Annotated in this window: 46 protein-coding genes, 13 tRNA genes and 4 pseudogenes; 44 read left to right on the forward strand and 19 right to left on the reverse strand. The window is 36.4% G+C overall.

Translation table 11 applies throughout. From position 1 onward, the window contains the following. Position 1 precedes the first annotated feature (1 nt). The 12 genes from BR72_RS12795 to BR72_RS12850 all read left to right on the forward strand — a co-directional run bounded on the left by BR72_RS12795 (position 2) and on the right by BR72_RS12850 (position 1,140). A tRNA-Val gene (locus tag BR72_RS12795) sits at positions 2–77 on the forward strand. Between the two features lie 23 nt (positions 78–100). After that, positions 101–177, forward strand: a tRNA-Met gene (locus BR72_RS12800). 2 nt (positions 178–179) lie between these two features. Then, positions 180–255: transfer RNA gene (locus BR72_RS12805), tRNA-Asp, on the forward strand. Between the two features lie 6 nt (positions 256–261). Then, positions 262–337: transfer RNA gene (locus tag BR72_RS12810), tRNA-Phe, on the forward strand. A 16-nt stretch (positions 338–353) separates the two neighbouring features. After that, positions 354–429 (forward strand) — tRNA-Thr (locus BR72_RS12815). A gap of 10 nt (positions 430–439) precedes the next feature. Beyond that, positions 440–523: transfer RNA gene (locus tag BR72_RS12820), tRNA-Tyr, on the forward strand. A gap of 14 nt (positions 524–537) precedes the next feature. Next, positions 538–611: transfer RNA gene (locus BR72_RS12825), tRNA-Trp, on the forward strand. A gap of 10 nt (positions 612–621) precedes the next feature. After that, positions 622–697: transfer RNA gene (locus BR72_RS12830), tRNA-His, on the forward strand. A gap of 116 nt (positions 698–813) precedes the next feature. After that, positions 814–888, forward strand: a tRNA-Gln gene (locus tag BR72_RS12835). 5 nt (positions 889–893) lie between these two features. Then, positions 894–968: transfer RNA gene (locus tag BR72_RS12840), tRNA-Gly, on the forward strand. Positions 969–978: 10 nt separating this feature from the next. Further along, positions 979–1,052, forward strand: a tRNA-Cys gene (locus tag BR72_RS12845). A gap of 6 nt (positions 1,053–1,058) precedes the next feature. Further along, a tRNA-Leu gene (locus BR72_RS12850) sits at positions 1,059–1,140 on the forward strand. 405 nt (positions 1,141–1,545) lie between these two features. Here the strand turns inward: BR72_RS12850 and BR72_RS12855 are convergent. Together BR72_RS12855 and BR72_RS12860 are read right to left on the reverse strand one after the other, a co-directional pair. Beyond that, the gene (locus BR72_RS12855; RefSeq protein WP_035433511.1) at positions 1,546–1,755 is read right to left on the reverse strand and encodes a Phr family secreted Rap phosphatase inhibitor; all 210 of its coding nucleotides are present in this window, start codon (positions 1,753–1,755) and stop codon (positions 1,546–1,548) included. Next, positions 1,755–2,849, reverse strand: a complete 1,095-nt coding sequence (locus BR72_RS12860) for a response regulator aspartate phosphatase (RefSeq protein ID WP_035433512.1) — start codon at positions 2,847–2,849, stop codon at positions 1,755–1,757. Before BR72_RS12860 ends, BR72_RS12855 begins: the two co-directional genes overlap by 1 nt. A gap of 451 nt (positions 2,850–3,300) precedes the next feature. On the opposite strand from BR72_RS12860, the gene BR72_RS12865 reads away from it, so the two are divergent. The 6 genes from BR72_RS12865 (at position 3,301) to trmL (ending at position 7,865) form a co-directional block, all read left to right on the forward strand. After that, the gene (locus BR72_RS12865) at positions 3,301–4,053 is read left to right on the forward strand and encodes a transglycosylase domain-containing protein (RefSeq protein WP_371261902.1); all 753 of its coding nucleotides are present in this window, start codon (positions 3,301–3,303) and stop codon (positions 4,051–4,053) included. A 185-nt stretch (positions 4,054–4,238) separates the two neighbouring features. Next, the gene (locus BR72_RS12870) at positions 4,239–4,895 is read left to right on the forward strand and encodes a DsbA family protein (protein ID WP_035433514.1); all 657 of its coding nucleotides are present in this window, start codon (positions 4,239–4,241) and stop codon (positions 4,893–4,895) included. A 113-nt stretch (positions 4,896–5,008) separates the two neighbouring features. Further along, a tRNA-Gly gene (locus tag BR72_RS12875) sits at positions 5,009–5,082 on the forward strand. A 153-nt stretch (positions 5,083–5,235) separates the two neighbouring features. Then, positions 5,236–6,375, forward strand: coding sequence for a tRNA epoxyqueuosine(34) reductase QueG (gene queG, locus BR72_RS12880; RefSeq protein ID WP_035433515.1), 1,140 nt, complete (start codon positions 5,236–5,238; stop codon positions 6,373–6,375). A gap of 49 nt (positions 6,376–6,424) precedes the next feature. After that, the gene (locus BR72_RS12885) at positions 6,425–7,321 is read left to right on the forward strand and encodes an amidase domain-containing protein (RefSeq protein ID WP_035433516.1); all 897 of its coding nucleotides are present in this window, start codon (positions 6,425–6,427) and stop codon (positions 7,319–7,321) included. Positions 7,322–7,376: 55 nt separating this feature from the next. Next, positions 7,377–7,865, forward strand: a complete 489-nt coding sequence (gene trmL / locus BR72_RS12890; protein WP_035433517.1) for a tRNA (uridine(34)/cytosine(34)/5-carboxymethylaminomethyluridine(34)-2'-O)-methyltransferase TrmL — start codon at positions 7,377–7,379, stop codon at positions 7,863–7,865. A gap of 294 nt (positions 7,866–8,159) precedes the next feature. Here the strand turns inward: trmL and BR72_RS12895 are convergent, their stop codons facing one another. Together BR72_RS12895 and BR72_RS12900 are read right to left on the reverse strand one after the other, a co-directional pair. Then, entirely contained in the window at positions 8,160–8,600 is a 441-nt protein-coding gene (locus tag BR72_RS12895) for a DUF2269 family protein (protein WP_081904879.1), read from the reverse strand. Between the two features lie 18 nt (positions 8,601–8,618). Continuing rightward, positions 8,619–8,969, reverse strand: a complete 351-nt coding sequence (locus tag BR72_RS12900; RefSeq protein ID WP_035433519.1) for an ASCH domain-containing protein — start codon at positions 8,967–8,969, stop codon at positions 8,619–8,621. A 242-nt stretch (positions 8,970–9,211) separates the two neighbouring features. Here BR72_RS12900 and BR72_RS26420 point away from each other — a divergent pair. From BR72_RS26420 to yhbH, 3 genes and pseudogenes are all read left to right on the forward strand, one after another. Next, positions 9,212–9,330 (forward strand): annotated as a pseudogene (locus BR72_RS26420) (IS6 family transposase); the annotation flags it as partial. A gap of 318 nt (positions 9,331–9,648) precedes the next feature. Next, positions 9,649–11,544 (forward strand): PrkA family serine protein kinase, encoded by a 1,896-nt coding sequence (locus tag BR72_RS12905; protein ID WP_035433520.1) that lies wholly within the window; start codon positions 9,649–9,651, stop codon positions 11,542–11,544. A 568-nt stretch (positions 11,545–12,112) separates the two neighbouring features. Beyond that, the gene (gene yhbH, locus BR72_RS12910) at positions 12,113–13,288 is read left to right on the forward strand and encodes a sporulation protein YhbH (RefSeq protein WP_035433521.1); all 1,176 of its coding nucleotides are present in this window, start codon (positions 12,113–12,115) and stop codon (positions 13,286–13,288) included. A 168-nt stretch (positions 13,289–13,456) separates the two neighbouring features. On the opposite strand, the pseudogene BR72_RS27350 reads toward yhbH, so the two are convergent. From BR72_RS27350 to BR72_RS25630, 3 genes and pseudogenes are all read right to left on the reverse strand, one after another. Then, positions 13,457–13,576 (reverse strand): annotated as a pseudogene (locus BR72_RS27350) (DUF5360 family protein); the annotation flags it as partial. A gap of 393 nt (positions 13,577–13,969) precedes the next feature. After that, on the reverse strand, positions 13,970–15,259 hold the full coding sequence (locus tag BR72_RS12915; protein ID WP_035433522.1) for a UDP-glucose dehydrogenase family protein: 1,290 nt from the start codon (positions 15,257–15,259) through the stop codon (positions 13,970–13,972). Positions 15,260–15,527: 268 nt separating this feature from the next. Further along, positions 15,528–15,755, reverse strand: a complete 228-nt coding sequence (locus BR72_RS25630) for a transposase (protein ID WP_081904880.1) — start codon at positions 15,753–15,755, stop codon at positions 15,528–15,530. 618 nt (positions 15,756–16,373) lie between these two features. On the opposite strand from BR72_RS25630, the gene BR72_RS12920 reads away from it, so the two are divergent. From BR72_RS12920 to BR72_RS12955, 8 genes are all read left to right on the forward strand, one after another. Next, positions 16,374–17,546 carry a hypothetical protein gene (locus BR72_RS12920; protein WP_035433523.1) on the forward strand — a complete coding sequence of 391 codons (1,173 nt, stop codon included), beginning with the start codon at positions 16,374–16,376 and terminating at the stop codon, positions 17,544–17,546. An 86-nt stretch (positions 17,547–17,632) separates the two neighbouring features. Continuing rightward, positions 17,633–18,580, forward strand: a complete 948-nt coding sequence (locus BR72_RS12925; protein ID WP_035433524.1) for an SDR family NAD(P)-dependent oxidoreductase — start codon at positions 17,633–17,635, stop codon at positions 18,578–18,580. Next, positions 18,513–19,475 (forward strand): lysylphosphatidylglycerol synthase transmembrane domain-containing protein, encoded by a 963-nt coding sequence (locus BR72_RS12930; RefSeq protein WP_231559717.1) that lies wholly within the window; start codon positions 18,513–18,515, stop codon positions 19,473–19,475. Before BR72_RS12925 ends, BR72_RS12930 begins: the two co-directional genes overlap by 68 nt. Continuing rightward, positions 19,463–20,938, forward strand: a complete 1,476-nt coding sequence (locus tag BR72_RS12935; RefSeq protein WP_035433525.1) for an alkaline phosphatase family protein — start codon at positions 19,463–19,465, stop codon at positions 20,936–20,938. Before BR72_RS12930 ends, BR72_RS12935 begins: the two co-directional genes overlap by 13 nt. Next, the gene (locus BR72_RS12940) at positions 20,935–21,681 is read left to right on the forward strand and encodes a glycosyltransferase family 2 protein (RefSeq protein ID WP_035433526.1); all 747 of its coding nucleotides are present in this window, start codon (positions 20,935–20,937) and stop codon (positions 21,679–21,681) included. Before BR72_RS12935 ends, BR72_RS12940 begins: the two co-directional genes overlap by 4 nt. 63 nt (positions 21,682–21,744) lie before the next feature. Next, a complete protein-coding gene (locus tag BR72_RS12945) occupies positions 21,745–22,500 on the forward strand; it encodes a hypothetical protein (protein WP_035433527.1) in 756 nt (251 codons plus the stop codon). Between the two features lie 18 nt (positions 22,501–22,518). Beyond that, complete coding sequence (locus BR72_RS12950; protein WP_035433528.1) at positions 22,519–23,424, forward strand: FTR1 family iron permease; 906 nt, start codon at positions 22,519–22,521, stop codon at positions 23,422–23,424. Positions 23,425–23,471: 47 nt separating this feature from the next. Continuing rightward, complete coding sequence (locus BR72_RS12955; protein WP_035433529.1) at positions 23,472–24,908, forward strand: glycosyltransferase family 39 protein; 1,437 nt, start codon at positions 23,472–23,474, stop codon at positions 24,906–24,908. A gap of 380 nt (positions 24,909–25,288) precedes the next feature. Here BR72_RS12955 and BR72_RS12960 read toward each other — a convergent pair whose 3' ends face one another. Continuing rightward, the gene (locus BR72_RS12960; protein WP_035433530.1) at positions 25,289–25,678 is read right to left on the reverse strand and encodes a cupredoxin domain-containing protein; all 390 of its coding nucleotides are present in this window, start codon (positions 25,676–25,678) and stop codon (positions 25,289–25,291) included. A 423-nt stretch (positions 25,679–26,101) separates the two neighbouring features. Between BR72_RS12960 and BR72_RS12965 the strand changes: the two genes are divergently transcribed. Beyond that, positions 26,102–26,557 (forward strand): GNAT family N-acetyltransferase, encoded by a 456-nt coding sequence (locus BR72_RS12965; protein ID WP_231559721.1) that lies wholly within the window; start codon positions 26,102–26,104, stop codon positions 26,555–26,557. Between the two features lie 144 nt (positions 26,558–26,701). On the opposite strand, the gene BR72_RS12970 is transcribed toward BR72_RS12965, so the two are convergent. Both BR72_RS12970 and BR72_RS12975 read right to left on the reverse strand, forming a co-directional pair. Continuing rightward, positions 26,702–27,820 (reverse strand): hypothetical protein, encoded by a 1,119-nt coding sequence (locus BR72_RS12970; RefSeq protein WP_035433532.1) that lies wholly within the window; start codon positions 27,818–27,820, stop codon positions 26,702–26,704. A 282-nt stretch (positions 27,821–28,102) separates the two neighbouring features. Next, positions 28,103–29,365 (reverse strand): Rossmann-fold NAD(P)-binding domain-containing protein, encoded by a 1,263-nt coding sequence (locus BR72_RS12975; RefSeq protein WP_035433533.1) that lies wholly within the window; start codon positions 29,363–29,365, stop codon positions 28,103–28,105. A gap of 480 nt (positions 29,366–29,845) precedes the next feature. Here BR72_RS12975 and BR72_RS12980 point away from each other — a divergent pair, with 480 nt between their 5' ends. Beyond that, positions 29,846–30,388 carry an NfeD family membrane protein gene (locus BR72_RS12980; RefSeq protein WP_035433534.1) on the forward strand — a complete coding sequence of 181 codons (543 nt, stop codon included), beginning with the start codon at positions 29,846–29,848 and terminating at the stop codon, positions 30,386–30,388. Positions 30,389–30,403: 15 nt separating this feature from the next. Next, positions 30,404–31,969 carry a flotillin family protein gene (locus tag BR72_RS12985; protein ID WP_035433535.1) on the forward strand — a complete coding sequence of 522 codons (1,566 nt, stop codon included), beginning with the start codon at positions 30,404–30,406 and terminating at the stop codon, positions 31,967–31,969. 358 nt (positions 31,970–32,327) lie between these two features. Here BR72_RS12985 and BR72_RS26425 read toward each other — a convergent pair whose 3' ends face one another. Further along, positions 32,328–32,465: a hypothetical protein gene (locus BR72_RS26425; RefSeq protein WP_156107942.1), complete on the reverse strand. Its 138-nt coding sequence runs from the start codon at positions 32,463–32,465 to the stop codon at positions 32,328–32,330. 207 nt (positions 32,466–32,672) lie between these two features. Between BR72_RS26425 and BR72_RS12990 the strand changes: the two genes are divergently transcribed. The 3 genes from BR72_RS12990 (at position 32,673) to BR72_RS13000 (ending at position 35,388) form a co-directional block, all read left to right on the forward strand. Further along, complete coding sequence (locus BR72_RS12990) at positions 32,673–33,230, forward strand: RNA polymerase sigma factor (RefSeq protein ID WP_035433536.1); 558 nt, start codon at positions 32,673–32,675, stop codon at positions 33,228–33,230. Beyond that, the gene (locus BR72_RS12995) at positions 33,196–34,623 is read left to right on the forward strand and encodes a DUF4367 domain-containing protein (RefSeq protein ID WP_035433537.1); all 1,428 of its coding nucleotides are present in this window, start codon (positions 33,196–33,198) and stop codon (positions 34,621–34,623) included. The genes BR72_RS12990 and BR72_RS12995 overlap by 35 nt, the downstream gene beginning before the upstream one ends. Before the next feature lie 378 nt (positions 34,624–35,001). Further along, positions 35,002–35,388 carry a hypothetical protein gene (locus BR72_RS13000; protein ID WP_035433538.1) on the forward strand — a complete coding sequence of 129 codons (387 nt, stop codon included), beginning with the start codon at positions 35,002–35,004 and terminating at the stop codon, positions 35,386–35,388. 148 nt (positions 35,389–35,536) lie between these two features. Here the strand turns inward: BR72_RS13000 and BR72_RS13005 are convergent. Then, positions 35,537–35,779 (reverse strand): annotated as a pseudogene (locus tag BR72_RS13005) (MerR family transcriptional regulator); the annotation flags it as partial. Positions 35,780–36,166: 387 nt separating this feature from the next. Here BR72_RS13005 and BR72_RS13010 point away from each other — a divergent pair. The 4 genes from BR72_RS13010 to BR72_RS13025 all read left to right on the forward strand — a co-directional run bounded on the left by BR72_RS13010 (position 36,167) and on the right by BR72_RS13025 (position 39,391). Next, positions 36,167–36,421, forward strand: coding sequence for a hypothetical protein (locus BR72_RS13010; RefSeq protein WP_035433539.1), 255 nt, complete (start codon positions 36,167–36,169; stop codon positions 36,419–36,421). Positions 36,422–37,012: 591 nt separating this feature from the next. Further along, positions 37,013–37,558, forward strand: a complete 546-nt coding sequence (locus BR72_RS13015; RefSeq protein ID WP_035433540.1) for a helix-turn-helix domain-containing protein — start codon at positions 37,013–37,015, stop codon at positions 37,556–37,558. Positions 37,559–37,563: 5 nt separating this feature from the next. Continuing rightward, the gene (locus tag BR72_RS13020) at positions 37,564–38,508 is read left to right on the forward strand and encodes an alpha/beta hydrolase family protein (protein ID WP_035433541.1); all 945 of its coding nucleotides are present in this window, start codon (positions 37,564–37,566) and stop codon (positions 38,506–38,508) included. 178 nt (positions 38,509–38,686) lie between these two features. Then, on the forward strand, positions 38,687–39,391 hold the full coding sequence (locus tag BR72_RS13025) for a metallophosphoesterase family protein (protein ID WP_035433542.1): 705 nt from the start codon (positions 38,687–38,689) through the stop codon (positions 39,389–39,391). A 109-nt stretch (positions 39,392–39,500) separates the two neighbouring features. Here BR72_RS13025 and BR72_RS13030 read toward each other — a convergent pair whose 3' ends face one another. Next, complete coding sequence (locus BR72_RS13030) at positions 39,501–40,427, reverse strand: DMT family transporter (RefSeq protein WP_035433543.1); 927 nt, start codon at positions 40,425–40,427, stop codon at positions 39,501–39,503. A 128-nt stretch (positions 40,428–40,555) separates the two neighbouring features. Between BR72_RS13030 and pdxR the strand changes: the two genes are divergently transcribed. Then, positions 40,556–41,953 (forward strand): MocR-like pyridoxine biosynthesis transcription factor PdxR, encoded by a 1,398-nt coding sequence (gene pdxR / locus BR72_RS13035; RefSeq protein ID WP_035433544.1) that lies wholly within the window; start codon positions 40,556–40,558, stop codon positions 41,951–41,953. A 41-nt stretch (positions 41,954–41,994) separates the two neighbouring features. Here pdxR and BR72_RS13040 read toward each other — a convergent pair whose 3' ends face one another. The 5 genes from BR72_RS13040 to fdhD form a co-directional block, all read right to left on the reverse strand. Next, positions 41,995–42,510 carry a GNAT family N-acetyltransferase gene (locus tag BR72_RS13040; RefSeq protein ID WP_035433545.1) on the reverse strand — a complete coding sequence of 172 codons (516 nt, stop codon included), beginning with the start codon at positions 42,508–42,510 and terminating at the stop codon, positions 41,995–41,997. A gap of 549 nt (positions 42,511–43,059) precedes the next feature. After that, complete coding sequence (locus tag BR72_RS13045; protein WP_035433546.1) at positions 43,060–44,436, reverse strand: HAMP domain-containing sensor histidine kinase; 1,377 nt, start codon at positions 44,434–44,436, stop codon at positions 43,060–43,062. A gap of 147 nt (positions 44,437–44,583) precedes the next feature. Continuing rightward, positions 44,584–45,261, reverse strand: coding sequence for a response regulator transcription factor (locus tag BR72_RS13050; protein ID WP_035433547.1), 678 nt, complete (start codon positions 45,259–45,261; stop codon positions 44,584–44,586). Positions 45,262–45,878: 617 nt separating this feature from the next. Further along, complete coding sequence (locus BR72_RS13055; protein ID WP_035433548.1) at positions 45,879–46,385, reverse strand: GNAT family N-acetyltransferase; 507 nt, start codon at positions 46,383–46,385, stop codon at positions 45,879–45,881. Positions 46,386–46,853: 468 nt separating this feature from the next. After that, entirely contained in the window at positions 46,854–47,651 is a 798-nt protein-coding gene (fdhD, locus tag BR72_RS13060) for a formate dehydrogenase accessory sulfurtransferase FdhD (protein ID WP_035433549.1), read from the reverse strand. A 415-nt stretch (positions 47,652–48,066) separates the two neighbouring features. On the opposite strand from fdhD, the gene fdhF reads away from it, so the two are divergent. From fdhF to BR72_RS13075, 3 genes are all read left to right on the forward strand, one after another. Further along, complete coding sequence (gene fdhF / locus BR72_RS13065; RefSeq protein WP_035433550.1) at positions 48,067–51,009, forward strand: formate dehydrogenase subunit alpha; 2,943 nt, start codon at positions 48,067–48,069, stop codon at positions 51,007–51,009. Positions 51,010–51,021: 12 nt separating this feature from the next. Beyond that, complete coding sequence (locus BR72_RS13070; RefSeq protein ID WP_035433551.1) at positions 51,022–51,507, forward strand: helical membrane plugin domain-containing protein; 486 nt, start codon at positions 51,022–51,024, stop codon at positions 51,505–51,507. Between the two features lie 413 nt (positions 51,508–51,920). Further along, positions 51,921–52,376 (forward strand): hypothetical protein, encoded by a 456-nt coding sequence (locus tag BR72_RS13075; RefSeq protein WP_231559718.1) that lies wholly within the window; start codon positions 51,921–51,923, stop codon positions 52,374–52,376. Positions 52,377–52,581: 205 nt separating this feature from the next. Here BR72_RS13075 and BR72_RS13080 read toward each other — a convergent pair. Further along, a pseudogene (locus tag BR72_RS13080) lies at positions 52,582–52,968 on the reverse strand (zinc ribbon domain-containing protein); the annotation flags it as partial. 348 nt (positions 52,969–53,316) lie between these two features. Here BR72_RS13080 and BR72_RS13085 point away from each other — a divergent pair. Then, entirely contained in the window at positions 53,317–55,179 is a 1,863-nt protein-coding gene (locus tag BR72_RS13085) for a glycerophosphoryl diester phosphodiesterase membrane domain-containing protein (RefSeq protein ID WP_035433556.1), read from the forward strand. The last annotated feature ends 205 nt before the right edge of the window (positions 55,180–55,384 follow it).

Raw genomic sequence — 55,384 nt, forward strand, 5'->3', positions numbered from 1 at the left:
TGGAGGATTAGCTCAGCTGGGAGAGCACCTGCCTTACAAGCAGGGGGTCGGCGGTTCGATCCCGTCATCCTCCACCATATAAAATAATGAATAGTATCATCGCGGGGTGGAGCAGTCTGGTAGCTCGTCGGGCTCATAACCCGAAGGTCGCAGGTTCAAATCCTGTCCCCGCAACCAATGGTCCCGTGGTGTAGTGGTTAACATGCCTGCCTGTCACGCAGGAGATCGCCGGTTCGACCCCGGTCGGGACCGCCATTTTAAGGCTCGGTAGCTCAGTCGGTAGAGCAGAGGACTGAAAATCCTCGTGTCGGCGGTTCGATTCCGTCCCGAGCCACCATTTTCAAATGAATAACGCCGGCTTAGCTCAATTGGTAGAGCAACTGACTTGTAATCAGTAGGTTGGGGGTTCAAGTCCTCTAGCCGGCACCATGTAAGTTTCGGAGGGGTAGCGAAGTGGCTAAACGCGGCGGACTGTAAATCCGCTCCTTCGGGTTCGGCAGTTCGAATCTGCCCCCCTCCACCATTTACATTTTATATAGGGGCATAGTTTAACGGTAGAACAGAGGTCTCCAAAACCTCCGGCGTGGGTTCGATTCCTACTGCCCCTGCCAAAACAGCATGGCGGCTGTGGCGAAGTGGTTAACGCATCGGATTGTGGCTCCGACACTCGTGGGTTCGATTCCCATCAGTCGCCCCATTTTTAAAATATTACTTTACAAAATAAATGAATCGTGATAATATACTAAATGTCTTGATTGATAATTTTAAGTAATAAAATAACAAATACATCATATTAATGTATTAATTATTCGGTGGGCTATAGCCAAGCGGTAAGGCAACGGACTTTGACTCCGTCATGCGCTGGTTCGAATCCAGCTAGCCCAGCCATTTTTGCGGAAGTAGTTCAGTGGTAGAATACAACCTTGCCAAGGTTGGGGTCGCGGGTTCGAATCCCGTCTTCCGCTCCAAATTTAATATGGCGGCATAGCCAAGTGGTAAGGCAGAGGTCTGCAAAACCTTTACCACCGGTTCAAATCCGGTTGCCGCCTCCATATTTTGCCGATGTGGCGGAATTGGCAGACGCGCACGACTCAAAATCGTGTTCCGTAAGGAGTGTCGGTTCGACCCCGACCATCGGTACTGATAAGACGAGATTAACTCGTTTTTTTTTTGCTTATTAAACGTGAATATATTGTAATATCAAGCGTTCCTACATAGTGGGGACGCTTTTTTATGTATTCTCCTTTGTAAATTATCGTCTCATACGTTACCTATTACGCATTAATGTAATTCTGTCTAATCGTACGAATTAGGTCTTATTCGTCGAAAGGGGAAAGACGTAGCAATGTTTTAGGCGACGGAGAATGAGCTATTGTGCGGCAAGAAACTGAAACGTTTGATGACGTGGTGAGCCTCTTTCTTAAAGAGTGTGGTATGTGCAATCTTAGGATCCTACACAATGCGATATTATCGTAACGAACTCACAATTAGTGTAAATAAAAAAGCCATAGCGGTGTATGGCTTTTCTTTCTAACTATTATATTGTTATGCTTGTTGTACTGGTGTGTCACCTTTATTGTAAGCAGGTGCAGGAAGATCAGCGTGACTTTCTTGTACTTGAACGGAACCATTATCAGGTTTTGATATGAAATGGTCTGCGTGGGTAGCTTGCTGTGTTTCAAAAGAATTACTTAAGCCAAAAGAAAGAACTCCAACAACAGATAAACCAACAGTAATAGCACCTAATTTTTTCATTATTTTAACGCCCCTTTACTTAATAGTTTGTGCTTAGCTTCGTAACATGTATTAAAATAATCGCTGACTTTTTCATGATTATTCAACTTACGAAACTCAACAGCTAACAATTCTCCATATTCCTCAACATAGTCCCATAATCCTTCTTTCTCAAAATAAGAAATTCCTTCTTTTACCACTTCCTCCACTAAATTAATTGAAAGTCCCTCATTTAATGCTTTTAAAATGTTGAAATGATAGATATATTCTTCGTTTCCTGTTTCAGAACAAATTTTTAAACCTCTTTCAATTAATTCTTGTGCAATACTTGTTTCACCTAGTTTATAATGTTCTCTAGCTTGTAGAAAATTGGCTTTGAAATGATTAGGAATTTTCCCTGTTACTTCAGATAAATGACGAATAGCTAAAGTAGATAAATTTTGAGTAGCATATAATAAGCCTAAATTATGCCTAACTACTAAAATTAATCTTTCTTCATTATATTTCTGTAAAATATCGACTGCACGATTTAAATGCTCTTCAGCTTGCTCGAACTGTTTTAAAAATATACATGCAGTTCCTAAAGTATTTTCGCATGCGGCCATTTTAATTTCATATCCAGCATGTTTCGAAAATACCTCTTTAGCTTTGTTAGTATATTGAATGGACGCTAACATCTTAGAAGTATGATGATTAAATACAGCGAACTTTTGATTAAATTCAGCCTTTTCTAATTCATCAGGGATATACTTTAACAATGTTTCAGCTTTTTCATAATGTTCTCTTGCTTCATTATTATTCCCGAATATAAGGGCATGTTCAGCTTTGAAAAAATGGTAGTAGTAAGATGTAATCTCATTTGTTGGCCTGTTAAAAGACTCAATTTCATCAAAGCTATCTTTTGTGATACTCAATCTATCGGTCAAAAGTTTATATCTAAAATCAAGTAATAAATAATAAAATAATAGATTTTCATCTTCTTTAATACTAGCAATTTTCTCTTCAATTTCTTGTTTTAAATTAGCTGCTTTTTCTACTTGTTGCTGTAACATAACTTGATACCAATCATTTAACAGCTTTGAAATCTGTTCACTCCCTTTTATTTGAACGTTCATGAAATCCCCTACCTTTTTTCTGAATATTATTATAAATAATATCATAATTACATTTAATGGGAGTTAAAATTGTATATTTCTCAATAATTGTCTGACAATTTTAATTTTCAATGCAATATCGAATGGGAATTGTGCTACAAGAAAAATTCATTTTTTGCATTTAGTAGGTCAAATGGCTTGCATAACACTAACAATTCATGTAACATCTGAAAGGTTAGAATAGTTGTCAAAACCGGCAACTTACCTAATATGAATGTAAAAGTGATCATGAATAACTTACCAAGTGTTTTCTACTGTGATAGAAGACGCTTTTTTCTTTCCAGGGTTTTAAATTACAAATTTGTAAGGAAGTTGTAAGAGAAATCAATTGGATATTTTTTAAAATACAGGTATTCTTAAATTAAGAGCAATGAATGCTGAAAGAAATGAGGTGTCTCTTGTGAAGGAACGAATGGCATATCGCACTGCTTTGAATCATCATATTTCTTTAGCACCGATAGCAAAGTTTATTTTTAAAGCCCTTATATTATTATTATTGCTTAGTGGTGTACTATTGTTTGCTGGAAATAAAATGATTGAAAGCAAGGATATAAGTAAGTTAGCAGTACCTGCTCATTTTGAGTTACCAGAGCAACTAGGGAATGCATTTATCGCAACGGAAGATAAGAGATTCTATCATCATAATGGATTAGACTATATTGCAATTGTTAGAGCTACAGTAGAGAATATAAAGGCTGGTGGTGTTGTACAAGGTGGTAGTACAATTACTCAGCAGCTTGCAAAGAATGTTTTTTTAACAAATGACCGAACGTTTTCTCGTAAATGGAATGAAGTTTTTTATGCTAAAAAAATTGAGCGAACATTTACGAAAAATGAGATTTTAAAACTTTATGTAAGCAACATTTATTATGGAGAAGGAGCATGGGGAATTGAGAAAGCTGCGAAACTTTATTTTGGTAAGCAGGTGGATCAATTAACATTAAGTGAAAGTGCTATGTTAGCAGCCATTGTAAAAGCACCAGCTTATTATTCTCCAATACAAAACTATGATAAGGCTGTTGAAAGACGTAATATTGTGTTGAAGCTCATGGAGCGAGAAGGATATATTACTCATGCTGAATATGTACAAGCTAGAAGTGAAAAGCTTGTTATTCATCATGATATTCCTAATAAACCAATAGAACGTGAGAAAGCTGTGAGTTAAGAGTGAGTTCAAAAAGAATTCACTCTTTTTTTCATGAAGAAGAAAAACGGGACACAATATTGTCACATTTGTTTGATTTTGTCTATTTTACGAACAACTTCAATGGACTGTTTATATGAGAGTTGATATCATAAATATTGTATGTATAGGACATACAAAGAATAAAACATTAAAGAGGAATGTATATGAAGTCAAAAAATATTATGATTCTCGGTGTTATTTTTTCTATCGCGGTGCTTATTGTAATTGGGACTATCGCGTACAGTCTTGTGAATGATAAGAAAGAAAAAGGGAAAGATACGTTTTTATATGGCTCCCAGCAATCTATAGGAGAGAAAGATGCTCCGATTCATATTGTTGAATTTGGAGATTTCAAATGTCCAGCTTGTCGTACATGGGATGTAACTGTATTGCCACGCTTAAAGGAAGAGTATATTAATAAAGGGAAAGTTCAGCTTCATTTCATTAATTTTCCTTTTATCGGAAAGGACTCTAATCTAGGTGCAGCAGCTGGAGAAGCGATTTATAAGCAAGATCCAAAAGCGTTTTGGACATTTTATGATGAATTATATCAAAAGCAAGATCAAAAGAATGAAAAAGAAGAGTGGATTACAGAAGATCTAGTCGTAGATATAGTAAAACAAAAGCTACCTACGATTGATGTAGAGAAGTTTAAAAAGGATTTAAAGAGTAAGGAAATAAAAGATGTAGTGCAGAAAGATTTTGATCTTGCGCAAAAGTTAAAAGTACAAGGTGCGCCATCTATATATGTAAATGGTAAACTTGTTAATCCAGATTATGATAGTATTAAGGCGGCAATTGATAAAATTACGAAAAAGTGATGATATATTCATCACTTTTTCGACTTTTTTCGATAAATTTATTGCACCACCTTATATTACATGCTATACTTCTTAACATAAGTTAACAAGAAATTAATATTTTCTTCATATTTGCGGGTGTAGTTTAGTGGTAAAACAAGAGCCTTCCAAGCTCTGGTCGAGAGTTCGATTCTCTTCACCCGCTCCAGAAATTATTCCGAATTATTATTATTATTGTGATCAACGCAGTGTTTCGTTTCTCAGATAAACGAAGCATTGCGTTTTTTTACGTTTTGAGTGCATGAATATATGAAAAAATAGTAATGTGTAAAATGAAATGCATCTTATAAGGAGAGTAAACGTGAATTTTGAACAATTAAAACAAGATGTTATTGCGTATAGTAAAACAATTGGTATTGATAAGATAGGCTTTGCGAGTGCAGCGCCATTTGAGGAATTAAAACAACGCCTTATTCAGCAGCAACAATTAGGATACCAGTCAGGTTTTGAAGAGTCAGATATAGAAAAGAGAACGAACCCGGAGTTATTATTACCAGGTGCAAAATCAATTATTGCCATTGCATTGGCGTATCCTTCGAAGTTGAAAAATGCACCACTAAGCAAACGTGGAGAAAGACGAGGCATTTTTTGCCGTGCTTCTTGGGGACAAGATTATCATTTAGTTTTGCGCGATCGCCTGGAGAAGCTGGAGGCATATTTAATCGAACGTTTACCAAATATAGAAGTTAAATCTATGGTAGATACGGGAGAATTAAGCGATAGAGCTGTTTCAGAGCGAGCAGGTATTGGCTGGAGCGGAAAGAACTGTTCCATTATTACGCCGGAATTTGGCTCGTATGTATATTTGGGCGAGATGATTACAAATATTCCGTTTCCACCAGATACTCCAATTGAAGATCAGTGCGGGAGCTGTACAAAGTGTATTGACGTTTGTCCGACAGGGGCGCTTGTCCAAGGAGGACAATTAGATTCTCAAAAATGTATTGCATTTTTAACGCAAACGAAAGGATTTCTTCCGGAAGAATATCGAGAGAAGATCGGAAATCGCATTTATGGATGTGATACGTGTCAAACTGTTTGTCCTAAAAACAAAGGGATAGATTTTCATAATCATCCAGAAATGGAACCGGATCCTGAACTCGTAAAACCGTTATTAAAACCTCTTCTCACCATTAGTAATCGTGATTTTAAAGAAAAGTACGGGATTATGTCTGGATCGTGGCGCGGGAAAAAACCGTTACAGCGAAATGCGATCTTAGCACTTGCTCATTTTAAAGATGAAACGGCCATTCCGGATTTAATTGCTGTAATGAAAGAAGATCCTCGTCCTGTTATTCGCGGAACAGCAGCGTGGGCATTAGGGAAAATCGGCGGAGAAGGTGTGCAAGAGGCGATTGAAAAAGCGAAAGAACGGGAAAAAGATGAAGAAGTCCTTCATGAGATGAATCGTGGACTTGAATTATTAACTGAGAAAAAATAGCAGATTATCCCTCGGTCCCTCATATTGTAATAAGGGGAGGGGAGACTCTATGTCTGTAAAACAGTATCTTCAACAGTGTCTGCAAAGGCAATTGGATTATATAACAAATAAACGTATGAATGAGCCAGAAATTTCAGATGATATTGTTGACATGTTACACCGTAAAAAGAAGCTCTTTAATAGGCGGAATGCTGAGATTGTAAAAAGCAATGCTAACGTATCTTTTATTAGACAGTTAAAAGGTGTTAACTATGATGAAGTGGATTATCAAATTCATTTTCAGTATTTTATTCGTCATCAACATTTATTTTATGTAGAGGAAGAACAGATGGAGAGACGTTTACGATTAGAAGATGGATGTGTCAAGCAAGATATTGCAATTGGAACACCGATAGATGAACAGAAAATTGGAACGTTAGAACGTGAAGCAATAAAGGGAAAAGGACAATATATTCCATACAGTTATGATCGCTTAGAGGCAGTGAAATATGCAGAGCGGTGGTGGGATGATCGGAATCCAGCTTATCAAAACTTCCAAGATAATTGTACAAATTTTATTTCGCAATGTCTGCATGCTGGTGAAACACCAATGACTGGATTTCCGAATATTCGCAGTGGATGGTGGCAGCAAAATCGCCAATGGAGCTGGAGTTGGGCGGTTGCTCATTCTTTTCATTGGTACTTATCAAGTGATTCTCTAGGACTTCGAGCAAAGCAAGTTGAGAAACCACAGGACTTAATGCTTGGAGATATCATTGTATATGACTTTGAAAATGATGGAAGATGGAATCATACGACAATTGTCGTGGCAAAAGATGCAAATGGTATGCCTCTTGTAAATGCACATTCTGCCAATAGTCGCAGACGCTATTGGGATTATGAAGATTCAAGTAAGTATACACCGCAAATGAAATATAAGTTTTTTCATATTCTTGATAATGACTAGAGATTTTTTATCCAAGTGGTATAATACGTAGTAGAAAAAGATTGAGGTGAACATTGTGGGAATACATGTTGTTTTATATCAACCAGAAATTCCAGCGAATACAGGGAATATTGCGCGTAGTTGTGCAGCAACGGGTGCAGAATTACACTTAATTAGACCGCTTGGATTTTCTACTGACGATAAAGCGTTAAAGCGTGCTGGATTAGATTATTGGGAGCACGTAAAAATTACGTATTATGACTCTATTGAGGAATTTTATGAAAAAAATGCAAATGGTGAGTTTTTCTACTTAACAAAGTATGGAGAGAAAGCACACACAACATTTGATTACAGCAACGTAGAAAAAGATTATTATTTCGTATTTGGAAGAGAAACAAATGGTCTTCCAGCAAATGTGATTGAAGAGAATTTTGATCATTGCTTACGCATCCCAATGACTGACAAAGTCCGTTCTTTAAACTTATCTAATACTGCAGCTATTTTAATTTATGAAGCATTACGTCAACAAAACTTTCCAGGATTAGATGTAGAAATCGTTTATTAAAAGCCATCATATGATGGCTTTTTTTTTTAGAAAATAAATAACTTTTAATAACACTCTTGCTATAAGGGGTTCCGCCGCATGCCCATCAACCTAACAAAAATAAACTACCTTAAAATGATAAAACTGAGCAACTCAGGCAAAAAACTTGCTTTGGGGAATAAGTGCCCAGTTCGTAAAAGGCTATTCCAAATCGTAGCTACAATAAGGACAAGCCAGTTTTGGCTTGTCCTTATTCCATGCCGCCCAGCGAATTCAAACGGCAATCACATAAAGCCGCTATTCGCCCTAAATCTATCACCCCTGCCACAACGCAGGCTTTGTCACCATGAACCATAGCATCGCCATTAAAAGAACAATGTAAATCCAAACAGAACGCCGCAACAATTGAATCAAGGCGTCCTTGTCTTGGCCAGTCTCGCTGAATTTCCGAATGGTCGGCGAAAAGGCGCGGGCCAGGAAAAATAATGAACTCGCCATGAGAATAAGGGTCATCACTATCCAAGGGGTCTTCCAAGTCCAAGGGCCCGCCAGTACAAGTAGAACCCCGGATACAACCAGTACATGCCCGGCATGCTTGGCCAGCTTGACCGAAAATCGGAATACATCCAGATAAGCGTGCTGCGCGTGGGCCTCTGAAGCCCGCAGTTTTTTGATGAGCGGAAGCAATACAAAAAACGGGCCGATGGATAAGATTGCACTGAAAATATGTACATACAGAAGCAGTCGATACAACATGTCCATCCTTATATCACATTAACCTTCGATGGGACGGAACTCATGAACCCAAACTCTCATTTTTGGCAGCCACGGCATGCCAGGGTGAAGAGACAGGATAGATTGCTTATATTCCTCCACATTCGCATAGCCTTCTTGACGGGCATGCTCATCAGTCAATTCGCCAAGTGACTGCGAGTAGACTTTTTCCACAACATACCGGTGACCTTGAAGCTCCATCACTTCCCCGACATCCGCATATCTCCCGTTGCGGCGAGTAGCCGTTTTCTGTCCTGCAAGCACTTTTTCAATGTCCTCCTGAATCGTGATAAGACGTTCAATCGTACATGTTTTTGGCGGTAAAGCGTTCGTTTCATTTTGGTTTGTCATCTGGGTCACTCTCCTTTTTTCATTTAAGCATAAGCCAACTTTATCATATAAAAAAATTATTCTATATAGCAAGTTTCTACATTAATAGGGATAAAAAAATTTTATACAATGTTTATACGATAAACACCAATAATGGGAAAAAGCAACGATTGGTTTTGGTGCAAAAACCTCAAGATAATTGTAATTAATCTCTGAATCTTGGACATATTGATACTAGTACTCTAAAAAGGGATGTAATCGGTATGGAAAATCAAAATTTGTTCAAATGGAAGCATTATCTGTCTGGTATTATTTTACTAACCGTGAGATGGTACCTACACGGTACAACCTCAGTTTTCGTGATTTGGTGGAAATGATGGAGGGATTTTATAACAGATAAAAAGCGATGAGCAGGCTCATCGCTTTTTATTTTGTTCTTGGCTTATCATTGTACCCTGATGTAAAAATAGCAGTAAGAAATGTGAGCGTAACACCTAAAATTAATAAAAGTTTCATAAATAATAGCCCCCATTCATATTTATCTCTATCATTTGTATTATATCGAATTTTCTTTCAATTTTGGTAATAAACTTTATAAAGAATGTGTATAATTTCATTTTGATTCGCACGAATGTTTAAGGACATCCTCGCATACTTTTATAATAATCCGCTTGAACAAGGAGATGGGGGAGGAGCTATAATGGATATTTTAAAGAAAATTGAACAGCACCGGGAAGCAGAAGAGCGTTTAAAGTGGGAAGGGACATTTGCTGACTATTTAGAGATTCTGAAGGAAAGACCAGGGGTGGCACAAACAGCACATTCTCGTATTTATAATATGATAAAGGATGCTGGAATTGAGGAAGTAGACGGCAGAAAAAAATATAACTTCTTTAGTAATCAATTATTTGGATTAGAAGAAGCCTTAGAGCGCCTTGTAGAAGAATATTTTCATCCATCTGCAAAACGATTAGATGTAAGAAAACGAATTCTATTATTGATGGGACCAGTTAGCGGCGGAAAATCTACATTAGTTACAATGTTAAAGCGTGGATTAGAGGCATATTCACATACTGATCGCGGGTCTGTCTTTGCTATAAAAGGTTGCCCGATGCATGAAGATCCGCTTCATCTAATTCCGCATCATTTACGTAATGACTTTTATGCAGAGTATGGAGTGCGGATTGAAGGGAATTTATCGCCATTAAATTTAATGCGTCTAGAACAAGAGTACGGCGGTAGAATTGAAGATGTAATCGTCGAGCGCATTTTCTTCTCGGAAGATCGCAGAACAGGGATTGGAACATTTAGTCCATCTGATCCGAAATCACAAGATATTGCTGATTTAACAGGTAGTATTGATTTTTCTACTATTGCTGAATTTGGTTCAGAATCTGACCCGCGCGCTTACCGTTTTGACGGGGAGTTAAATAAAGCAAACCGCGGAATGATGGAATTTCAAGAGATGTTAAAATGTGATGAGAAATTTTTATGGCATTTATTATCACTGACGCAAGAAGGAAATTTTAAAGCAGGTCGATTTGCATTAATCTCCGCAGATGAGCTAATTGTTGCTCATACGAATGAAACAGAATACCGTTCCTTTATTTCGAATAAGAAAAATGAAGCACTTCATTCTCGGATTATTGTAATGCCAATTCCATATAATTTACGGGTAAGTGAGGAAGAGCATATTTATGAGAAAATGATTCATGAAAGTGATGTTTCCGATGTGCATATTGCACCGCATACCCTACGCGTCGCAGCGATGTTTACCATTTTAACACGCCTAAAAGATCCGAAGCGGTCAGACATCGATTTAATTAAGAAAATGCGTTTATACGATGGTGAAATGGTAGAAGGATACAATTCCATTGATATAGAAGAATTGCAGCGGGAATACCAAGATGAAGGTATGAGTGGGATTGATCCGCGTTATGTCATTAACCGCATTTCTTCGACGATTATTCGTAAAGAAGTAGCATCAATTAATGCATTAGATGTACTACGTTCTTTAAAGGATGGATTAGACCAACATCCATCTATTAGTAATGAAGATCGGGAACGCTATATGAATTTCATTTCATTAGCGCGTAAAGAATATGATGAAATTGCGAAGAAAGAAGTACAAAAAGCATTTGTATATTCATATGAAGAATCAGCGAAGACACTGATGGATAATTATCTAGATAACGTAGAGGCATATTGCAATAAATCGAAACTGCGTGACCCGTTAACGGGAGAAGAAATGAGTCCGGATGAAAAACTAATGCGTTCGATTGAAGAACAAATTGGTATTTCCGAAAACGCAAAGAAAGCATTCCGCGAAGAAATATTAATTCGTATCTCTGCATATGCTCGCAAAGGAAAGCGGTTTGATTATAATTCACACGAACGCCTTCGCGAAGCAATCCAGAAGAAACTATTCGCTGATTTGAAAGACGTTGTCAAAATCACAACATCAACGAAAACACCAGATGAAAATCAATTGAAGAAAATTAATGACGTTGTAGCACGATTAATCGATGAACACGGCTACAACTCCACATCTGCAAACGAATTACTCCGTTATGTAGGAAGCTTATTAAATCGATAATCATCATAACAGAAAAGCTGTCTCTTACTTGAGACAGTTTTTTTGTATCCTTTATGTAAAACATTTCTATGAACGGCCAGATACCCTTGTCCTCTAAAAAAGAAAGAGGTTTTCAAATTCTCTTCGCTGCTATGAAAAAACAACATGTCCTGAACTCGTATGCTCCCTCTGTTTAAAACATGGCAAGTGGCAAAAACAGGCCCTGACCGCACCTATACACGGTCAGAAGCACTCGCCCTCCCAAAAAAAGAAAAGGTTTTTTAATTCGTTTTTCAACTTGTATATATAAGTCCTGCTTGTCCACTATGAATAAATTAAAATGCAATCTTATGAATTTATTTGTCAATTATTTTCACAACTAGCATATGATAGAGTAACCAACCATTCATACAGAAAAAAGCCAACACAATACAATATGTTGCATAGCCGTAAAGTGTGCAACAATGCATTGTGTTTCTTTCTAAATTATGAAAGTGTATGCATTCATTGTGTATTTTTTAACTAAAAAATTTATGTTTTAAAATGTGTTTTCATGAAAGTATAAAAAACTATGTAAGGAGGGAAAGGAATGACAGAAGAAAATCAAAATAATTATACGATCTCCCAGGAAAATTGGTCCCTCCATCGTAAAGGACACGATGATCAGCAACGTCATCAAGAAAAAGTACAAGAGGCAATAAAAAATAATTTACCAGACCTTGTTACAGAAGAAAGTATTATTATGTCCAATGGCAAGGATGTTGTAAAGATACCAATTCGTTCACTAGATGAATATAAAATTCGTTATAACTATGATAAAAATAAGCATGTTGGTCAAGGGACAGGTGATAGTAAAGTCGGTGATGTTGTAGCGAGAGATGGATCGAGCGGTCAAAAACAAAAAGGACCAGGAAAAGGGAAAGGCGCCGGGGACTCTGCAGGGGAAGACTACTACGAGGCAGAAGTATCGATTTTAGAGCTAGAGCAAGCATTTTTTAAAGAATTAGAGCTTCCTAATTTACAGCAGAAAGAAATGGATGAAAATCGCATTGAACATATTGAATTTAACGACATTCGCAAAATGGGCCTTTGGGGAAACATTGACAAAAAACGGACGATAATCTCTGCTTATAAACGAAATGCAATGAATGGGAATCCAGCCTTTCATCCAATTAAACGAGAAGATTTAAAATTCCGTACGTGGAACGAAGTCTTGAAACCAGAATCGAAAGCCGTTGTGTTAGCAATGATGGATACGAGCGGTTCAATGGGACTTTGGGAAAAATATATGGCTCGCAGTTTCTTCTTCTGGATGTCTCGTTTTTTACGTACCAAATATGAAACAGTTGATATTGAATTTATCGCACACCATACAGAAGCAAAAGTTGTTACAGAAGAAGAATTTTTCTCAAAAGGTGAAAGCGGTGGAACCATTTGTTCATCAGCATACAGAAAAGCATTAGAATTGATCGACACAAAATATTCTCCAGAACGCTATAATATCTATCCATTCCATTTCTCAGATGGAGACAATTTAACTTCTGACAATGCACGTTGTGTCAAACTGGTGCAGGAGTTGATGAAAGTATCTAATATGTTTGGGTATGGAGAGGTGAACCAGTACAACCGCCACAGTACACTCATGTCAGCATATAAAAACGTAAAAGATGAGAAGTTCCGCTATTATATTTTAAAACAAAAAGCTGACGTGTTTCATGCGATGAAGAGCTTTTTCCGTGAAGAATCGAAGGAGAAGATGGCTTGAACCCCTAAGTGCAGGGGTTTTTTTGTTTTTAAATGAAATGAAAAGGCTGTGCCAAGAGATTATTGAATAATGACATTTTGACACAGCTCACCTACTATAAATTAGGTGGGAATTACGATAATATATTTTGTGATTTTTTGATGAAGGTAAAAAAATCATTTTGTTTCTTTAAGTTATAAAGTTTTTAATAAAAAATAATGGATATATCATTAAAGATAAGTTAAATGCCCAAAATGCAATAGCTTGTAATCCAAGGCAAAAAGTTAATATAGGTGAAATTAAAGCGTAGGAGCTTTAAGAAGATTGTTTTTTTGTTAAAAAGATATATACTGTGCTATCTTTTACTTGGCTAAGGAGTTAATGGACATTCTGTATTCATCTCTCGTAGAGAATGCAATGAAATATTGAATAGAAAGTGCAAGAGTCTTGGACTATTTGGAGTAGTTTAGGGTATAACATGTTAGGCTATATCCCCAATTTTATCTATATCTCACCTATCCATTCATGCCCTATATAAATAAAAGCGAAGTCTTAAACAGGACTTCGCTTTTTCGACGTACGATGAATTACGGAAGTTAATAACAATCGTAAAAAGTGTACAACTTTTTGTTAGAATAATTTAATCTTAAAAAAACTTTGCAACAGAACCAACGAAACCAGCCGCTCCTGTTACAAGGATTTTCATGGGCGAGCAACCCCTATATAGTGTAAACCATGTTTTACTATTTCATTTTGTTCAATACAATTGCGGCCATCAACGATTTTGTATCCCCGCATTAATTTTTTTACTTGTTGCCAATCAAGTGTTTTAAATTCGTCCCATTCTGTGGCAATAATGATACAATCTGAATTTGTAATAGAAGGTTCCAATTCAGTATGTTGTGTAACTTGTTTTTTTACATGAGAAGGGAGATGGGCTTTGGGATCATAGGCATGAATCTCGTAACCGAGCGGAATTAATTTTTCAATAAGTGTTACAGCGAGAGAGTAGCGTGTATCATCTGTATTTGGTTTAAAAGAAATCCCTAAAATTGTTAATCTTTTTGACGAAGGATCTTTTAAATTGTTTTTGATTTTTTCAATGTAGAGATCTACTTGTGTCGAATTGATAGACTGCACAGCTTGTAAAATAGGGACTGGTACTTGTTTACTATTTGCTGTGTGAATTAGTGAATTCAAATCTTTTGGAAAACACGATCCTCCATAACCAAGTCCTGCTTGAAGAAAATGGGGATTAATTCGGAAGTCATACCCAATTCCTTTTGCTACTTCAGTAATATCAATGTGATAAGCATCGCAAATTCTGGAAATTTCATTTATAAAAGATATTTTCGTAGCTAAAAACGCATTCGATGTGTATTTAATCATTTCCGCGCCATTTAAACTTGTATGAAAGAATGGAGCTGGAATGCCTTTATATAATGCTTGCATAATTTCTAGTGACTTTGTGTCATCTTTTTGTATACCTACGACGGTTCTATCGGGAAAGAGCATGTCATGAACAGCAGATCCTTCACGAAGAAATTCGGGATTAGAAACGATATTAAAAAGTGAGGATTCTACACCTTTTTTTATAAGCATTTCGTGCATGAGTTGATTGGTACCTGGTGGAACTGTACTTTTCATGATAATGGTTTTATATGATTGTATCGTTTGAGCTAACATATCAATAATAGAGTAAATATATTTTAAATCCGTTTTTCCATTTGGCATGGAAGGAGTTCCTACAGCAATAAGAATAACTGGTGTTTGTTCAATAACTTGACTAATATCATTACGGAATTGTAACCGACTCTGATTTTTGTGCATAAGTTCTGCTAAACCTGGTTCATAGATAGGATATTCTCCTTTTTGGAGAGTATCAATTTTATTTTGATCTTTATCAACGCAAATAACATGATGTCCTAAATTGGCTAATACTACTGCTGATGTTAGTCCAACATAGCCAGAGCCAATAATACATATATCCATAAAATAATCATCCTTCTGAAATTAATACTAGTCCTTACTGTATCCCGCTATTTGCGGACAGTAAGACTCCCACCTCAAAATTCGGTGACAGCATTGTCCAGCTCTAGCGGCTAGAATCTCCGGCCGTTTCGCCTTCTCGGACGAGGCAAAAAGCGCCTCTCTGCCTTTGGCGCGGGCGTCCTGTGATTCTGAGCGAGCCGCTTCTGCTTTTCCAAAGAAGTTGGGTGGGAGATAAACAGCTTGTAAAAGCCCGATTCGTGAGGGCTGATTAAAGTTTCACTTTATATTGATGGACAAGTTCAATTGGTGACATATGAAAAGGTCTATTCATCCCAGAAATGAACTCTTTTACATATAACGTTTCTATCTTTTCAACGTCATCTATCTTGTCCATATATAATAAAGAAACAGACTGTCCGTCATATTCGTCAATCCGCTTCAAATCGATAGCAGGTCGACGAATATAACGGACAATATACCAAAATTGTTCTTTTATGTTTCCTTTCTGTTTGGGACATGTACATAGAAGTGTTTCCTATTAATGGGAAATTTATTTTAAAATTTAGGTTAAACTCGTTTCTTTTCTTTGGCCGTATCCTTTTTTCGAATCCGCTTTAATACCATCGTCTGCCACATTTGATTTTAAATCGTTCCCAATAATTATGTCCACCAAAGAAAATGCGTTCCAATATATTTGATTTCATAACTAAAAACTACCACAACCTGAACAGTTATGGTAGTTCCAAATTTTATCCCGCTATTTGCCGGCAGTAAGACTCCCACCTCAAAATGCAGCGAAAGCATTGTCCAGCTCTAGCGGCTAGAACCTCCGGTCGTTTCGCCTCCTCGGACGGCCCGCGCCTCTCTCTGTATTTGGCGTGGGCGTCCTGCGATTCTGAGCGAGCTACTTCCACTGTTCTAAAGAAGTTAGGTGGAAGATAAACTGCCCGTAAAAGCACTCACCAATCAGACTCTTTTTATAGTGGTCGAATTTACCATCTAAAAGTATGGTAACGAATATGACATTTCTGTTGACACTTATCGTAAGCGCTCGTATAATCAAATTGTCAATAATGAAAATCACTATCAGTTAGGGTGTAGGGGGAAGCAATTCATGACATTCAAGTTAAAAGTATTATCTGCAGCAGCAGTAGCATCTTTACTTTTTGCAGGTTGTGCGAAAGAGGAACCGAAAAAGTCTGAAGCACAAGAGAAAAAGACAGAACAAACTGCTAAAAAAGAAGAAACAAAACAACAAGAAGTAGATTTTGTACAAGCTTACAAAGATGGAGTAGCTGAACTTGAAAAAGCAAAAGACGGCAAAGAGGTTGACTTTGATAAAGTAACAAAATTATACAAAGACAAATTACAATCCCTTGTTCAACAACGCGATGGTGAATTTAGCGAGCAAGTTGACCAAACTATTACAGCTGCATTAGAAGCAGGTAAAAAGAAAGAAATGGAACCAATGGTTGTAAAGCAACTATTTGATAAATTAATGCAAAAAGAGTTCTTCCAATCTATGCGCCATGAGTTTAAAGAGATTGACACAAACTGGAGTAAAAAAGATGAAGTAAAGAAAGAGATGGAAGAAGCACTTGCGTTTTATAAAGGTGTAGAAGGTACAGTTGGAAAGCGTGATACGGCATACGGCACACAAATGGCTTCTACAATTCAAGGCGGCTTCAATGAGATGAAAGCAGCAATTGACAAAGATGATAAACTTGCATTCGCACTTGGAAAACAAGTTGTAGATAAAACGTTAATGAAAACATTCTACTTTGCAACAGGAGCTGAGCCACACGGCTATGCTACGAAAATGGTAGAAGAAGCAAAAAAAGATGAGAAAAAAGCTAAAATTGAGCAAGCTGAGGGATGGGCATTTTATCAAGCTGTTTATCCATATGTAAAAAAAGCAGCTCCTGAAGAGGCAGACTTTATCTTAAAGCAATTTGATTTAAAAACAGATGTAAAAACAGTTGATGCAAAAGCGGTAAATAAAGCGTTTGTACGTGGATTTGCAAAAGTTGCATTAGGTGAGTATAAAGAAAGTCAAGAAAACTTCGGAAAAGATAAAGGTCCTGTTACAGCATTAGAAGGTGCTCTATTTATTAACATGATTGAAAATGATTTAAAAACAGTACTTGGCGAGCAGCAAACAGCGGAGTTAACAAAAACAACGCAATCTTATTTAGACGCAGTAAAAGCGAAGAAGAAAGAAGAAGCAGATAAGTTATTGCCGCAAATTGAATCCACATTAAATAAAGTGGTTGAAACAGCGAAATAAGGCTGAAATGTCTATATTCTTTGGAAGAAACCTTGTCTTGACAAGGTTTCTTCTTTTGCATAGGGTTGTAGAAGGTGGTGAACGAAATGAAGGTATTAATTACTGGCGGAGCGGGTTTTATCGGAAGTCATCTTGCATTGAAATTGTTAAAGCAAGGAAAGCAAGTTGTACTTCTTGATAATTTTCATTCCTATTATGCAAAGTCTAGAAAACTCTTTCAATTAGAACAAGTACAGAAAGCTGGAAAGGTTCTCTTTTATGAATGTGATATTTTGCAAAAAGATGATGTGAAAGCTGTTATGCAGCAAGAGAAAGTCGATGCAGTCATTCATTTAGCGGGCTTTCCGGGGGTAAGACCATCGCTTGAAATACCAGGTGCTTACGTTGATATTAATATAAAAGGGACAAGCAATGTATTAACATGTGCCGGCGAAGAAAATGTGAAGCATGTTATTTTTGCATCGTCTTCTTCTGTATATGGAGAGCAGGCTGGGATGCCTTTGCGAGAGGAAATGGCAAACGGACGTGTTCTTTCGCCGTATGCTGCATCCAAATACGGAGCAGAATCTCTTTGTCATGCGTATCAATATATGTACGGATTTCAAATGAATATTTTACGGTTCTTTACTGTATATGGACCGTGGGGACGTCCGGATATGGCAGTTGCAAGCTTCATTCGAAAGTTATTGAACGAGGAAGAGATTGTTGTGTACGGAACAGGTACAGGCCGTGATTATACGTATATCGATGATATTACAGAAGGAATCGCTCTTACATTACAATCACATCATAGTGATGTATATAATCTTGGGTCTAACGCGCCTATTTTAATGACAGAATTACTCGCGCAGTTAGAAACACATTTCCCGTTTATGCGTGTAAGGCGAGAAGCGCATCGTAAAGGGGACGTAACATCAACGTGGGCAGATATTTCGAAAGCGCAAGAACAACTTGGATATAGGCCACGTGTATCTTTTGCAGAAGGGTTGGAACGAACCGTTGCGTGGGCGAAACAATATTCGGATATTGTTTAATATTTGTGGTGTTTTTTTGCTATGCATCTTTTTTCTTTTGTCATGGCGGTCGTTTGAAGCATCTTCATTATTGAAACATCTTCAAACCCTATGGAAACAACCATACATGGTTATGTTTCTCATTATGATGTACGGTATTGCTTTTTTGTTACGTGCATATGCATGGAAACTGTACCTTCATCATCGTATAACAATAAAAGAAGCGTTATATGGACTGTTGTATAGTTTGTTCATTAACCATGTTTCTCCTCTAAAAGTTGGAGATGCTGTGCGCATTGCTGTGATTACAAAAGAGAAGAAAGTAACATTAGGGGAAGCAACGCAATCTGTCATCGTTCTTCGTATATTAGACTTACTTATTCTTGGTATGTTTGGAGCAGCGGGTATGTTTCTATTATGGAGAAATATCTTACTCAATGTTCCAGTCATTCTTACTTGTATATATATCGGAAGTGTGATGGTATTTCTTTTCTATAAGAAAGCACCGCAATTTGTAGATAAGCAGTGGAAGCAACTGAAAGGAGCGCTATTTACGGCAAAAGGCGGAATTATTTTGTTCCTTATTGCGCTGAGCTGGGTTTGTGAAGCATTTGTTATTTATGAAATTGCTCAGTCTTTGTCGTTTGTGCAAGCAGTTTGGGTAAATAGTGTGACCATTGCTGGACAAGTGTTTCAACTAACACCAGGCGGAATTGGTACGTATGAAACCGTTATGACATTTGCATTGCAAGCGGTAGGAACTACGCAATCTGATGCCTATCAATGGTCGTTAATGAGTCATGGTTTTAAATTTATATTTTCTTATGGTGTGGGAGTAATACTATTACTAGTGTATCCGATGGAATTACGCTCATTTTTCAGTCAGAAGGGAGAAAAAATTCGTTGGAAGAAGTAAAGAAAGCGTCAAAATTTGAAAAAGTAGCAGCGCGCTGTTGGAATCTACTAAATGAAGGGAAACCATTTACACCGATTTTTGTATTCGGTACATTTTTGTTGTTTTCTATTTCACAGTTTGGAAATCCAAATTTTGTGTCTGCTTTTTTTAGTAGCTTTTTATTCATTGTTCCGCTACTCGTTTTATATTATTTGTTTGATTTTCCATTGTTTTTGCGAAATTATTTATGGCTACCGTTCGTTGCCTATTTAATCGTATTTAAAATGGTGCATGTACCGTTATTATTATTTGCATTAGGATTATATTTTTTCTTTACGATCCTATTTTGGGGAACGTTATATTATCATTTACGTATTGGAACGTCTTGGTTAAACTTTACACGTTTTTGGAAACTCGTGCTAAAGAACAGTGATTCTACAAGCGGAAATGCACAGGAGCAAATGCCGAAGTTTTTGCTATTGTTATCACTTTGGTATTATTACTACCATTTCTTCCAAGAAGGTGGTACGTACGGTGCAGTAGATTGGAAAACACTGCTTATGTTTTACGGTGCTCTTGCAATATACACGATCATCTTACATCGTAATTTATTTGACTGGCAGCCAAAAGCAATTGCATCTTATACGAATAACATGCCGGAAAATAAAGAGGCACTGAATGAAAAAGTAGTTGTAATTGTTATTGATGGTATGCGTAAAGATCGCTTTGAAACAGCACATACACCGTATTTAGATTCTCTCCGAAAAAAAGGGACGGAGTTTTTAAATATGGAAACGGTATATCCAGCTCGAACCGTCGTATGTTTCTCTTCTATGTTTACAGGGACATATTCATTTGAGCATGGCATTAAATCGAACATGGTTTGGAAGCACGGTGTGAATGTAGAAAGTATTTTTGATTCGCTTCGAAAAGTAGACAAAACAGGGAAAATGCTAGCCGTTGCGCATTTAGTTGACGCGTTTGGTGAAGATGTGGAAACATTTACAGCTGTTATGAAAAATGATGTTGTGGATGGGAAGATTATGGAGAAAGCGAAACAAATAATGGATGAACAAGACCCAGATCTTTTTATTGTACAGCTCATTTCAACAGATCAAACGGGACATAGCCGTGGTGTGTTATATGATGAGTATTTACAAAAAATTCATGAGGCAGACCAGCATGTAAAACATTTTATCGAGCATTTAGAGAAAACAGGAAAAACAGAGAATACGACGTTTATCATTTGTGCTGATCACGGACAGGCAGATGGGATTGGCGGTCATGGCCATTTAGATGAAGGAGAACGATTCGTACCATTCTTTATGTATGGCCCTCATATTAAACAAGGTGTTAAGGTAGAAGAAAAGAAAAGTCTTGTCTCTATGGCACCGACACTTGCTTACTTATTAGGTGCACCGTATCCATCTCATAGCCGTGGTCCTGTGTTAGTGGAAGCGTTAAAGGAGCAGGAAAAGAAATGAAAGTAATTGTATTTATACCAGCCCTAAATGAAGAAGACTCCATTGCACATGTTATTCGAAAAGTACCGCGTCATTTTCATCCGAGTGTAACGGTAGAAGTTCTTGTCATTGATGACGGTTCAACAGACAGAACGGTGGAAGTTGCAAAAGAAGCTGGGGCGGATCATATCGTTTCATTTGCAAAAAATGGTGGTCTAGGTGCAGCCGTTCGAGCAGGATTAAAGGAAAGCTACCGCCTTGGGGCAGATATTAGTGTGATGATTGATGCAGATAACGAATATCCAGCAGATGAAATTCCGAATGTATTGCAACCTATTTTAGAAGGAAAAGCAGATTATACAATGGGATCGCGTTTTCGTGGCACTATTAGCGGTATGAAGCTGCATAGAAGGCTTGGAAACTATTGTTTTACGATGCTGCAATGTATATTGCTGCGTAAATGGATTCGTGATGGTCAATCAGGAATGCGTGCTTTTTCACGGCAAGCGATGGAGCACGGGGAAATTGTGCATGATTACAATTATGCACAAGTGATTACACTAAACTTAGTGCGAAAAGGATTTCGAGTTCAAGAAGTACCGATTACTTATAAAGTGCGTGAAACAGGGGAATCGTTTATTTCGTTTCGTAAGTATATGACGCGTGTTCTTCCCGCAATTTGGAAAGAGATGAAACGTCCGGTAGAGAAAGTTACGATTGACTATAATGCACATATGTTAATAGGAGAAAAGAGATGCTCATAGTAGGCATTTCTTTTCTTGACAATGAAAGTGATAATTATTATCATTTTTCCAGGAGGAACGATCATGAAAAAAATAATTACTTCATTATTTGTTAGTATTTTCTTAATATTCTCGATACATACGAGTGTATTTGCTTATTCCTACGGAAATCCGAACGAAGAAAAGGTTGCAGATGCATATAAGCAAATGGTCGCAAAGCTAGATGAAAATCCGACAAACTTTAAAGAAGCAAAGAAGGCATATGAAAATGTGCAAGAAGAAATTGATCAGCACATGGGAAAAGAACCTTCTAAAGCTATTATGAAAGACTTTGATAAACAAAATAAAGAAGAGATTATTACAGATATGCAAAAAATTCTTGCGCTTAATATTAATCGTCGTTTAACGAATGTCGATGAAAAATTTGGTGACTATGATACAAGTAAACGTTTGTTAGCAAAAGCATTTGCAACATATGATGCATTATCACCAGTTATTGCAGAGCGTAATAAAGAGTTAGATGTAAAATTAAAAGATGAATTTAACAAGGCGTTAGAATCACTTGGAAACCCTGGATTATTTGGAGTAGGACAAAAGGAAGCAAATCATGATGCTTTCAAGCAAAGTAAAGATGTCATTTTAACAAGTTTACAAAAAGAATTGAAAATTAAAGATTTTAGGGTTGGTCATTTTGATGTTAGTGGAAAAGAAGAAGCTTCAGCAAACAAAGGCCAAACAGAGTGGACAGATTTAAGTAACTTAAAAAACTGGGCTCCAATTGCGATAATTGTACTTATACTTGCTGGAGTCATTGTATATGCAGTAAGAAAACGCAAGTAAAGATGAGGAGGAAGAGCGATGCAATTGCAAGCATTTCTTATTACATTCCGTGAAGTATTAGAAGCATTGCTCATTGTTGGGATTATTACTACGTATTTAAAGCGTACGGATAATAAGCAGTTTGTGAAATACGTTTGGTTAGGAGCAGGTCTTGCGGTTGTAGCAAGTTATCTTGTCGCTCTTGTCTTCCAAGTTGTGTTTACTGGCTTTGCCGCAATGGGAAGTGAGATGTATTTAAAGATATCGATTATGTTCATTTCCGTTATTTTGCTTACGCAAATGGTATTTTGGATGGCAGAACATAGCAAAAATATAAAAGGCAACATGGAAAGTAAAATGAGTCATTATATTACGACTGGAAACGTAATTGGAATGGTTCTGCATTCGTTTCTTGTTGTGCTACGAGAAGGCGTTGAAACAGTGTTCTTCTTCGCGGCGATTACAGGTGGAAATATTGAAGCGGCACTGCAAGGCTGGGGAGCAATTACAGGCGTTCTTGTTGCAGCTCTTGTCAGTTACTTCTTCTTTAAAGGAACGATGCGTATTTCACTAAAAGTATTCTTTAAAGTAACGGGAGTATTTATTGTTTTCATTGCAGCTGGACTTCTTGTGCAAGGTATTTCCATGCTGCAAGATTTAAAAATAATTGGTAGCGTAATGCCGCACGTATACGATATTACGTGGCTACTCCCGGAGCATCCAATTGATTATGCTCACTATTTGCGTGATCATGGTACTGCACCGATTTTTTCAGGTGATATCGGTATTTTCTTAAAAGCGTTTTTAGGATATTCTTCAATGCCATCGCTTGAAGAAGTGCTTGCATATATCGGTTATTTTGTTGTCCTTTATATGTTAATTGTCTTTAAAAAACCTGCGAAAAAAAAGAAAACAGTAGCCGAAGTAAATAAATCAGTAAGCTAAAAGTACAAGGAATCTTCCTTGTACTTTTTTTGCAGAAAGGAAATCAGATGAAACAATTATTACGTATATGGGCAATTATGCTTTTTTCTAGTGCAATTCTCATTCGTTTTTTTTATGCAAGTCCGTTTGCTGCAACGTGGGATGAAGTAGATTTTTCGCTTGCGTTAAAGCAATATGACATATTAGCGATGCAGCCTCATTTTCCAGGGTATCCTTTTTTTATTTTAGGGGGAATGATGACACATCTTTTTATAGAAAATCCTGTGCAATCGTTAGGGATTTTTAATGCAATTATGGCACTTACCGCTGCTTTTCCAATGTATTGGATTGCACGCCGTTATGTAAGTAAAACGAGTGCTCTTATTGTTGTAGCTGTATTACAAACAAGCGGTTATTTTTCCATTTTAGTGACGCAGCCGATGTCAGAGGGAGCGGCGATAGCTGTACTGTGGTGGTATATGTGGAGCGTAGATCGAGCGTTTCGGACAAATGAATTTCGGGCTCAGTTTTGGCCAGTAATCTTATTTGCTCTATTAATGGGAATCCGTTTATCGTATGTGCCGTTTGGAATAGCGCTTATTTTATTAGTATGGCAGCAGTGGCATGAGGAGAAGTGGCGGTTTATTATTATATGCTGCACAGTTGTTCTTTCGCAACTCGTATGGATTGGGGCGCTTATTTGGAATATCGGCGGTTTAGCGGGATTATGGAAAATTTCTTTCGGATTTGTAGAAGGTCATTTTACAGAATGGGGCGGTGCGGTTACAGAAACGAGTGAACCGATTATATCACGTCTGTTTCGTTTGCTTTCCGAGAATATTGTATTTGCGGGAATCGGTGTTCATTCGTACGTTCTTGTAGGTTTCTTTCTTTTCTTTTTGTTTCTTTTTGTTTTACAATGGAAGAACATACGTTTCTATCCGAAATTATTTATAGCACTTGGCAGTGTATATTTTCTTTGGAATTTACTTGGACAAAATATCGATAAGCCACGTCATTCTTATCCAATTGTAGCAATGGTGTTTTTCGTACTTGCTATTTCATGGTTAAAAAAACATAGTGGAATCTTACTGCTGTTATTTGCAACACTTCAACTTATTGTCAGCATACCGCTTATGCAAGAACAAAAAGAAGCTGTGCCTGCAACGTATCAGCTAGCATCATATTTACAAGAAAAACAGCAGCCGTTTATCGTATATACATGGGAAGAGACACGTGTTATGGAATACTTACATGTACCATATGAACATAAACGCTTTTACACATATGACTATTTTTTACAAGATAAAAAATATCATAAGAATGATACAATATACGTTACGAATCATCTTATTGAAGGATTTCAAAACCAAGGGATTAATATAAAAGGACAGGTGGAAAAAGTTGCCGTCTTTCAGTCTAACCCGTTATTTGATCCTGTTTATCATAAAATAGTGTTATATAAGTGGAAAAAGGATTCAGTTGCAAAGTTAGTTGAAATGTAGGAAATCTGTGGTTGAAAACGACAAATTTTATGCATACATCAACAATCTATATAATGTACAGTTTTGATTAAATTAACTTAATAAACCTTGATGAAAGGGAATATAGAAAAAGCGTGTTTTGAAAAAAGATTGTTCAAAACACGCTTTTTCTATATTCAAAAATCATCATCCTTTCATAAAAAGTTTGATGATTTTTGTGCTCATCGCTCAATTAAAGCGCCCGATTGTGGAAGATCTTAATTACTATGTCTTTTTGAACAAACCTACCTCTTTACTTTTTATAAAGTAAAGAGGTAAGTCAGCAGTTATAATGATGTCTGGGTAATAATAAGTAAGTTACCGTTGCTCATAAAAAAGCAAAGCCCGATTGGCCCTGCTTATTATTTGACTATTACTTTTCCATCCATTCCTTTCTGGAAATGGTACCGACATATCAGTTGATAAGTACCGGGATCTTGAGGTTTCACGGTAATGGTTCTTTCTTTTCCCGGCTGGACTTCGGCGTCAATTCTGAGCTTTTCCACTGTGAAGGTGTGCTCTTTCTTACCTTGGTTTTTCAATATCAACGTTGTCGTTCTTCCAATCGGAATAGTGATGACATTCGGATTAAAGTAATCATCGTTCAACTCGACCTCAATCACTTTCACTGACTCAATAGGCTGTGTTACGACGCCGGATTCAGCAAATACACTGAGTAAGCCCGGAGTTGTCACAACCAAAATCATCGCAAGTAAAACGACCAATCCAGTTAACCACTTTTTCACAGACATTCGCAATCCTTCCTTTCCTAAGCACTATTGTTTTCCAATTCATAAAATATTATTACTATAAATAGGGTTCCAACGTGCTTCAAATAGTAGCTCTTTTATCTGAAACAGTGACAAAGAAAAAAATAACGATCTTCTGGAATCCATTCTTCTTCAATTAACCTGCACCACTAGTTTAAGTGGAATACTTCATATTAATTCCTTCTTCTTACTCCAACACAGAATTTATTAAAATATAGTTAAAACGGTTTATCCCGCATTAACGGGCAGTAATACTTCCACATCAAGATTCGGCGAAAGCAAAGAAGTTAGGTGGGAGATAAACTGCCCGTAAAAGCCCGATTGGTTCAACTAATAATCAGTGGGGGATGAAGAAAACCCCCACTGATTAAAGTTTCACTTTATAAAGGAGGAATTAAATTGAACATGCGTATCGAACAACTTAATAAGGAATTAGATTATCAAGAGTATATAAAAAAGATTATAGAATTATGGAATATGAATGCTATAGAAACAGCACAATGTGAATTAGACGAAAGCGATAGAATGGGTATTTGGGAGCAATTAGAACAATTTGTTCAATCAAAATATGACGCTGTTTTTGTAGTAAGTGATGAAGGCTCAAATATGATTGGTTATGGAGTGGTTTCTATTAAACAAGATCTAGTTACCGATATGTTATATGGTCAAATTGATGAGGTTTATATAAGAGAAGAATATCGAAGACAGCAAATTGCTAAAAATGTAGTAGAACATTTAATGAGATGGTTGAATCAAGAGGGGATTTCTGCCGTTCACGTGAATGTAGAGAATAAATTAGCTTTAGATTTTTGGGAGAATACAGGTTTTGAAAAGGAGTTTTTTCTTTTATCAAATAGTTAATTTCTATGTGAAATATGAATTGAAACTAAGATGACTAGAATAGCATGATGTTACTAAAGTCATCTTAGTTTATTTTTATAGGATTGTTATAATTGATCAAATTTTTTTTGAAAATAGCTTCTTTATACAAAATAGCACCCTTAACTAATTTTTGTTATATGGTGAGGTTGTTGTATCTTGGAACATGTTAGTTAAATCTTTACTTGCAAGCAACATAATATAGCGAGAACCTCCTTCTTTTTCTTCGCATATAATATTTATGTCAAGCCCTTCTGACATCACTGTTTGAAATGGCTGGGAAACGTTTAATTTCTGTTTTTTATATCCTTCATCTTGTAATTTGTATATCCATACTTGCTGAGTACTTGTTTGAAATACCATATAGTCTTGAAATGCACTCACTAGCCCTATGTTATTATTGGAATCTCCATGAACTTCATCTAATTGAAAAGGTTCTACATTTTTAGTTTCCATATTCACAATAAAGTAGGATTCTGGATACCACTGATCTGGTGATGGAAAAGTAGCATAGAAAATTTTATTTCCTACAATTCGAATATTGTTAATAAACTTGTGAGGAGTAGGGTACACAATTGTTTCACCACTTTTAAGGTCGTATAAGTATAAGTTAGTTTCAATGCTATTTCCATCTGAATACACTAATTTTCCTTGATTCATATGACTGACAGAATAACCTGTATCATATGAATGGGTTGTAGCAACGGTCTTTACTGTATCATTTTTCAAATCATATACTTTTATATAAGCTAACTTTTTAATCGGATCAATTTCTGTCCATGTTACAAAATGTTGATACAAGTTAGCATCTATTGGTCCTTCTGTTTCATATAATTTTTTTTGCTTACCATTATGTATGTTTTTCACATATAAAACGGATTGAGTACCAAAATCATCTGTATCAGTCCACAATACCCATTCTTTGTTAGCTTGCTGACCTTGCATATTGGGATTTTTTAATTTAGATTGGAAGACTTCTTTTGTTTCTTTATTTACGTAATCGTATGCTATCAATTTATTCGGCATACCGGACTTACTGTTATCATCAACAGTCATATACATTACTTCATTAGAACTAGATGGTAAATAAAACCGATTGTAATCGAGTGAGAACTTTGTAAATATCCCTATTTTTTGTTGCTCTATTTTGTTAATACCTTTAGATATGTTTTTTGTAATATTACATGAACTTAATATCACAAGGCATATCAAACCAGTGAATAAAGAAATATTTCTTTTGACCATATAAAAAATCTCCCCCAGATAAAACAGTACTAATTCCATCATACCAGATAGAATCACTTTTTTTACATATAGTGTAAATAGAACGTCATAAGAGGTGCTCTATAAAGTGAATGCAATAGCTATTTTATATAAAAAGTAGTATTTCATAAATTACTAGTAAAGGTGCTTTTTATACACAATTTTACTTACTATGAATATGGCTGACGTGTTTCATGTGACGAATAGCTTTTTCCATGAAGAATCGTCTCATAAGTGAACTTAAAAAAGACTGAGTAGAAAAACCTACTCAATCTTTCTTATACGATCAAATAATAACCCATCTGTCGTATCATTTTCTCCTATTACAAAATCTTTCATATAATAAGAAAGATAATCACCATATTTTGAATTTGTATTTAAAAGAAGCTCGTCTACGAAGTAAGAGCCAAGCGGTAAATTATCGAGTAAGAGGCTAGCAAGTGCACCGTAAACGCCGCATGCTACTTGAAAGTAGGTTGCGTTTGTTCCATATTGTGTGTATACATGTTGGGTGGCTGTTGTATTGTACATATAGACTTCTTTGTCTTTATAGACAAGTAATACACCGATTAAATCTTCGCCGAGGAGTTGTCCAGTTTCTGGATTTAATACGTGATGGTTCCAGTTCCATAGTTCATCAATATTTTGTTGGTTGTTATGAATTACTTCTGTCATATAATCATTGATACGATATAAAAAGCCGACCTCCATATCGTACAATTTTCCAAGGTTAATTACTTCTTCATGCCCCATTAAACAGCCGGAAAACTGTTTATCTCCTAACGTTACTTTAAATTCTTGTTCGTAAGCAGTGTTACATAAGAGAATTGGAGTTTGATGCTTCATGAAAAGAGGATAGTTTAAAATAGCTTCTTCTAAAAATCCCGCTGGTGACCATGTCGAGTATACAGTTTTTTCTTTAATAAGAGTTGGATCATGATAGAAAGTTGTATCGTGTTCGACGATGAAACAAGCGAGGGGGACTTCCTCAGGATTTTGTTTCATTAACTTAACGGCCATCCATTGAACAACGCCAGGGTTCATACCGGAACAAATAATGCCTGTCATGTTTGTGAAGGCAGGTCTATGCTCTTCAAAGAAATTTTGTCTTTCTAATAAACTGAACCGTTTAATATGCTCGTTTGCATCGATTGCTGGTGATTGCAATGCGGTATTTATATAATGTACACCAGCCTCATTGCAGCATGTTAGCATTTCTACTGCATCTGCTAAGGAAGCATCAATGACTATGCTTGTCTCTGTTTCCTGTAGATGATTTCGAAATAATGTGTGATCGCTTAGATCAAACATATGGAATGTAAAACTCTCGTATAATGCAGGATACATATTTTTAAAGTAAGACCCTGGTTTTTGCTTTATATCAATTAAATGAATGGAACAGTTTTGTAACTGAGAGTATAACGGATTATGAATATCTTTCACGGCATGGTTTAATAAGGATAAAAATGCCCGAGCAGCGCCGCCACTGCTTCCAAGTATAGTAAGAATAAGGTGTTCTTTTTCCATGCTTTCCCTCCTATATGATTAAGATATTCACTTCGCATAAGGAAGGATTATTTGTTTGTCCATAAATGCATAAAAATTCTATGCCTATTTCTTCATTAGTGGCAATGAAGAAAATAGACATAGAAACCTCTTTTCTTTTAAGGGGGCGAGAGGATCGGTTCGCGCATAGAAGCGGTAGATGCCTTTTCCTGCCACATGCGAGGTTTTAAAACAAAAGGAGAAAGTGCACCGTGAAAATAGCTTCCAATATATATGTTACTTTACTTTTTGTGTAAAAACTTGTATTATATAGATATATAATATAGTAGTTTATTTTCAGGAGGAGGCTGTCACCATAGCTTTCTCCTGTTCTTTTTTTTGGAGTCTGCGGTATAGGGCTCTTTTTTCGAAAAAATGACTGAAAATTAAGATACTTAAAGAGGGGAGGGAATACATATTTAATATAACAAGTTTCACTTATTTTGAAAGGAGTGAAGCAGTATGTTATTTCATGTTCCAATTGAAACAATTTATTTATATGGGCTTATTATAACCGGAGCTATTGCTATTCTTTATTTGCTTTTTGGTGATATTTTAGAATCTCTTTTTAGTATATCAAGCGGAGCTACTTCGCCTTTTACATTGTTATTTAGCTTTCTTGCGATGCTATGTGGATTTGGTTACATATTAGAATATATCTTTCCGTGGGGGAGTATTGCTATTTTTGTTATTTCATTTTTCCTCGCACTTGTTGGTGTGATTACAATGAAAATGCTTGTTTTAGCACCAATTTCTAAAGCGGAGCAAAATACAATGCACCGTATGGAAGAGTTTATTGGCTGCAAAGGAGAAGTGATTATTACGATTCCGAAAGAAGGATTCGGTGAGGTGTTACTAGCTTCTCAATTTGGTAGTAATGCGATGCCAGCTAAAACGATAGGAAAGAAAGATATTTTACAAGGGTCTTATGTCATTGTTGAAGATGTGCAAGACGGTGTTTTACTCGTGCAAAATTTAGCGGTTTCTTTAAAGAAACCGAAATAATAAGGAGGAGTTACTATGGTTCCATTAATTATTGGTGGTGTTTTGTTAGCAATATTAGCGATTTTGATTTTAGTCTTTATTACGAAATATCGAACGGTTGGGCCCGATGAAGCGTTAATTGTAACAGGAAGTGGACTAGGCAGTGGGAAAAATGTTGTGACAACAGATGATGGCAAGAAGATTAAAATTATTCGCGGTGGCGGTACGTTTGTTGTGCCAGTTATGCAACAAGCAGAACCCCTTAGCCTATTAAACTATAAATTAGAAGTAGGAACACGTGATACATATACGAAGCAAGGTGTTCCAGTAACAGTAAATGGTGTTTCAATTATTAAGGTGGGTTCTACAATTGAGGAAGTATCAACAGCAGCAGAGCAATATTTAGGAAAAGAAACGGAAGAACTGAAAGTAGAAGCAAAGGAAGTATTAGAAGGACATTTACGAGCGATTCTATCGTCGATGACAGTAGAAGATGCGTATAGTAACAGGGAACAGTTTGCTCAGAAGGTACATGAAGTTGCTTCCACTGATTTGAAGAAGATGGGGCTGCGCATCGTATCGTTTACAATTAAAGAAATTAGTGATAAAAACGGGTACTTAGATGCACTTGGTCAACCGCAAATTGCAACGGTGAAGCGTGATGCACAAATTGCAAACGCAGAGCGAGAAAAAGAAGCACGGATTGAAAAAGCGCGTGCTGAAAAAGAAGCAAAAGAAGCAGAGTATCAGCGTGATGCGCAAATTGCTGAAGCTGAGAAACATAAAGAATTAAAGGTGCAATCATATAAAAGGGAACAAGAACAAGCACGTGCAGATGCTGACCTTTCCTATGAATTACAGCAAGCGAAGGCTCAACAAGGTGTAACAGAAGAGCAAATGCGAGTGAAAATTATTGAGCGTGAAAAACAAATTGAATTAGAAGAAAGAGAAATTGCTCGTCGTGAAAAGCAATACGATGCAGAAGTGAAGAAAAAAGCAGATGCGGATCGTTATGCAGTTGAGCAAGCGGCGGAAGCAGAAAAAGTACAACAAATGAAAAAAGCTGATGCCCAGCAATATAAAATTGAAGCAGAAGCAAAAGCACGTGCAGAAGAAGTGCGTGTGGAAGGTTTAGCGAAAGCCGAAATTGAAAAAGCACAAGGTCAAGCAAAAGCAGAAGTACAAAAAGCACAAGGTACAGCAGAAGCGGATGTTATTAAACTGAAAGGTCTTGCTGAAGCAGAAGCAAAACAAAAAATTGCTGAAGCATTTGAACTATACGGTCAAGCAGCAATTATGGACATGGTATTAAAAATGTTACCAAGCTATGCGAAAGAAATTGCAAGTCCGCTTAGTAATATCGATAAAATTACAGTTGTCGATACTGGCGGCGGTGGAAAAAATAGTGGCGCTGGTAAAGTTGCCGGCTATGCGACTGATTTAATGGCAACGATGCAAGAAACTTTGAAGGCTTCTTCAGGTATTGATTTAAAAGAATTGCTGGAGAGTTTTGCAGGAAAAGGTGCAATGCAGCAATCTGCTAGTGAGGGGCCTGTTGTACAAGTAGTAGAAGAAAGTAAGAAGGAAAATAGTGAGCAGTAAGAAGATGAAATAAAAAACCGAAATAAAAACCCCTTTCTTTTAGGGGGGCGAGAGCATCTGGCCGCGCATGGTAGCGGTCAGTGCCTGTTTCTGCCCCGTGCGAGGTTTAAAACAAAAGGAGCAAACGAGTGCAGGTTCTGTTGTATTCTGCATAACAGCGGCTTTTGTGTTAAAAAACGAGGATGGATTTCTATATAAACACAAATGAAACTTCCTTTCTTTTAGGAGACGAGAGCATCTGGCCGCGCATGGTAGCGGTCAGTGCCTACTTCTTCCATGTGCGTGGTTTTAAAACAAAGGGAACAGGTGAACGATTATTTATCTTATTATTATAATATTTAAACATACAGTTTTTTCTTCAGATGTTTAATAACCTCTCAAATAACTTCACAGCCTCTCTCGCATTATATAAATAATCCCTAGTTCGCACCTTCAAACTAATTTGTAACAACTGAATGTCTTTTTCATTCATAAAATAACCCTCTAACAACATCATATCGCTTTTCTTCTATCGATTTTATTATGGCGAATATCAATCTACCAACGGCTTTCCAGTGCCACCAACACTACTATGAAAAAATAGAAATTTGTGATAATGATATTTTTATTACTTATGTAGGATGCAACTGGCTTTCTAATAGCTGGAGGAAGTGTCACAAAGTTATAGCGTCCATTCGTTATATAGAATGAGAGGAGGGATTACATGAAAGTTACAAACAAAGATTATGAAAAGATGGAAGAGCTATACGAGTTGTATGAACAAAAAATTTATTATGTAGCCTATTCTATTTTAAATAATGTTCAGCAGGCTGAAGATGCAGTTCAAGAGACGTTTATTAATCTTTATCAGAATCTGGAAAAACTCCACAGCTTGAACACTCAAGAGCTTAAACGCTACATTTTGAGAATTGCAAAAAACAAAGCGATTGATAGTTACCGGAAAAATAAACGACAGGAAATGTTCTTAGAAGAATATCAAAGAGAATTACCGGAAGTGGCAGATGAAAATATTGAACAGTGGGAACAGCGTTTCATGTCTGAGGTTCAAATTGATACATTGCTAAAAGAGTTAAATGAGTCTAACAGACAGGTTTTTAAGTACAAAGTCTTCTATAACTTAACTTATCAGGAAATTTCAAATCTAATGGGGATAACTGAGGTCAATGTCCGCAAGCAATTTGAACGCGCTCGAAAACGAGTACAAAATATGATAGGAGGTATACAAAATGACGAATTCCAAGAACTCCAAAGAAATGTATGACCTTGCTGAAAAAATCGCTTTAGACGATTTTGATAAACTGGATGAACAACATGAATTTTCAGATACCTACAAGCGCAAAAAGAAAGTGTTTATGGAGGGAATTAAGAGTGGGCAACCACGGGCCAAGCATAAAAAGAATCGTATTTTAATCGCTGCTGCTTGCTTATTGATTGGCATGCCGACAACTGTTTTTGGTGCAGTAAAAGTCTATGATATGATTGTCAAAAAACAAAATTATGAAGTAAATGTTTCCGTAACAAATAAGGAACCGAAAAAGAGTGAAAGTTGGTATAAGTTGAAAGTCGGCAAATTACCAGAAAATATGGCAGCAGACAATCACGATGATATGAAATATTCATTTAAAGATAACTACGCAAAGGGCGGGTTTTCATTCCTTCTTTGGAGATTAGGAAAAAATTCAGATTTTCAAACGCTGTACGCAAACAACTACGAAGAAAAAGAGATAAATGGTAAGAAAGCAGTGATTGTCAATAAAGACACTGGAAACAAAAATTTAATGTTTAACAGACAGGTCTTTCTTCTTTTTGAGAAAGAGGGGATTATGTTAGAAAGTTATATTGGAGCCGATGTAAGTGAAGAACAAATGATGAATGTCTTAGAGAATATTTCACTTGAGCAAACATCAAAGGAACAGGCATCATTTACAGCAGATTATGCTAAAGATCGTTTTAGCAAAGCGAATGAACCAACAAAACCTAGCGTTATTCCTTTGGAAAAAGACAGCAAACAACTATTTAGCGTAGGTCAAATGGTTCCAGTAACCTTACCTATCGGCATGGATAACAGCAAACTTGAATATGTTATAGAGAAAGTTGAAGTCTTTGATTCAATCAAAGATTTTAAACAAGAGAACTTTAATGAATATGGACTAGAAAGACTAAGCAAGAATAAGGCTTTAGATCAGACGAAAAAATTGATACCGTATAAACGGGATGTATATAAAGTTGGAAATGGTAAAGATTCAATTGACGAATTAGTAGAGTCGAAATCCGTTAATCTTAAATTTGTCTACCTGACAACAACAGTGAAAAATATTGGTAAACAGGCGACAGAAGAAATCTATATGAGTCCATCCATAAAAGTGCTTAAACCTGAAAAAAATGCATGGAACTACGCTGAAAAATATGGACTTTCCGAATACGGTATTATGTCGAGCGAAGTTGATTATTTAGAACCTCACGGAAACGGAAAAAGCTTTTACAATATTGGCAGTATCCCACCAGGACAAACGATGAAGGTTAACTTAGGTTATTTTGTAGATGAGGATAAACTGGATTCAATCTTCCTTGATGCTTTTCATTATAGTGGGGTTAGTGGCACTGAAAATATGAATGCGAAAGATCGTTGGTGGATTGATATTCGTCAAAAGTAAAAACGATAGGAACAAATAGATAAAAAAAGTTGCTTATATTTAGCAGCTTTTTTTCGTGCAAAGAAACTTTAAAATTGTCCAATTTATCTCCAAAAGTAACAAATTACAGAAATGAGATGATACTGTATGGAAATTACGAGAGGTAGAGATTTGCTTACACTGGAACAGATAGTTGTAATGAAGAATTATTGCACCATATGTCATCTCTAGGTTGGGTATATATTAATTTATTAGGAGAATACCATTTTAATTCGGAAAAAATGATATTAGCGTTGTAAATCTGCAAAATCCTGATGCTATCTCCTTTTTAATTAAATAATTTACAAAAATAGTTTTTTTTACTAATATTAAGAAGTTAAATGGAAAAGGAGGAAATTCATGAAAAAAAGAAAATGGATATACCTTTCTCTAGTAATAGGGAGCATTCTAATTGTAACGAGTGTGTATTCCTTATTTTTTAAAAGTGGATTTGATATAACGATTAAAAATAAAACGAATCAAAATATAACAGGTCTTACAATTTCTGATGGTCGTGAAATTCAAAATTTCGTAGTTCCTACTCTTCATTCAAATGAAAAATATAAGACTAGCATTAAACTAAAAAATATGGGAGAAAATGCCCTCAAATTACATTACCAAGACAAAAACAAAAAAAAACACGAAGAATATATTTTTGGATATTTTGAAGGAGAAGGAAAAGGAACAGCAAAGATTATTATTCAAACTGTTCAAGAGGACGGAACTTTAGATATAAAAATAAACTGAGAATTTCTAATTTTACTTTTATAAGGCGATTCGAAAAAAATAGCATAATCATAGCAAGGGAATGCTTGTATATTGTTATATACCGCATTCCTTTCCTTATTCTATGTATGTTCCGACATTAAAACCCTACATCGGGTACCACCCATATTTAATTTTTAAACAAACCGAAAAAACCTTTCCGTTTTTGTTTCTGTATATCTCTAATGTTTTCAAGCAATAACTGATCTCGTTTCTCTAACTTTTTCTCTATAAAGACTTCTAATTCACTATTTTTCCCCTCTATTTCGTCTAACTTTCTCTCAGTATTAGCTAAATGCTCTTTTGTAGTAACTAATTCATTCGTAATCTCTTGTAATTTTTGAACCAACACTTGATTAAACTGATTTTGTAATATATCGATTTTACATAGAAAAGAAGAGAGAACTTAATAAAAACAAGGATTCTGCTACTGATAATGATACGTTAACCTTACATGTATACGATATACAGTACCTTTTTATAGGTGTCCATAAGAATTGAGCCCATTTTTTTCGTTTTGGGGTAATTCTGAATTCTTAAGTTGATGGCGATGTGACGGTACTCCTAGCAACAAAAAATGAAAATATATTAAAATAGTAACCCCTCTAGCGTGTGGCTAGAGGGGTTACTATTTTAATATAGCTAACTAGAAAATGTAATACAATTCAAATCTTTTAAAATATAAAAAATCTGAAATAACAGTGATAGAATGGGTGAGGAAAATGAGATTATGAATAGGAAATTAAGGAGTAGAACTTGTATGAAAGCAGTTATTGAAAGCATTTATAGCCCATGTAATGGAGTAGTAGAAGAAGTGTTAATCAACGAAAATTCTTATGTTTATGAATGGGAAAAGCTACTTATTATTAGAAATAATAATGGAATATTAGAAGAAGCAGTGGTTGGGATTAGTGGAAATGTACTGTCTGTAGATGTAGTAGTTGGACAGGAAGTAGATATGAATACGGTATTGTGTAAAGTGGAGGATGACCTGTTGATAACGGGCTGTGAATAGGGTTTGTTTTATTTAGCTATATATGAGTTGAAAACGATATAAAAACCACTAAACCCCTTTCTTTTTAGGGGGGCGAGAGCGTCTGGCTGTGTGTAGAAGCGGTCAGTGCCCTTTTCTGCCACGTGAGATGTTTTAAACAAAGGGAGCAAGCTAGTGGGCGATCATGTTGTGTTTTGCATAGCGGTGATTTATGTGTTGGAATATCAAGATAGATATATATGAAGCTAAATTGAAAAACAACATAAAAACCCCCTTTTATTTAGGGGAGGCGAGAGCGTCTGGCCGTGTGTAGAAGCGGTCAGTGCCCATTTCTGCCACGGGCGATGTTTGAAACAAAGAGAGCGAGTGAGTGGAGAATAAAAAAATTTTTTCTGATGGAAGTTTTATTTTATTAAAATATAAAAAATGAGAACGGTTATGTGTGTAAGTATGCATGTACTCGTTTTTTTGTAATGAAAAATGATATACCGGAGGATTCTATTTGGTGTTATCCATTCATATTTTTAATATGAATGAATGTTTTGTATGTATTTTTGTTATCATTTTTGATAATATAATCATAAGTTGTAGTAAAGGGAGTAGTGTAGATATATGAAAGAAAGAAAGATGGATATACTGTTTCATCCAATTCGTTTTCAACTGATTCAAGAGTTTATCGGAGGAGAGAATTTAACTGCAAAGCAGCTTGCGAAAAGGTTACCGCATATTCCACAGGCGACGTTATATCGTCATTTAGAAAAGCTAACGACAGCACATATATTACAAGTTGCTCAGGAAACGCAAATACGAGGAACGATTGAAAAGTTGTATGCTTTGAATCACAGTATGGCTAGTGTTTCACAAAAGGATTTGCAAGATGTAACGAAAGAAGAACATATGCAATATTTTATGATGTTTACCACTCAGATTATGGCAAGTTTTAAAGATTATTTGCAGCAAGATCATGTTGACTTCGAAAAAGATGGAGTCGGGTATCGACAAGCAAGCTTTTATATGAGTGATGAGGAGTTTCAAGAATTTGCAAAGGAAATGAGTGGAGTATTTTTAAAAGCAATGGAGCGTAAACCATCTCCAGAGCGAAAGCGAAGAACGATTTCAACAATTATTATTCCTGAAAGAAATGGGAAGGGAGAATAAATAATATGGGGAAAGAATTGTTCGTTACAATTGAAAGTAAAGTTTCACTTCAAGGAACGTTAACAATTCCAGCACATGATGCAGCAACATACCCAGCTATTTTACTTATTGCTGGAACGGGAAAGGGAGACCGGGATGGAAATGTTCGTGGTTTAAAACTAAATTTATATAAAGACTTAGCGGACTATTTCACTTCGTTAGGATTTGCGACTTTTCGTTATGATAAGCGTGGTACGCATAAAAGTGAAGGGAATTATTATGAAACAGGTGTTACAGATTTAATTGATGATGGCGTTGCTTGTGTACGTTTTTTAAAGGAGCATCCGCAAATTGATCCGAAGCGAATCGTTATTGTAGGTCATAGTGAAGGAGCGTTACTTGCACCGGCTATTTATGTAAGAGAGTCAGTTGCTGGCTTAATTTTACTCGCCGGCGCAGCTGAACCTTCGAAAACATTACTGCCAAAACAAATGAAAATGGCAGTGAAAGAATTAGAATCAGCATCTGGATTTCGAGGATGGCTATACCGCTTTTTAAAACTTCCACAACGTATTCAGAAACAAAATGAAGCACAGATGGAAAAAATACAACAATCATCAAAGCCTGCTTTGCGAATCAAAGGAGTAAAGGTAAACGCAAAGTGGATACGTGAACAATTTCAATACAATGTTGTAGAGTATTTAGAGAGAGTGGAATGTCCTGTTTTAGCGATTACTGGAGATAAAGATATACAAGTGCCCCCAGAGCAGGCAAGGGATATTGCGGAATATGCCGCAGGTGAGGCGGAGTGGCATATCATCCCTAATATGAACCATATTTTGCGGGAAGTTGATAAAAATCATACAATGCTAGGGTTAATGAAAGAATATAAAGGACTTCTAAATAAAGAGATTCAAGAGGAATTATTGAATGTTATGAAAGAATGGTTGGCAAAATATAACCTTCCATAAGGAACGTGGATGAACAAAAGTGCTATTTAGCAAAAAACTATAAAAACGAAAGACTAGCGTCTAAATAGATGCTAGTCTTTTATTTTAATAATGTCTTTCTAGTTAGAAAATTGCGATATTAATAGAGTCTCTCTATAATATGAATTAACTTTTATAAATGAGAAAGAAGGAAATACATATGAGAAGAACACTTGTAATCAGTGATATTCATGGTGAATTAGAGAGATTTGAAAAGCTATTAGAAAAAGTAGAATACAATCCACAAGAGGATCAACTTATTCTGCTAGGGGATTATGTAGATCGTGGCCCGAATGCTAAAGAGGTAATTGAAAAAGTGATGCATTTAAAAGATGCGGGTGTGCTCGTCTTAAAAGGGAATCATGAAGATATGATGCTAAAGGCTTTAACGACAGAGGAAGAAAAGTTTTGGAATCATTGGGTAAAGAGAAATGGAGGAGACCAAACGTTACATAGCTACGGCTTTTCAGAAAGTGATATTGCTGTAAGTGAAGAGGAGTTCATAAAGCCGCTGTTACATTCTGAAGTGTTAGAACAACATATCGAATTCATAAAAGGACTAGACCACTATATTGAAACAGATAACTATATTTTTGTTCATGCAGGTGTAGAACCAATGACACCTGTTTCTGAAACGGATGCGCATACATTGATGTGGATTAGAAATGAATTTCATAATGGATACAACGGTGAGAAAACTGTTGTATTTGGGCATACAGAAACGAAACTTCTTCACGGTGATAACGAGAATTCCGGTGTGTATTTTGGCGGAAATCGTATCATTGGTATTGATGGAGGCGCTGTATACGGCGGCCAACTTAACTGTTTAGAATTGCCAAGTCAAAAAGTATATGCAGTAAAATAAGAAAGATTTCCCTATATAAACGAGCTGATGTAGGGAAAAGAAGAGATAAGGGATCAAAATGATGATGAAACCTTATCTCTTTTTTTATGCTATGGTTTGTTACTTTCTGTTACATGTGTTTGGTTGCTAATTTTGGTTGTACTTCTTTTTCTGGCAGGGTTAAAAAAATTACTGCAACAATAATGAAAGCGCCGCCTAATAATTGATATGTTCCAAACGACTCATTCAACCAGATAATCGAAACAATAGCTGCTACGAGTGGTTCAATACTTGATAAAATGCTCGTTTCTGTTGCAGATAAATACTTTAGACTACCGATATAGAGAAGGAAAGAAAGTGTGCCACTTATAATGATGAGCATAAGCATAGAAAATGTACCTATTGTTAATGTATTTGCTATATGTTGAAAATGGAATTCTTGATTATATAGAAACAGGGAAATTCCTCCGAGTAACATCCCCCAACCAACAATTACCGATGTCCCCCACTGTTTAATAAGCGAAGCGGGATGGAGTGTGTAAAAAGCAAAACCAATTGCTGTTAAAATACCAAATAATATTGCTTGGTTAGAAAGAATAATATTTTCAATTGATCCGTTGGTAATAAGGAAATACGTCCCCGCTAATGCAGCTATGATTGCTATGAATTGCGTAGTGGAAGGAAGTCTTTTGTGTTGCAGCGCAACGTAAATAGTAATAAGAACTGGACCGAGAAATTGAAATAATGTCGCAGTTACAGCATTGCTTATATGAACGGTTTCAATGAATGCGTACTGGGCACCAAGCATGCCAGCAATTGAAAAAATTAGCAGTTGAATCCAATGACGCGGATGCCTCCAAATACCAAATATATTTTGTTTTGTAAATAGTAATGAACATAAAATAAACACGCCTGCTAATAGAAGACGAATGACTAAAAAGTCACTAGATGATAGTTCAGTATGATGAAATAGCCATTGAATCATAGGACCAGATAGCCCCCATAATGTCGCCCCGCTAATAATCATCATTAAGCCGAAGTGTCGCGATGATTTCATGATGTATCCTCCTTTGTATGAAAGCTCTTGCTTTTTCTTAATAGAAATGATAAGCATGAAAGTATTATATATAACTTCTGATACCATCAAAAGTATCAGTTTTCTATAAAATAAAGGGGTCAGTTTGTATGTTAGAATTAACACCAAAACTTGATGTTCATAGTAAAGAACCACTATATGTACAACTATATAACTACATGAAAGAGGAAATGAAATCTGGAAATGTAAAGCCTCATACGAAATTACCATCTAAGCGTAAATTAGCTCAATATTTACAAATTAGTAAAAATACAATTGAATCTGCTTATAGTCAGCTTATTGCGGAAGGTTATATAGAGGCTGTTCCACGTAAAGGGTATTTTGTATGTGAAGTGGAACAAAGTGTATTGTATGTGAAAGAAAAGATGCACCATGTAGAAGAAGTAACTTATTATGATCGCGACTATGCATTTGATTTTACGCATACAGGTGTTGATGCTCGCTCATTTCCACTTGCCTTATATCGCAAATTGGCAAATGAAGTACTGCAAGTTGAGAATGAGCAAGTACTACTGCTTGGGCATCCACAAGGTGAATTTGGATTAAGAAAAGAAATTGCGCAATACATGTATGAATCGCGCGGTGTACAATGTTCACCAAGTCAAATTATTATTGGGGCAGGAACGCAATATTTAATAAGGATGCTATTTCAATTGTTAAAAGAGAGTACATTTGCAGTAGAGAATCCAGGATACCACCAGAAAATTGTTACGTGTGAAAAAGGGGCAGAACATGTGGAAATGCTGCCGCTTGATGAAGATGGGATTATGATATCGAGTTTGGAAGAAAGTGATGCAGATGTGGTATTTGTGACACCATCTCATCAATTTCCATGCGGAATGATTATGCCGGTTTCGAGAAGAATGCAGCTCTTGCATTGGGCAGAGAAAGAGGAAGGACGTTATATTGTAGAAGACGATTATGATAGTGAATTTCGATATTCAGGAAAACCAATTCCAGCTCTCCAAGGGTTAGATACAAATGGAAAGGTTATTTATATGAGTACTTTTTCAAAAGCGTTACTTCCATCGTTACGTATCAGTTATATGGTGCTTCCAAAAACACTTATTGAAGTATATCAAAAAGAATATTTCTTTTATACGCAGACCGTATCGCGTATTGATCAAGAGATTTTGAAACGATTTCTCGAAGGCGGACATTGGGAAAAGCATATTCATAAAATGAGAGTGGTGTATCGTAAGAAGAGAGATACATTGGTTTCAGCAATTTCAACATATTTCCCGAAATGCGTAGAAATAGTTGGCCAAGATTCGGGGCTGCATATATTATTACGAGTAAATAATGGTATGACAGAGCAAGAGCTTATTGAGAAAGCGGCAGCATATAGTATAAAAGTATATCCAGTTTCTATGTACTATGATGAGATGAAAGCTGATAATAAAACAATCTTGCTTGGCTTTGCTATTTTATCTGAGGAAGAAATTGCGGAAGCGGTTCAATTGCTTGGAAAAGCGTGGTTTAATTGAAGGTATATGAAAAGGGACTTTTAAAAATAAGTCCCTTTTTCCTATTTATTTTCTTCATGTAAAAATAAAACCATATGCTCTTCATCCCAATATTGGTCATTATATTTTAACGAACGCTCTTGTACGCCGAATGTTTTAAAGCCTAACGATTCATAGAGCTTTTTTGCACCTTCATTGCCAACGACAACATCAAGCATAAGTTGTTCTACTTCTAATTCTTTTGCCTTTTCAATTGTTGCTTGCATCAGTGCTTTCCCTGCGCCCATTCCGCGCGCTTTTGGAGAGACATAAACAGAACCAATTTTTGCTTTATGTTCTTGCTTTAAAAATGATTTTGTTTCTAAAGTTGCCACGCCGATTAAATCGCTGTCTTTAAAAGCACCAAGCGTGTAATTTTCGTTTTGATCTAATATTTGCGCTTTATATTCAACAGGATCTTCTTTATTAATAAGATCTTCATAAGAAGAACTGAACGCTTCCGGGTTTTGTTTTAATCCTTCAACGCGAAGTGCTAAGTAAATTTCTGCATCTTTTTTCGTTAATACACGAATTTCCAATTGTATCATCCTCCAATTCTTTGGTGGTAATTTTATATTTTATATGAAAATCATAATACTTTCAAAAAATAGGCCTAATATATAAATTGTTTTAATATTTCTACATAAAAACTGCAATTATGAAGAAACAAGTATCCTGCACTCGTTTTTTCCTTTGTTTTAAAACAAGGCCCTGACCGCTACTACGCCAGCCGCTCTTGCCCATCTAAAAAGAAAGGGGGATGTCGCTTATTAGCTTATACAAACCCATTTTCATATTTCAATAAATAAGTCGCTGCTATGTAGAATACACAATAATAGCAGCGACTTATTTATTGAAATATGAAAATGGGTTTGTATAAGCTAATAAGCGACATCCCCCTTTCTTTTTAGATGGGCAAGAGCGGCTGGCGTAGTAGCGGTCAGGGCCTTTTTCTGCCACGGGCCATGTTTTAAACAAAGAGAGCAAGCGCGTGGCAGAAAAAGGCCCTGACCGCTACCATGCACGGCTAGCTGCTCTCGCCCATCTAAAAAAGAAAAGGGTTTTATTTCAACTTTTATATAAAACAGCTATTCAACAGGTAACTCAATAGTAAATGTAGTTCCAACTCCGACCTCACTCGTTACTTCTATAGAACCACCATGCAACTCCACAATTTCTTTTGCAACAGCTAAACCAATACCTTTTCCGCCAGTTGCTCGTGTTCGGGATTTATCAACTCGATAGAAGCGGTCAAAAATATGTGATATGTCCTCACTTGGAATTCCTTCCCCTTCATCTTGCACTTGTATAAGAAAAGTATTCTCCTTTTTTAATACTTGTACTGTAATATGAGAATTTTCGTGAGAATGCTGATGTGCATTATGTAATAAATTTAGCATGACTTGCTCCATGCGGCGGTCATCGATACAGGCATATAAATCTTCTGGGCAATATAAAGAGAGAGTCATTTGCTTTTTTTTAAGAGATGGTTTTATCTTTTCAATGATACGTTCAGCAAATGGTAACAGTAAGATGGACTGTTTCTTTATCGTAAATTGGTGTTGTTCAAGTTGCGCGAGTTCAAATAAGTCTTGTACGAGTTCAGTAATATTTTCTGTTTCTTCTTCAATGATTTGTAAGTATTCTTCCCGTTCTTCTTTAGATAAAGACCCTCTTTTGGCAACTTTTGTGTATCCTTTTACATATGTGAGCGGAGTGAGTAATTCATGTGCAACGCTGGCGAGAAACTCGTTTCGTTCTTTTTTCATATATGTTAGCTCACTAGAAAGTTGTTCGATTGTTTTTGCTAGGCTTCCTAATTCATCATTACTTTTAATACCTAACGTAATGGGCTCGTTTTGCTTCATCATTTTTTCAGTTGCTTGCTTCATCTTTATAAGTGGATTTGTAATAACCCTTGAAAGTAAAAATACTAAAATTGTTGTGAGAGCTACTGTCAAGGCCCCGACAGTAATAAATTGTTGTGTTAATCGAAAAATCATTGCTTTTATAGAGGCAGTCTCTAAAAACATATGGGCATAGCCAATGACAACTCCATATTTTACTATAGGGCTGGCTGTTGAAATATATTTTGAGTCTTTCCAGCGGCATTCTGTTACCATTCCATCTCTAGGAATGTGCGTAATTTTTTGTTCAAGTTGTTTGCGCATGTCTTCGGTGATAGCATCAGAAGAGTCTATAACGTGGCCTGTTGCATCTGTTATGACAAGTTTTGTGTGGGCAGGCGAATTCGATTCCATCGTTACCACGCGTTCAAAGATTCCTTCTCTATAGCGTTTTTCGATAATATTACGATACCAATTTCCTTTTTCTAGTAGGGCCGTAGTTTCTTCGTCCACACGCATTTGTGCTAATGTTGTATGAAAGGATACAAATAGTACGGATTCAATGCAAAGAGCTAACAATAAAAAATACGTCCCAAGCTTTATAGAAAGTTTATTCATTATGATTCACAACCTTTTTCCTGTACTAACAGGCAGTAAAACCTCTACTGTATAGAAGAAAAACTGCTAGTATATGTCTGAGTAGTTCAACCAATCATTCATGGGGAAAGAAGAAGAATCCCCACTGATGAAAGTTTTCCTTTCTCTTTATGAGGATCCATTTTTCCATTTGTAACCTATTTTATAAACGGTTTCTAGATAATCTTCGATAGGAAATCCTGCTTTTCGAAGCTTTTCACGTATATTACGAATGTGAGAATCAACAGTGCGATATTCAATATCTGTTTGAAATCCCCAAATGATTTCGATAAGCTCATCACGGCTATAAGCACGGTTTATATTTTGTAAAAAGAGTCCAAGCAAGGAAAACTCAATTGGCGTGAGAGAGAGTTTTTCATCATATACAGTTACGGTATGTCTCGTTTTATCCCATTCGATGCCGTTAAAGTTTACAAATCCCTCTTTCTTCGTACGGCGGAGCACAGCTTCGATACGAGCGATTAATACTTGCTCATCAAATGGTTTTGTAATATAGTCATCAGCACCTAATGTGAGTCCTTTCACCATGTCATAATTTTGATTCCGTGCTGTTAGCATAATAATGGGGACGTTACTGATTTGGCGAATTTGAGAGCAAGCCTCCCAGCCGTCCATTTTGGGCATCATCACGTCTAACAAAATCAGATCAAACTCTTTTTGTTGAACGAGCTCAAGTGCCTCTTGGCCTGATGTTGCCTTCATACAAAAATGTCCAAGTGGACTTAAGAATAAATCTAATAAGCGAAGCATGCGTTCTTCGTCATCTACTAATAATAGTTTTGCCATAGCGATGTTCACCTCAAATTTTCATTATTTACTCCTGCATTAAGAGTCAAAAGGAAAAAATAGGAGAGTCAAGCTCTCGCGAATAGAAGTTTCCTTAATATTATTCTACATGAACTTTACAAAAAACACTGTTCATATGGAAAAAAAAAGGACAATTGCCATAAAAAATGCACTACTTTTGCACATTTTTCTTTTATAATAATCAATGTAGCAGCACAAAAATACCCTATGTTGCGACATAACGTCATGTCATTTTGATTTCAAAATGGCAAATTCCATTCTATTGTGTACGTGAGATAGAGAACATTTTTCGTATTCACCTCGCATCGGATAAGAAAAATTTCTATCTCACGGCTTTTTTTTTGAATGTAGATAAAAGGGGACTTGGATAGTGAACAAGCAAGACATTGAAAAGCAGAAACAAGAACGAAATGGAGCTATAATCTGCATTGCGGTATCAATGATGATTATCGTTGTTTGTGCCAGAAAGTTTTTTTGGTTATTATAAATAAATTTATTATTATGAGATAGAGAAGAAGCCTCGCATACATTGTGCGAGGCTTTTGTGATGCTGAATATATAAAACACCCACTTCAAGAGCTGCAGGAGAGTGGGTGTTAAGCATTGAGAAATAACATCATATGCTCTTCATCCCAATATTGTCCGTTATATTTTAAAGCACGTTCTTCTACACCAAATGTTTGGAACCCAAGTGATTCATATAGTTTCTTTGCCGGTTTATTTCCGGAAACCACATTAAGCATAATTTGTTCTATATCTAATCTAGGGGCATTTTCAATGATAGTTTCAATTAACGCTCTTCCAGCACCAAGACCACGTGCTTTTGGAGAGACATATACAGAGCCAATTTTCGCCTTATGCTCTTGTTTGACAAGTGGTTTTATTTCAAGAGTGGCAATACCGATCAATTCCTCTTCATGAAAAGCACCTATCGTAAACTTTTCAGGGTTATCTAACCGTTTTGCAATGGCAGAAACGGGATTTTCTTGTTTCATAATATCTTCATAAGAGGAACCAAATGCTTCTGGATTTTGAGTTAATCCTTCTATGCAAAGTTGTAAATATATATCTGCATTTTCTTTTGTTAATACACGAATATTCATACAAGTAACCTCCTAGTGGTTTATGTAATGAAATTATATATTAACTTTATTAACTATTCAACAGATATATATGTTACATTTTTATAACTATACGAATGTAAGTTACATAAAACCGCCTTTCCTTTTATGAGAAACGAGAGCATCTGGCCGTGCATAGGAGCGGTCAGTTCCTTTTTCTGCCACGTTTTAAACGAAAGTGGGGATCATCGTGTATTCTACATTGCAGTGACTTATTTATTTATATAGAAGCTGACCGAAAAGGCACATAAGTGCCCTTTGAAGTCATTCCTTTTTCCGTTATCGATCGTTCTTTGCAATATATCGGCGCTTTTCATGATATATCGACCACTTTTTAGAATATATCGGCGCTTCGACATGATTTAAAGACGCTTCGACGATATTCGACATACAAGTAGTTGATTCGCTGAGTTGAATCATAGCGAAAAGTGAAACGCCTCAGTGTTTTGTTTAATTATACCCCTCAATTCGCTCTGGATGCGTGTAAATATTACAAGAATCACCGCGAATAAAACCAACGACAGTAATTCCTAAATCATGAGCAAGTTCTAGAGCTAATTTTGTCGGAGCGGATTTTGATAGGACAATTTCACAGCCGATTTTTGCAACTTTAAGTAAGATTTCGGATGAAATGCGTCCGCTAAAGGCAATTACTTTTCCTGTTATCGAAATATTGCTTTGTAAGCAATAACCGTAAATTTTGTCTAAAGCATTGTGACGCCCAATATCCATTCGTGAAACGAGAATTTGTTTTGCATCACATAATGCGGTGTTATGTACGCCGCCTGTTTCTTGGAAAGTAGTAGAGGATTGCTGCAAAGCATTCATGAGGTGAAAGCAATCTTCAGGTTTGAGCGTAATATGAATATCGTGCATCGTTTTTGCTTTTGCCGCATCATTTACAAAGACAAAGCCTTGTCTGCTTTTACCGCAGCACGATGTCACATATCGTTTATTATAGCAAGTTTGATAGAGTGGATTTGTTTGCGTCGTTGTGACATGCGCAAATCCTTTTTCTCTTTGGATCCATAATTGTTCAATATATTTATAGGAAGGAATAATACCTTCTGATACTAAGAAACCAATAACCATATCTTCAATATGATCAGGGGTACAAACAATTGTTACATATTCTTCACCGTTTAGTTTAATTGTAAGTGGATACTCTGTTACAATCTCATCATCCTTTTGATGAAATGTTCCACCTTGGTAACGAACCATTTTATATGTGCTTTGAACGGACTCCATACGATTTTCCCCTTTATCAATTATTCTCCCATGTTTATCATAAGACAAGAAAAAAAGAAAAGCATTCGTTTTATATAAATCTATTTTAATTTTTCAACGTAGAAGTCGCTGCTACGGAAAATACACTGGAACCAAAACTCGCTTGCTCCATTTGTTTTAAAACCTTGCCCACCTAAAAAAAGAAGGTTTTTTATACCATTTTTTCACTTTGTATTCACATACAACCCTTGGTTATTATTTGTTTTCTACGATATAATAGAATCGTAGTTTATACATCAATTGCAAGCTTATTTTATACATCAAGAATCTACCTCTAAGAACTAGTTTTGCTGTTTTGAAAAAGAGCGTATAGCAACATCGTTTTGAAAACGTATTCAGAATGTGTTGTACGGTTGGTTGTAAGGAGAGGGTAAAGATGTCAGAACAGAAAATTCGTGTAACTGTCGATGGTACAGAGTATATTTCATCTAGTAAAAAAACGATATTGCAGTTATTTAACGAAAGAGAACTTGAACACCCGCAAATTTGTCACGTACCAGAAGTAGATCCGATTCAGACATGTGATACATGTATTGTTGAAGTGAATGGAAAACTGATGCGCGCTTGCTCAACAAACCTTGAAGAAGGTATGCATATTGAGAGAAAGTCAAAGCGAGCAGTTGAATCTCAAACAGAAGCGATGGATCGAATACTTGAGAATCATTTATTATATTGTACTGTTTGCGATAATAATAACGGGAATTGTAAAGTCCATAATACGGTACATATGATGGGAATTGAGGAGCAGAAATATCCGTACGAACCGAAAGTGAGCGTTTCGGAGGTGGATATGTCCCATCCGTTTTATCGTTACGATCCAAATCAGTGTATTGCATGTGGGCAATGTGTAGAAGTGTGCCAGAACTTACAAGTAAACGAAACAATATCGATTGATTGGAGTTTAGATCGCCCGCGTGTCATTTGGGATGATGGCGTATCCATTAATGATTCTTCTTGTGTAAGTTGTGGGCAATGTGTCACGGTTTGTCCGTGTAATGCCCTAATGGAAAAATCGATGCTTGGAGAAGCTGGTTTTATGACAGGGATAAAACAAGACGTATTACATCCAATGATTGATTTTGTAAAAGATGTAGAGCCGGGTTATAGCAGTATTTTAGCTGTTTCGGAAGTAGAGGCAGCGATGCGTAAAACGAAAATCAATAAAACGAAAACCGTTTGTACGTTTTGTGGTGTCGGGTGTTCATTTGAAGTGTGGACGAAAGATCGTCACATTTTAAAAGTACAGCCGTCATCGGATGCGCCAGTAAACGGAATTTCAACGTGTGTAAAAGGGAAATTCGGATGGGATTTTGTAAATAGTGAAGAACGGATTACAAAGCCGCTGATCCGTAAAGGAGACATGTTTGTTGAAGCAACTTGGGAAGAAGCGCTAGAAGTTATTGCAGCAAATATGAGTCATATTAAAGAGCAACATGGCAGTGATGCGTTTGGATTTATTTCTTCTTCTAAAGTAACGAATGAAGAAAATTATTTAATGCAAAAGTTAGCGCGCCAAGTATATGGAACAAATAATGTGGACAACTGTTCTCGCTACTGCCAATCACCAGCAACAGATGGCTTATTTAAAACAGTAGGCATGGGTGGTGATGCAGGAACAATTAAAGATATTGCAGAGGCAGGACTTATCATTATTGTCGGGGCAAATCCGACAGAAGGTCATCCAGTTCTTGCGACGCGTGTGAAACGTGCCCATAAAATTCATGAGCAGAAATTAATTGTAGCTGATTTACGTAAACATGAAATGGCAGAGCGTGCCGATTTATTTGTTCACCCAAGTCAAGGTACTGACTATGTTTGGCTAGCAGGTGTAACAAAATATATTATTGATCAAGATTGGCATGATCAAGCATTTCTAGCTGAAAACGTAAAGAACTTTGATGAATATAAAACAATGTTAGAGAAGTATACGCTTGATTATACAGAAAGTGTAACGGGCATTTCGAAAGATACATTAATAGAAATGGCAAAAATGATTCGTGATGCAGATGGCACATGTGTACTTTGGGGTATGGGAGTAACGCAAAATACAGGCGGAAGTACGACATCAGCTGCAATCTCTAATTTACTTCTTGTAACAGGTAATTATCGTCGCCGCGGTGCAGGAGCATACCCGCTGCGCGGACATAATAACGTACAAGGTGCTTGTGATATGGCGACATTACCAAACTGGCTGCCTGGTTACCAAGCGATATCCGATGATGCACTGCGCGCGAAATTTGAAAGAGCATACGGCGTTTCGATTCCGAAAGAACCAGGATTAAATAACATTGCGATGCTGATTGCTGCAGAAGCAGGGAAATTACGCGGCATGTATGTGATGGGAGAAGAAATGGCATTAGTTGATTCTAACGCGAATCATGTGCAGCACATTTTAGCAAATCTTGATTTCCTTGTTGTACAAGATATGTTTTTAACGAAAACAGCTCGTTTTGCAGATGTCATTTTACCAGCAGCACCAAGTTTAGAAAAAGAAGGAACATTTACGAATACAGAACGCCGGATTCAGCGTTTATACGAAGTTATGCCGCCGCTTGGTGATTCCAAACCAGACTGGTGGATTCTGCAAAAGGTAGCTCGTGCATTAGGTGCAAATTGGACCTATGAACACCCAAGTGAAATTATGGATGAAATCGCATCACTTGCTCCTTTATATTCTCAGGCAACATATGATCGTTTAGAAGGATGGAATAGCTTATGCTGGGGTAGTCATGACGGCAGTGATACACCGTTATTATATGTAGATGGATTTAATTTTCCTGATAAATTAGCTCGTCTATCACTTGATGAATGGGTACCGCCAGTCGAAGCACCGGAAGAATATGATCTATTATTAAATAATGGCCGCATGCTTGAACATTTCCATGAGGGAAATATGACAAAGAAATCGGCAGGTATTTTATCAAAAATGTCAGAGGTATTTGTTGAGATTTCCCCGGAGCTAGCGATGGAGCGAAATGTGAAGGATGGAGGTCTTGTTGAACTTGCATCACCGTTTGGAAAAATTAAAGTTCCAGCGCTTATTACAGATCGGGTAACTGGAAACGAATTATATTTACCGATGCATGCAACAGTAAATGAAGAAGCAATTAATATTTTAACAGGAACGGCAACGGATCTTTTTACATGTACACCAGCATATAAACAAACGCGCGTCAAAATGCGTGTGCTGCGTGAAAAAGGAAATCGTCCACTTCCTGCTTCCAACCCGCGAAATAAAGAGCGTCATCCGCAAAATGGTGTCGAAGTGCAGAAGAAATGGCAACGAAAACAATATGTATCACTTGTGGATGAAAACTAGGGGGCGAGCATTGTGGCAAAAGAAATTACGATGATTCAAAAAACAGTTGTAACAGAGGAACAAAAGAAACAACAAGTTTCAGAGGGATTATTACAACAGTTAGGAGAGAATCAACAGGCAATTGAGGAAACGATTCATTTGTTAGCACAGCTTCAAAAGGCTGGTTTGTTAGATGCTGCCGTAAGCTTGCTAGCAGCGAAAGAAGATGTTTCGAAAATTGCGATTGAACAATTAAACCGTGAACCAGTAAAAAACGCATTAAATAATGTGATGGGTGCAGGAGAAGCGCTATCTTCAGTAGACCCAGAAGTGACCAAGCAAGTCACATCTAGTTTAGTTACAGGTTTACAATATGCAACCGATGAACTGGAAAAAGGTAGAAAAACAGGTGTGATGGATTTCTTTAAAGTATTACGAGATCCAGACATAAACCGAGCAATTACATTTGGATTTAATTTTTTGAAAGCATTTGGTCAAGAGCTAGAAAAGAAGAACTAATAAGACAAAGAGCGGTGGCATTAAAATTAACGGGTTCAGTTAAGAGGTTGAAAAATTAAAATGACACACAAATTGGCGTTCAAACTGGCAACAGTTTTAGAACGCCTTTTTTATTGGTTTATCAATCTTTTTTTGAAATTGGCAACTAAATTGGCAGGGAAATGTTTAAAGAATGTAGAATTAGGAGTGATTTACAGAGAGAGGATTTAACTTGTCAATTTAGGTGTCAAATTGATTGCCAAAAAACATGTCAAATTAATACGAGGAGGAAACGATGAATTTTTTTGAACCGAAACCACGCCGAGAAAGCGAGGTAAATTAGAACATATCGGAGCAGACAAAAGCCACGGTCAAATACTATACCGAAGAAGAAGTGGTCGATAAGTGCCTGATTTTTTTAAAGGGGGATAGTGTTGCGAAACATAATAAGTCTGTTTTTCGTTTTCATAATCGGGTGTAGTTTCCTTGTTAGTACAATTTATGCGAAATGGGCACATGCTTTTGTTGTCTTTGATGGTGGCACTTATATTATTTCAGAAACCCATATTGAACCCAAAGAAATTGGGAAGAAGATAGGTGAGGTTACTAATTATTCGGACAACGAAGGTGCTTACAGTGGGAATTTTTCAAATAAATTTCCCCAAGGCACTGAATACTACGAAATTAAAGGTGTTAAAGCAAATGACTCAATTGCGGTTAAAGAAAGTGAAAAATCATTTATAAAAGCAAATTATAATGGTGAATATGCAGGTAGCGGCGAACAAAGCGATAACAAATATAATTGGCAAAATTTATTACCGTACTTTATAGGATTAATTTTGTTGATTGGTGTCATTTATTTGTTTTTAAAAAAAAGAAATAGTCAATAATAAGCCAAAAAGGATGTCAAATGACATTCTTTTTATTTTTCTATTTGTTTCTAATAGCTGCCAATTTTATTGCCAAAATAGCTGTTAAATTAAATTTTCCACCTGCTAACTGAACCCGTTACATTAAAATCCATCGCTCTTTTATATGTTTATGAATACTCCCCCACTTAGCAAAGCTTGAAGTGGAGGTTTCTAACGTTTCAACCTAACGGACGATTAACGTTAGTGGAGTTAACACACTAGCGAGCTGTTCCACGCCTAGCCCCTCTATCCCGTTTGTCCATGCATTCGGGACTACTTTTCGTAAAATATTAGCCGCAGCGTTTATATCTGCGTTGATTTTGATTCCTTTTGCAGAACGATATATACCACGCTTCATTCGTTTTCCTGAAAAAGTTGCATTTTGGTCATTTGTTTCATACGTTGGAATGAAGTCATGATCTAGAAAACTTGCTTTTGATGTGTAAGATTCCTCGATTACAACAACTTGAATACCTACCGCATTTGCTTTGTATGTAATCATTTGAATCAATAAACGATGCGGGATATGGCAAAATGTTTGGTTATTTTTCTTTCCCATATCAGTTTCTTTCACCTCCTTGTTAAGGGTATTATATCAAAACAAGAACATACGTTTCTGTTGTTTTACTTGAAAATAAAATATTTTTTCGATTCACCTCACCACCTTCACATATGTTTAGAGGTGGGAGTCCTCTCGAAAAATATGATAGAATTGTTCATGTTTAGTAGAATGTATTATGATGAAATTAAATATATTGCATTTTCATTTTCCAGCAGCGGAATACAATATGACCGTCATTTAACATTGCCCGTGGCAGAAACAGGCCCTGCCCGATACTACACGCGGCCAGATGCTCTTGTCTATCTAAAAAGAATGTTTTTATGTCTTTTTTTTAACTTAAAGAACATGGAGGTACCTATGCTACACCGTAAAAAATTATCAATCCCAGGGGTAATGAAACAATCCTTTCAAACAGTAAGATTCGCCTTTGGAAATGTATTATCGTTTCAACTTATGTATAAACTCCTCGCCGCAATTGTCTTTATCCCACTACTCGGTATGATTTTTAATAAGTTATTGTACTGGGGTGGATATGCAAATGCCACAAATGATGAATTGCTTGCATTTTTTAAAACACCGTATGGAATTGCAGCCATTGTCATTTTATCTGTGCTAGCACTTTTTCTTATTTTTATCGAATTTGCAGTACTTATTATTATTTCGTATTTTGCACATAAACGACAAAAGGTAAGACTGCGTCCAATTTTATATAAAACGGTAACGTATTTACCTTCTTTTTTCACCTATTGCTTACCAGGATTTATTTTGTATGTTGTCGTTTTACTACCTCTTTTAAGCATCGGTTATCAATCTGCACTTCTTCCTGAAATTCAGATTCCTAATTTTATTTCAGGCGAATTATTGAAAACAACAATGGGACAAGTTGGATACTATACCTTTTTCGGCGTAGTTGCCTATTTCAATCTTCGTTGGATTTTTGTTTTACCCATCATTGTTTTAGAAGAAAAGTCGTTTCGCGTAGCTGCTCGTCAAAGTGCGAAGTTAGTAAAAGAAAACTTTTTGAAAGTCCTGTTCTTTTTAGTAGGATTTTTTATCTCTATAGGCGTTGTCTTTTTACTGTTTACAGGTGTTTATTTCTTGTTACTGCTTGCGGTCTATCAATTTACAAATCCAGAAGGAACATTTGCTTTATTAGCACAATCGACTATATCTGTCTTTGTAACGAGTACATTGTATATATTTAGCTTTATTGTTACGCCGTTTTATATTATGGCGCTGACAAGGTTATATTTACAGAAGGTTCCCGTTGAAGCTGTTTTAGTAGAAGAGGGTCTTGACTATTCGAAAACAAAAGTGGAGAAATGCTTCTTTCAGAAACATCGATTGAAATTTATAGGTGTATATATTGGCGGGGTTGTTGTAATTGGGATGGTTTTGGCTTTTATCGTAACGTTTATTACGAATTCTTATAAAGAGCCGATTATTATGGGGCACCGCGGTTATATATCTAAAGGAGTGGAGAACACAAAAGAGTCAGTCCAAGGAGCTATTGATGCGAAAGCAGATTATGCGGAAATTGATGTATTACAAACAAAAGATGGTGAATTAGCAGTTATACACGATTTGAAATTAAAGCGTCTTGCGAATGAAAATGTACAAGTGTCAGAATTAACGATGGATGAACTTCGAAAGCTTACTCTCAGCCAAGGTGGATTCTCAGGGAAAATTAGTACGCTTGATGAGATTATTAAACTTGCAAAAGGGAAAATTAAGCTGAATATAGAAGTGAAACTTCATGGAAATGAAAATGAAAAGGATTTTGTAAAGAAAGTTTTAAAAACGATTGAAAAAAATGAATTTGAAAAGCAGTGTGTCATTCAAACATTGCATTACCCACTTATTAAAGAATTTAAACGTGCAAATCCCGATATAAAAGTAGGGTATGTTCTATATGCAAGCCTAGCAAATTTAAAAAATGTTCCAGCTGATTTTTACGTAGCAGAGGAATACATGGTGAATAAGCGCTTAGTACAATCAGCTCGTAAATTAAATAAACCGATTTACGTATGGACTGTAAATGATATGGAGAATTTACGGAAATATTATAAATTGAATGTGGATGGAATTATTACAGACTATCCAGAAGATGCAAGAGCCACGATTAAAATGCTCAATGAGGAAGAAAATGAAACGGATGTTTTTGAGAAAATTACGGAAACAACCGAAGACTTATTTGCAAAGTTATTTATCCCGCATTAACGGGCAGTAATACTCCCACCTCAAAATTCGGCGAAAGCATTGTCCAGCTCTAGCGGCTAGAATCTCCGGCCGTTTCGCCCCCTCGGACGAGGCAAAAAGCGCCTCTCTGTCAGGGGCGTGGGCGTCCTGCGATTCTGAACGAGCCGCTTCCGCTTTTCTTAAGAAGTTAGGTGGGAGATAAACTGCCCGTAAAAGCCCGATTGGT

Origin of the sequence: Bacillus sp. UNC322MFChir4.1, from assembly GCF_000746135.1 — a bacterium.
In the GTDB taxonomy this organism is placed as follows: Bacteria; Bacillota; Bacilli; order Bacillales; family Bacillaceae_G; genus Bacillus_A.

Excerpts from the sequence above, each read along its gene's own strand:
- BR72_RS12855 (WP_035433511.1), bottom strand. The coding sequence starts at position 1,755 with ATGAAAAAATTAGGTGCTATTACTGTTGGTTTATCTGTTGTTGGAGTT.
- BR72_RS12860 (WP_035433512.1), bottom strand. The coding sequence starts at position 2,849 with ATGAACGTTCAAATAAAAGGGAGTGAACAGATTTCAAAGCTGTTAAAT.
- BR72_RS12865 (WP_371261902.1), top strand. The coding sequence starts at position 3,301 with ATGGCATATCGCACTGCTTTGAATCATCATATTTCTTTAGCACCGATA.
- BR72_RS12870 (WP_035433514.1), top strand. The coding sequence starts at position 4,239 with ATGAAGTCAAAAAATATTATGATTCTCGGTGTTATTTTTTCTATCGCG.
- BR72_RS12885 (WP_035433516.1), top strand. The coding sequence starts at position 6,425 with ATGTCTGTAAAACAGTATCTTCAACAGTGTCTGCAAAGGCAATTGGAT.
- BR72_RS12895 (WP_081904879.1), bottom strand. The coding sequence starts at position 8,600 with ATGTTGTATCGACTGCTTCTGTATGTACATATTTTCAGTGCAATCTTA.
- BR72_RS12900 (WP_035433519.1), bottom strand. The coding sequence starts at position 8,969 with ATGACAAACCAAAATGAAACGAACGCTTTACCGCCAAAAACATGTACG.
- BR72_RS12905 (WP_035433520.1), top strand. The coding sequence starts at position 9,649 with ATGGATATTTTAAAGAAAATTGAACAGCACCGGGAAGCAGAAGAGCGT.
- yhbH (WP_035433521.1), top strand. The coding sequence starts at position 12,113 with ATGACAGAAGAAAATCAAAATAATTATACGATCTCCCAGGAAAATTGG.
- BR72_RS12915 (WP_035433522.1), bottom strand. The coding sequence starts at position 15,259 with ATGGATATATGTATTATTGGCTCTGGCTATGTTGGACTAACATCAGCA.
- BR72_RS12920 (WP_035433523.1), top strand. The coding sequence starts at position 16,374 with ATGACATTCAAGTTAAAAGTATTATCTGCAGCAGCAGTAGCATCTTTA.
- BR72_RS12925 (WP_035433524.1), top strand. The coding sequence starts at position 17,633 with ATGAAGGTATTAATTACTGGCGGAGCGGGTTTTATCGGAAGTCATCTT.
- BR72_RS12940 (WP_035433526.1), top strand. The coding sequence starts at position 20,935 with ATGAAAGTAATTGTATTTATACCAGCCCTAAATGAAGAAGACTCCATT.
- BR72_RS12945 (WP_035433527.1), top strand. The coding sequence starts at position 21,745 with ATGAAAAAAATAATTACTTCATTATTTGTTAGTATTTTCTTAATATTC.
- BR72_RS12950 (WP_035433528.1), top strand. The coding sequence starts at position 22,519 with ATGCAATTGCAAGCATTTCTTATTACATTCCGTGAAGTATTAGAAGCA.
- BR72_RS12955 (WP_035433529.1), top strand. The coding sequence starts at position 23,472 with ATGAAACAATTATTACGTATATGGGCAATTATGCTTTTTTCTAGTGCA.
- BR72_RS12960 (WP_035433530.1), bottom strand. The coding sequence starts at position 25,678 with ATGTCTGTGAAAAAGTGGTTAACTGGATTGGTCGTTTTACTTGCGATG.
- BR72_RS12965 (WP_231559721.1), top strand. The coding sequence starts at position 26,102 with ATGCGTATCGAACAACTTAATAAGGAATTAGATTATCAAGAGTATATA.
- BR72_RS12970 (WP_035433532.1), bottom strand. The coding sequence starts at position 27,820 with ATGGTCAAAAGAAATATTTCTTTATTCACTGGTTTGATATGCCTTGTG.
- BR72_RS12975 (WP_035433533.1), bottom strand. The coding sequence starts at position 29,365 with ATGGAAAAAGAACACCTTATTCTTACTATACTTGGAAGCAGTGGCGGC.
- BR72_RS12980 (WP_035433534.1), top strand. The coding sequence starts at position 29,846 with ATGTTATTTCATGTTCCAATTGAAACAATTTATTTATATGGGCTTATT.
- BR72_RS12985 (WP_035433535.1), top strand. The coding sequence starts at position 30,404 with ATGGTTCCATTAATTATTGGTGGTGTTTTGTTAGCAATATTAGCGATT.
- BR72_RS26425 (WP_156107942.1), bottom strand. The coding sequence starts at position 32,465 with ATGATGTTGTTAGAGGGTTATTTTATGAATGAAAAAGACATTCAGTTG.
- BR72_RS12990 (WP_035433536.1), top strand. The coding sequence starts at position 32,673 with ATGAAAGTTACAAACAAAGATTATGAAAAGATGGAAGAGCTATACGAG.
- BR72_RS12995 (WP_035433537.1), top strand. The coding sequence starts at position 33,196 with ATGACGAATTCCAAGAACTCCAAAGAAATGTATGACCTTGCTGAAAAA.
- BR72_RS13000 (WP_035433538.1), top strand. The coding sequence starts at position 35,002 with ATGAAAAAAAGAAAATGGATATACCTTTCTCTAGTAATAGGGAGCATT.
- BR72_RS13010 (WP_035433539.1), top strand. The coding sequence starts at position 36,167 with ATGAAAGCAGTTATTGAAAGCATTTATAGCCCATGTAATGGAGTAGTA.
- BR72_RS13015 (WP_035433540.1), top strand. The coding sequence starts at position 37,013 with ATGAAAGAAAGAAAGATGGATATACTGTTTCATCCAATTCGTTTTCAA.
- BR72_RS13020 (WP_035433541.1), top strand. The coding sequence starts at position 37,564 with ATGGGGAAAGAATTGTTCGTTACAATTGAAAGTAAAGTTTCACTTCAA.
- BR72_RS13025 (WP_035433542.1), top strand. The coding sequence starts at position 38,687 with ATGAGAAGAACACTTGTAATCAGTGATATTCATGGTGAATTAGAGAGA.
- BR72_RS13030 (WP_035433543.1), bottom strand. The coding sequence starts at position 40,427 with ATGAAATCATCGCGACACTTCGGCTTAATGATGATTATTAGCGGGGCG.
- pdxR (WP_035433544.1), top strand. The coding sequence starts at position 40,556 with ATGTTAGAATTAACACCAAAACTTGATGTTCATAGTAAAGAACCACTA.
- BR72_RS13045 (WP_035433546.1), bottom strand. The coding sequence starts at position 44,436 with ATGAATAAACTTTCTATAAAGCTTGGGACGTATTTTTTATTGTTAGCT.
- BR72_RS13050 (WP_035433547.1), bottom strand. The coding sequence starts at position 45,261 with ATGGCAAAACTATTATTAGTAGATGACGAAGAACGCATGCTTCGCTTA.
- BR72_RS13055 (WP_035433548.1), bottom strand. The coding sequence starts at position 46,385 with ATGAATATTCGTGTATTAACAAAAGAAAATGCAGATATATATTTACAA.
- fdhD (WP_035433549.1), bottom strand. The coding sequence starts at position 47,651 with ATGGAGTCCGTTCAAAGCACATATAAAATGGTTCGTTACCAAGGTGGA.
- fdhF (WP_035433550.1), top strand. The coding sequence starts at position 48,067 with ATGTCAGAACAGAAAATTCGTGTAACTGTCGATGGTACAGAGTATATT.
- BR72_RS13085 (WP_035433556.1), top strand. The coding sequence starts at position 53,317 with ATGCTACACCGTAAAAAATTATCAATCCCAGGGGTAATGAAACAATCC.